Origin of the sequence: Pantoea stewartii subsp. stewartii, assembly GCF_008801695.1 — a bacterium.
In the GTDB taxonomy this organism is placed as follows: domain Bacteria; phylum Pseudomonadota; class Gammaproteobacteria; order Enterobacterales; family Enterobacteriaceae; genus Pantoea; species Pantoea stewartii.
The window spans coordinates 1-53792 of the sequence record NZ_VZPF01000008.1; the positions used below are offsets into that span (position 1 = coordinate 1).

General features: G+C 54.2%; 68 protein-coding genes, 1 tRNA gene and 2 pseudogenes (1 of these 71 running past the window's edge). 53 read left to right on the forward strand and 18 right to left on the reverse strand.

Annotated features, from left to right (window positions below):
- Positions 1-116 precede the first annotated feature (116 nt).
- From F7Q90_RS03340 to F7Q90_RS03370, 7 genes are all read left to right on the forward strand, one after another.
- Entirely contained in the window at positions 117-536 is a 420-nt protein-coding gene (locus F7Q90_RS03340; protein ID WP_006117843.1) for a hypothetical protein, read from the forward strand.
- Positions 536-1177 carry a hypothetical protein gene (locus F7Q90_RS03345; RefSeq protein ID WP_044241371.1) on the forward strand — a complete coding sequence of 214 codons (642 nt, stop codon included), beginning with the start codon at positions 536-538 and terminating at the stop codon, positions 1175-1177. Before F7Q90_RS03340 ends, F7Q90_RS03345 begins: the two co-directional genes overlap by 1 nt.
- Positions 1161-1286, forward strand: coding sequence for a hypothetical protein (locus F7Q90_RS03350; protein WP_006117845.1), 126 nt, complete (start codon positions 1161-1163; stop codon positions 1284-1286). Before F7Q90_RS03345 ends, F7Q90_RS03350 begins: the two co-directional genes overlap by 17 nt.
- Entirely contained in the window at positions 1283-1507 is a 225-nt protein-coding gene (locus F7Q90_RS03355; RefSeq protein WP_006117846.1) for a hypothetical protein, read from the forward strand. Before F7Q90_RS03350 ends, F7Q90_RS03355 begins: the two co-directional genes overlap by 4 nt.
- Positions 1500-1742, forward strand: coding sequence for a hypothetical protein (locus F7Q90_RS03360; protein ID WP_006117847.1), 243 nt, complete (start codon positions 1500-1502; stop codon positions 1740-1742). Before F7Q90_RS03355 ends, F7Q90_RS03360 begins: the two co-directional genes overlap by 8 nt.
- Before the next feature lie 138 nt (positions 1743-1880).
- Entirely contained in the window at positions 1881-2084 is a 204-nt protein-coding gene (locus F7Q90_RS03365; protein ID WP_006117849.1) for a hypothetical protein, read from the forward strand.
- Positions 2068-2436 (forward strand): LexA family protein, encoded by a 369-nt coding sequence (locus tag F7Q90_RS03370; RefSeq protein WP_006117850.1) that lies wholly within the window; start codon positions 2068-2070, stop codon positions 2434-2436. The genes F7Q90_RS03365 and F7Q90_RS03370 overlap by 17 nt, the downstream gene beginning before the upstream one ends.
- 251 nt (positions 2437-2687) lie before the next feature.
- On the opposite strand, the gene F7Q90_RS03380 is transcribed toward F7Q90_RS03370, so the two are convergent.
- Positions 2688-2764, reverse strand: a tRNA-Arg gene (locus tag F7Q90_RS03380).
- 94 nt (positions 2765-2858) lie between these two features.
- Entirely contained in the window at positions 2859-3362 is a 504-nt protein-coding gene (locus F7Q90_RS03385; RefSeq protein WP_006117851.1) for a DUF1198 family protein, read from the reverse strand.
- A 174-nt stretch (positions 3363-3536) separates the two neighbouring features.
- On the opposite strand from F7Q90_RS03385, the gene folD reads away from it, so the two are divergent.
- Complete coding sequence (folD, locus tag F7Q90_RS03390; RefSeq protein ID WP_006117852.1) at positions 3537-4403, forward strand: bifunctional methylenetetrahydrofolate dehydrogenase/methenyltetrahydrofolate cyclohydrolase FolD; 867 nt, start codon at positions 3537-3539, stop codon at positions 4401-4403.
- Positions 4403-4615: a ribosome-associated protein YbcJ gene (gene ybcJ / locus F7Q90_RS03395; RefSeq protein WP_006117853.1), complete on the forward strand. Its 213-nt coding sequence runs from the start codon at positions 4403-4405 to the stop codon at positions 4613-4615. The genes folD and ybcJ overlap by 1 nt, the downstream gene beginning before the upstream one ends.
- A 26-nt stretch (positions 4616-4641) precedes the next feature.
- On the opposite strand, the gene F7Q90_RS03400 is transcribed toward ybcJ, so the two are convergent.
- Both F7Q90_RS03400 and cysS read right to left on the reverse strand, forming a co-directional pair.
- Entirely contained in the window at positions 4642-5748 is a 1107-nt protein-coding gene (locus tag F7Q90_RS03400; RefSeq protein WP_006117854.1) for an AAA family ATPase, read from the reverse strand.
- Between the two features lie 42 nt (positions 5749-5790).
- Entirely contained in the window at positions 5791-7176 is a 1386-nt protein-coding gene (gene cysS / locus F7Q90_RS03405; RefSeq protein ID WP_006117855.1) for a cysteine--tRNA ligase, read from the reverse strand.
- A 215-nt stretch (positions 7177-7391) separates the two neighbouring features.
- On the opposite strand from cysS, the gene ppiB reads away from it, so the two are divergent.
- The 4 genes from ppiB to purK all read left to right on the forward strand — a co-directional run bounded on the left by ppiB (position 7392) and on the right by purK (position 10486).
- Positions 7392-7886: a peptidylprolyl isomerase B gene (ppiB, locus tag F7Q90_RS03410; protein ID WP_006117856.1), complete on the forward strand. Its 495-nt coding sequence runs from the start codon at positions 7392-7394 to the stop codon at positions 7884-7886.
- Complete coding sequence (lpxH, locus tag F7Q90_RS03415) at positions 7886-8602, forward strand: UDP-2,3-diacylglucosamine diphosphatase (protein ID WP_006117857.1); 717 nt, start codon at positions 7886-7888, stop codon at positions 8600-8602. Before ppiB ends, lpxH begins: the two co-directional genes overlap by 1 nt.
- 313 nt (positions 8603-8915) lie before the next feature.
- Complete coding sequence (purE, locus tag F7Q90_RS03420; protein ID WP_006117858.1) at positions 8916-9425, forward strand: 5-(carboxyamino)imidazole ribonucleotide mutase; 510 nt, start codon at positions 8916-8918, stop codon at positions 9423-9425.
- Positions 9422-10486 carry a 5-(carboxyamino)imidazole ribonucleotide synthase gene (purK, locus tag F7Q90_RS03425; RefSeq protein WP_006117859.1) on the forward strand — a complete coding sequence of 355 codons (1065 nt, stop codon included), beginning with the start codon at positions 9422-9424 and terminating at the stop codon, positions 10484-10486. Before purE ends, purK begins: the two co-directional genes overlap by 4 nt.
- Before the next feature lie 43 nt (positions 10487-10529).
- Here purK and ybbP read toward each other — a convergent pair whose 3' ends face one another.
- Together ybbP and F7Q90_RS27800 are read right to left on the reverse strand one after the other, a co-directional pair.
- Entirely contained in the window at positions 10530-12947 is a 2418-nt protein-coding gene (gene ybbP / locus F7Q90_RS03430) for a putative ABC transporter permease subunit YbbP (protein ID WP_006117860.1), read from the reverse strand.
- A pseudogene (locus tag F7Q90_RS27800) lies at positions 12944-13812 on the reverse strand (ABC transporter ATP-binding protein). The gene ybbP and the pseudogene F7Q90_RS27800 overlap by 4 nt, the downstream one beginning before the upstream one ends.
- Between F7Q90_RS27800 and tesA the strand changes: the two are divergent.
- The 5 genes from tesA to F7Q90_RS03470 all read left to right on the forward strand — a co-directional run bounded on the left by tesA (position 13780) and on the right by F7Q90_RS03470 (position 17747).
- Positions 13780-14403 (forward strand): multifunctional acyl-CoA thioesterase I/protease I/lysophospholipase L1, encoded by a 624-nt coding sequence (gene tesA, locus F7Q90_RS03450; RefSeq protein ID WP_006117861.1) that lies wholly within the window; start codon positions 13780-13782, stop codon positions 14401-14403. The pseudogene F7Q90_RS27800 and the gene tesA sit on opposite strands and share 33 nt — an antisense overlap.
- A 20-nt stretch (positions 14404-14423) precedes the next feature.
- A complete protein-coding gene (locus F7Q90_RS03455) occupies positions 14424-15197 on the forward strand; it encodes an SDR family oxidoreductase (protein WP_006117862.1) in 774 nt (257 codons plus the stop codon).
- A 79-nt stretch (positions 15198-15276) separates the two neighbouring features.
- The gene (locus F7Q90_RS03460; RefSeq protein ID WP_006117864.1) at positions 15277-16134 is read left to right on the forward strand and encodes a co-chaperone YbbN; all 858 of its coding nucleotides are present in this window, start codon (positions 15277-15279) and stop codon (positions 16132-16134) included.
- A gap of 240 nt (positions 16135-16374) precedes the next feature.
- A complete protein-coding gene (locus F7Q90_RS03465) occupies positions 16375-17289 on the forward strand; it encodes an SPFH domain-containing protein (protein ID WP_006117865.1) in 915 nt (304 codons plus the stop codon).
- On the forward strand, positions 17289-17747 hold the full coding sequence (locus F7Q90_RS03470) for an NfeD family protein (protein WP_006117866.1): 459 nt from the start codon (positions 17289-17291) through the stop codon (positions 17745-17747). Before F7Q90_RS03465 ends, F7Q90_RS03470 begins: the two co-directional genes overlap by 1 nt.
- Here F7Q90_RS03470 and cueR read toward each other — a convergent pair.
- Positions 17723-18139, reverse strand: coding sequence for a Cu(I)-responsive transcriptional regulator (gene cueR, locus F7Q90_RS03475; RefSeq protein ID WP_006117867.1), 417 nt, complete (start codon positions 18137-18139; stop codon positions 17723-17725). The genes F7Q90_RS03470 and cueR overlap by 25 nt on opposite strands.
- A gap of 400 nt (positions 18140-18539) precedes the next feature.
- On the opposite strand from cueR, the pseudogene F7Q90_RS03480 reads away from it, so the two are divergent.
- Positions 18540-18873 (forward strand): annotated as a pseudogene (locus F7Q90_RS03480) (hypothetical protein).
- Positions 18874-19296: 423 nt separating this feature from the next.
- Here F7Q90_RS03480 and F7Q90_RS03485 read toward each other — a convergent pair.
- Positions 19297-20319 (reverse strand): phage integrase, encoded by a 1023-nt coding sequence (locus tag F7Q90_RS03485; RefSeq protein WP_006117870.1) that lies wholly within the window; start codon positions 20317-20319, stop codon positions 19297-19299.
- A 481-nt stretch (positions 20320-20800) separates the two neighbouring features.
- Here F7Q90_RS03485 and F7Q90_RS03495 point away from each other — a divergent pair, with 481 nt between their 5' ends.
- From F7Q90_RS03495 to F7Q90_RS03510, 5 genes are all read left to right on the forward strand, one after another.
- Complete coding sequence (locus tag F7Q90_RS03495; RefSeq protein ID WP_237166073.1) at positions 20801-21265, forward strand: hypothetical protein; 465 nt, start codon at positions 20801-20803, stop codon at positions 21263-21265.
- A 12-nt stretch (positions 21266-21277) separates the two neighbouring features.
- Entirely contained in the window at positions 21278-21538 is a 261-nt protein-coding gene (locus tag F7Q90_RS03500; protein ID WP_071988726.1) for a hypothetical protein, read from the forward strand.
- A complete protein-coding gene (locus F7Q90_RS26585) occupies positions 21528-21701 on the forward strand; it encodes a hypothetical protein (protein WP_006117873.1) in 174 nt (57 codons plus the stop codon). The genes F7Q90_RS03500 and F7Q90_RS26585 overlap by 11 nt, the downstream gene beginning before the upstream one ends.
- Positions 21702-21713: 12 nt before the next feature.
- Positions 21714-21941: a phage filamentation protein Fil family protein gene (locus tag F7Q90_RS03505; protein ID WP_006117874.1), complete on the forward strand. Its 228-nt coding sequence runs from the start codon at positions 21714-21716 to the stop codon at positions 21939-21941.
- A gap of 111 nt (positions 21942-22052) precedes the next feature.
- Positions 22053-22418, forward strand: coding sequence for a hypothetical protein (locus tag F7Q90_RS03510; protein ID WP_141119354.1), 366 nt, complete (start codon positions 22053-22055; stop codon positions 22416-22418).
- On the opposite strand, the gene F7Q90_RS26590 is transcribed toward F7Q90_RS03510, so the two are convergent.
- Positions 22419-22595, reverse strand: coding sequence for a hypothetical protein (locus F7Q90_RS26590; protein WP_006117875.1), 177 nt, complete (start codon positions 22593-22595; stop codon positions 22419-22421).
- Positions 22596-22767: 172 nt separating this feature from the next.
- Between F7Q90_RS26590 and F7Q90_RS03515 the strand changes: the two genes are divergently transcribed.
- The 7 genes from F7Q90_RS03515 to F7Q90_RS03545 all read left to right on the forward strand — a co-directional run bounded on the left by F7Q90_RS03515 (position 22768) and on the right by F7Q90_RS03545 (position 28061).
- The gene (locus F7Q90_RS03515; RefSeq protein ID WP_044241384.1) at positions 22768-23160 is read left to right on the forward strand and encodes a hypothetical protein; all 393 of its coding nucleotides are present in this window, start codon (positions 22768-22770) and stop codon (positions 23158-23160) included.
- 69 nt (positions 23161-23229) lie between these two features.
- Complete coding sequence (locus tag F7Q90_RS03520) at positions 23230-24084, forward strand: DNA adenine methylase (protein ID WP_006117877.1); 855 nt, start codon at positions 23230-23232, stop codon at positions 24082-24084.
- Positions 24085-24086: 2 nt separating this feature from the next.
- The gene (locus F7Q90_RS03525; RefSeq protein ID WP_141119355.1) at positions 24087-24365 is read left to right on the forward strand and encodes a hypothetical protein; all 279 of its coding nucleotides are present in this window, start codon (positions 24087-24089) and stop codon (positions 24363-24365) included.
- 179 nt (positions 24366-24544) lie between these two features.
- The gene (locus F7Q90_RS03530) at positions 24545-26992 is read left to right on the forward strand and encodes a replication endonuclease (protein ID WP_006117879.1); all 2448 of its coding nucleotides are present in this window, start codon (positions 24545-24547) and stop codon (positions 26990-26992) included.
- The gene (locus F7Q90_RS03535) at positions 26976-27263 is read left to right on the forward strand and encodes a hypothetical protein (protein ID WP_006117880.1); all 288 of its coding nucleotides are present in this window, start codon (positions 26976-26978) and stop codon (positions 27261-27263) included. Before F7Q90_RS03530 ends, F7Q90_RS03535 begins: the two co-directional genes overlap by 17 nt.
- A gap of 196 nt (positions 27264-27459) precedes the next feature.
- Entirely contained in the window at positions 27460-27681 is a 222-nt protein-coding gene (locus F7Q90_RS03540; RefSeq protein WP_006117881.1) for a type II toxin-antitoxin system Phd/YefM family antitoxin, read from the forward strand.
- Positions 27678-28061: a type II toxin-antitoxin system death-on-curing family toxin gene (locus F7Q90_RS03545; RefSeq protein ID WP_006117882.1), complete on the forward strand. Its 384-nt coding sequence runs from the start codon at positions 27678-27680 to the stop codon at positions 28059-28061. The genes F7Q90_RS03540 and F7Q90_RS03545 overlap by 4 nt, the downstream gene beginning before the upstream one ends.
- Positions 28062-28508: 447 nt before the next feature.
- On the opposite strand, the gene F7Q90_RS03555 is transcribed toward F7Q90_RS03545, so the two are convergent.
- Together F7Q90_RS03555 and F7Q90_RS03560 are read right to left on the reverse strand one after the other, a co-directional pair.
- Positions 28509-29567: a phage portal protein gene (locus tag F7Q90_RS03555; protein WP_006117883.1), complete on the reverse strand. Its 1059-nt coding sequence runs from the start codon at positions 29565-29567 to the stop codon at positions 28509-28511.
- Positions 29567-31297 (reverse strand): terminase large subunit domain-containing protein, encoded by a 1731-nt coding sequence (locus tag F7Q90_RS03560; protein WP_006117884.1) that lies wholly within the window; start codon positions 31295-31297, stop codon positions 29567-29569. The genes F7Q90_RS03555 and F7Q90_RS03560 overlap by 1 nt, the downstream gene beginning before the upstream one ends.
- Before the next feature lie 159 nt (positions 31298-31456).
- Between F7Q90_RS03560 and F7Q90_RS03565 the strand changes: the two genes are divergently transcribed.
- From F7Q90_RS03565 to F7Q90_RS03645, 17 genes are all read left to right on the forward strand, one after another.
- Positions 31457-32293 carry a GPO family capsid scaffolding protein gene (locus F7Q90_RS03565; RefSeq protein WP_006117885.1) on the forward strand — a complete coding sequence of 279 codons (837 nt, stop codon included), beginning with the start codon at positions 31457-31459 and terminating at the stop codon, positions 32291-32293.
- Between the two features lie 23 nt (positions 32294-32316).
- On the forward strand, positions 32317-33366 hold the full coding sequence (locus F7Q90_RS03570) for a phage major capsid protein, P2 family (protein ID WP_006117887.1): 1050 nt from the start codon (positions 32317-32319) through the stop codon (positions 33364-33366).
- A 45-nt stretch (positions 33367-33411) separates the two neighbouring features.
- Positions 33412-34269, forward strand: coding sequence for a phage terminase small subunit (gpM, locus tag F7Q90_RS03575; RefSeq protein WP_006117888.1), 858 nt, complete (start codon positions 33412-33414; stop codon positions 34267-34269).
- 98 nt (positions 34270-34367) lie between these two features.
- Positions 34368-34892, forward strand: a complete 525-nt coding sequence (locus F7Q90_RS03580; RefSeq protein ID WP_006117889.1) for a head completion/stabilization protein — start codon at positions 34368-34370, stop codon at positions 34890-34892.
- The gene (locus tag F7Q90_RS03585) at positions 34892-35092 is read left to right on the forward strand and encodes a tail protein X (RefSeq protein ID WP_006117890.1); all 201 of its coding nucleotides are present in this window, start codon (positions 34892-34894) and stop codon (positions 35090-35092) included. Before F7Q90_RS03580 ends, F7Q90_RS03585 begins: the two co-directional genes overlap by 1 nt.
- Entirely contained in the window at positions 35083-35385 is a 303-nt protein-coding gene (locus tag F7Q90_RS03590; protein WP_006117891.1) for a hypothetical protein, read from the forward strand. Before F7Q90_RS03585 ends, F7Q90_RS03590 begins: the two co-directional genes overlap by 10 nt.
- Positions 35369-35914, forward strand: coding sequence for a lysozyme (locus tag F7Q90_RS03595; RefSeq protein ID WP_044241388.1), 546 nt, complete (start codon positions 35369-35371; stop codon positions 35912-35914). Before F7Q90_RS03590 ends, F7Q90_RS03595 begins: the two co-directional genes overlap by 17 nt.
- Positions 35911-36348, forward strand: coding sequence for a DUF2570 domain-containing protein (locus F7Q90_RS03600; protein ID WP_006117893.1), 438 nt, complete (start codon positions 35911-35913; stop codon positions 36346-36348). The genes F7Q90_RS03595 and F7Q90_RS03600 overlap by 4 nt, the downstream gene beginning before the upstream one ends.
- A complete protein-coding gene (gene lysC / locus F7Q90_RS28095; RefSeq protein ID WP_044241390.1) occupies positions 36245-36457 on the forward strand; it encodes an Rz1-like lysis system protein LysC in 213 nt (70 codons plus the stop codon). Before F7Q90_RS03600 ends, lysC begins: the two co-directional genes overlap by 104 nt.
- Positions 36458-36558: 101 nt before the next feature.
- Positions 36559-37029 (forward strand): phage tail protein, encoded by a 471-nt coding sequence (locus F7Q90_RS03610; protein WP_006117894.1) that lies wholly within the window; start codon positions 36559-36561, stop codon positions 37027-37029.
- On the forward strand, positions 37022-37660 hold the full coding sequence (locus F7Q90_RS03615) for a phage virion morphogenesis protein (protein ID WP_006117895.1): 639 nt from the start codon (positions 37022-37024) through the stop codon (positions 37658-37660). Before F7Q90_RS03610 ends, F7Q90_RS03615 begins: the two co-directional genes overlap by 8 nt.
- Complete coding sequence (locus F7Q90_RS03620; RefSeq protein ID WP_006117896.1) at positions 37657-38232, forward strand: phage baseplate assembly protein V; 576 nt, start codon at positions 37657-37659, stop codon at positions 38230-38232. The genes F7Q90_RS03615 and F7Q90_RS03620 overlap by 4 nt, the downstream gene beginning before the upstream one ends.
- Positions 38229-38597, forward strand: a complete 369-nt coding sequence (locus F7Q90_RS03625) for a GPW/gp25 family protein (RefSeq protein WP_006117897.1) — start codon at positions 38229-38231, stop codon at positions 38595-38597. Before F7Q90_RS03620 ends, F7Q90_RS03625 begins: the two co-directional genes overlap by 4 nt.
- Entirely contained in the window at positions 38584-39480 is an 897-nt protein-coding gene (locus F7Q90_RS03630; protein WP_006117898.1) for a baseplate assembly protein, read from the forward strand. Before F7Q90_RS03625 ends, F7Q90_RS03630 begins: the two co-directional genes overlap by 14 nt.
- Complete coding sequence (locus F7Q90_RS03635) at positions 39473-40087, forward strand: phage tail protein I (protein WP_006117899.1); 615 nt, start codon at positions 39473-39475, stop codon at positions 40085-40087. Before F7Q90_RS03630 ends, F7Q90_RS03635 begins: the two co-directional genes overlap by 8 nt.
- A complete protein-coding gene (locus F7Q90_RS27055; RefSeq protein WP_006117900.1) occupies positions 40077-41057 on the forward strand; it encodes a phage tail protein in 981 nt (326 codons plus the stop codon). The genes F7Q90_RS03635 and F7Q90_RS27055 overlap by 11 nt, the downstream gene beginning before the upstream one ends.
- Before the next feature lie 94 nt (positions 41058-41151).
- Entirely contained in the window at positions 41152-41628 is a 477-nt protein-coding gene (locus F7Q90_RS03645) for a tail fiber assembly protein (protein WP_044241392.1), read from the forward strand.
- 49 nt (positions 41629-41677) lie between these two features.
- Here the strand turns inward: F7Q90_RS03645 and F7Q90_RS03650 are convergent, their stop codons facing one another.
- Genes F7Q90_RS03650 through F7Q90_RS03675 form a run of 6 tightly spaced genes read right to left on the reverse strand, consistent with a single transcriptional unit; the run spans position 41678 to position 47358 of the window.
- Complete coding sequence (locus tag F7Q90_RS03650) at positions 41678-42166, reverse strand: phage tail protein (protein WP_006117901.1); 489 nt, start codon at positions 42164-42166, stop codon at positions 41678-41680.
- 14 nt (positions 42167-42180) lie between these two features.
- The gene (locus tag F7Q90_RS03655; RefSeq protein ID WP_006117902.1) at positions 42181-45147 is read right to left on the reverse strand and encodes a phage tail tape measure protein; all 2967 of its coding nucleotides are present in this window, start codon (positions 45145-45147) and stop codon (positions 42181-42183) included.
- Positions 45134-45289: a GpE family phage tail protein gene (locus tag F7Q90_RS03660; RefSeq protein ID WP_032424037.1), complete on the reverse strand. Its 156-nt coding sequence runs from the start codon at positions 45287-45289 to the stop codon at positions 45134-45136. The genes F7Q90_RS03655 and F7Q90_RS03660 overlap by 14 nt, the downstream gene beginning before the upstream one ends.
- Positions 45290-45294: 5 nt before the next feature.
- On the reverse strand, positions 45295-45612 hold the full coding sequence (locus F7Q90_RS03665; RefSeq protein WP_006117903.1) for a phage tail assembly protein: 318 nt from the start codon (positions 45610-45612) through the stop codon (positions 45295-45297).
- Positions 45613-45660: 48 nt separating this feature from the next.
- Positions 45661-46176: a phage major tail tube protein gene (locus F7Q90_RS03670; RefSeq protein ID WP_006117904.1), complete on the reverse strand. Its 516-nt coding sequence runs from the start codon at positions 46174-46176 to the stop codon at positions 45661-45663.
- The gene (locus F7Q90_RS03675) at positions 46177-47358 is read right to left on the reverse strand and encodes a phage tail sheath subtilisin-like domain-containing protein (protein WP_044241528.1); all 1182 of its coding nucleotides are present in this window, start codon (positions 47356-47358) and stop codon (positions 46177-46179) included. It abuts the gene before it with no gap.
- Positions 47359-47511: 153 nt separating this feature from the next.
- Between F7Q90_RS03675 and F7Q90_RS03680 the strand changes: the two genes are divergently transcribed.
- Both F7Q90_RS03680 and F7Q90_RS03685 read left to right on the forward strand, forming a co-directional pair.
- Entirely contained in the window at positions 47512-48648 is a 1137-nt protein-coding gene (locus F7Q90_RS03680) for a phage late control D family protein (protein WP_006117906.1), read from the forward strand.
- Positions 48649-48687: 39 nt separating this feature from the next.
- Positions 48688-48936 carry an ogr/Delta-like zinc finger family protein gene (locus F7Q90_RS03685; protein ID WP_064767481.1) on the forward strand — a complete coding sequence of 83 codons (249 nt, stop codon included), beginning with the start codon at positions 48688-48690 and terminating at the stop codon, positions 48934-48936.
- Between the two features lie 31 nt (positions 48937-48967).
- Here F7Q90_RS03685 and F7Q90_RS03690 read toward each other — a convergent pair whose 3' ends face one another.
- Positions 48968-49660, reverse strand: coding sequence for a hypothetical protein (locus F7Q90_RS03690; protein ID WP_052310103.1), 693 nt, complete (start codon positions 49658-49660; stop codon positions 48968-48970).
- A gap of 268 nt (positions 49661-49928) precedes the next feature.
- Here F7Q90_RS03690 and copA point away from each other — a divergent pair, with 268 nt between their 5' ends.
- The 3 genes from copA to ybaK form a co-directional block, all read left to right on the forward strand.
- Complete coding sequence (gene copA, locus F7Q90_RS03695; RefSeq protein WP_006117909.1) at positions 49929-52445, forward strand: copper-exporting P-type ATPase CopA; 2517 nt, start codon at positions 49929-49931, stop codon at positions 52443-52445.
- A gap of 67 nt (positions 52446-52512) precedes the next feature.
- Positions 52513-53316 carry a TraB/GumN family protein gene (locus tag F7Q90_RS03700; RefSeq protein WP_006117911.1) on the forward strand — a complete coding sequence of 268 codons (804 nt, stop codon included), beginning with the start codon at positions 52513-52515 and terminating at the stop codon, positions 53314-53316.
- A gap of 184 nt (positions 53317-53500) precedes the next feature.
- Positions 53501-53792, forward strand: partial view of a Cys-tRNA(Pro)/Cys-tRNA(Cys) deacylase YbaK gene (ybaK, locus tag F7Q90_RS03705; RefSeq protein WP_006117912.1) — the 5' portion only. Its footprint extends 188 nt past the window's final position; 292 of the gene's 480 nt are visible here — the first part of the coding sequence; its start codon is at positions 53501-53503; its stop codon lies off the right edge, out of view.

Sequence of the window (53792 nt, forward strand, 5' to 3'; positions counted from 1 at the left end):
AATGGAGGCGAAGCGCCTCAAGGAGCCATGTCCGGTGTTTCACGCGATAGTGTCCATTAAAAAATGATGGACACTATTTTCCCGGAACCGGAGCCCGCTGCACAGACGGTTTAAATGTGACGCTTACGCAGGCACCAAAAACCCAAAACGAGATCATTGCTGCTATGGCACTGGCTAATGTCGAGCAGGAGCGCCGTCTTAATACGGTGGAAAGCAAGGTGGATGAAGTTGCTGAGACTGTCGAAAATATTAAGCGTGGCTCCCTCCCTCCTGGGTGGATTGGCTATTCAGACCTCAAAGCCCGGTTTGGCATGAGTCCGCTTAAATGCAAAACACTGGCTGCTGCATACGGGGTGCCAACAGACACCCATAAATTCCTCACTCCCGATGGAGTTCTGGGTACCCGTGGCATTGTGAAGTATGAGCCTTTCATTTCAGCTCTTCGTCGGGTTATGTCTGAGGCAGAAAAGAAAGGTACCCGCTGGCTTCACCCGAAGCTGAATATTTTCCAAGTACTTAACTGGGAGGGTATCTAATGTTCATCCATACCGACTTCCTTCGAGCCGCGCTGTGCTGCGTGGCTGACCAGAGCGAAGAACGCTGCTACCTTCAGGGCGTCAACATTACCGGCACGCACATTCAGGCGTGTAACGGCCATGCGTTTGTATCGATGGAGCATGGTTGCGTGGCAGATGTTAAAGGCGTGTTCATTATTCACGGTGACATCCCCGGCAACGCAGAAGGAACGCTTATCCAGTTGGTCAATGAGCAGTGGATTGCCTCGCATATGGCCGAAGACTCAAGCTGGGTCGGACACAACGAGGTTGAATTCCTCGAAAGTAAGTATCCAGACCTCAGCAAACTGATCGCCGGTGAACCAGAGTCCTGCGACACGCTACCGATTCTCCAGGCAAAGTATCTTGCGTTGCCTTACATGATGTTCAGCCGCGACACAAATTTTATCCCGGTTAAGTTTGTGTCGCGGGGTAAAGGCAAGCCGCTACAGGTGTTGTTTGATAAATCCATTAACTATCTGTACGGAAATCCGCAACTCATCATCATGCCGATGACAGAGGATACATTCGAGCGGCTGGAGCACTCAACCAACCAAATTATTGGTGCAGAAATGACTGCTCACGACAATGAAAAGGCCGCCACCAATGAAAAAAGTTGCTGAGCTGGTCATGTTCACCCTGTTCTTTTCCAGCCTCGCGGGGCTGGGATTAACAGCAGGTTTCTTCTGCTTCATTGGTTTTAGCCATTGGCTCAAGGGGATGATCGGATGAAGTTTGATTTCAGAGACAACGGAGCCACGGCCACGCTGACTATCACCAGCAGCCTGTTTGAGTATCGCAGGCACCAGCGGGCGGTTGACGCTGCCCTGCTCTCTGCTGATGTACGGGCCAGCACGTCAGGCATTTTTATTCGAAAGACGGTTATCTGCGGTCCGGTAAATCGTAGTTTGCGGGCATACGAAGCTGCAGCGCGGGAGTCGGCCAATGACTGAGCACAGCATGGCAGACCTCAACGACGAGCTGGTGAAAGCCAGCGTCAAAATCGATGACGGGCGCGATTACACGAACTGGCTGGTCTGGGATATGCGCAAGAACTACCGGCGCAGCACCGGAATGCGCGAACCAGAACCCGCGCGGCCACAGGTGGCACCGGTACGCGTTGAGCCAAAGAAAAAGGCACGCCAGCGCGGGCATCGCGTGATTCAGCAGGCGATAGGGGCGGTGTGATGAACAAATCCTTTGAAATGATGATGCGCCGCAGGTACGGAAGGCGCTATGACCTGACACGCGATCAGGATGGGTTTTATTGCCGGGAGATAGTCAGGCGCATGCTTGAAGTGTTCTGTGAATGCAGAGGAGCCAGTAATGGAAATGTACTCATTGATTTATAAGCCAACTGACGTTCCTGTCGGACTGTTTGTTGACGCTGAGAATGTCATTAAGCGCTGCAAGTTTTTGTCAGACAGCAAGGATTTCGTGGTTTTTAAGGTTCAGGTGACCGAGCTGCAACAGGTCAAGTTCAGCCGGCATGGCGAAGCTGAGGAGATGAGCAGTGGAACAACTGACTGACACGCAGCAGCGCACGCTGGATTTCATCCGGGGCTATATCCGGGAAAACGGTCTGTCGCCAACCATTGCTGAGATTGCGGAAGGTATGGGGTGGAGGTCGCCTAACTCAGCGCAGATTCACGTCAACGCTTTGCAGCAAAAAGGAAGACTGAAGGTAAAGCGGGGAGCCAATCGGGGAATAGTGCTCACGACCACCAGCTTTGATTGTAACAATCTGGCACTGGAAACAGCCGTGCGTATTATGGGGATCATTGAGAAAGCAAAATGCGAGAAAGAGTTGTGGCCTGACTTGCGTCTGCAAGCCGCCATTCATACTGAAGTGATTAATTTAATGATAAAGGGAGTAGTGTAATGGCTACTCGATATATTGGACTAAAGGAGATCTGCAGCCTCACAGGCAAAAGCCATCCAACGCTTTGGCGCATGTGGTCGAAGAAGGGAGAGTTTCCAGCGCCTCAGAAAAGCCGTAGTGGTGCATTTTTGGGTTGGCCGGAAAGTGTGTACGAGGATTGGGTTAAGCAGCAATGTCGCTAAAGACACCCGTTAGAACACCTGCGACTTTCAATAACACCCGCAGAAATGCGGGTAAGCCTCTGATTTAATTGGCGCGCCCTACAGGATTCGAACCTGTGACCTACGGCTTAGAAGGCCGGTGCTCTATCCAGCTGAGCTAAGGGCGCGGAGAGGTTGGGTCGAATTATACGGTTGAACGCTGTTACGTCAACGTTTTTGCCGCGCCGACGCGGTGAGTGCCCAGGTAATGACCAATTTTCGCTAATGTTTGTCTCGCCAGGCGCTCAGCGACACCAGGTTACTCACCTCGGCGGTTTCACCTTCCAGCTCAACGCCTTGCTGAGTCACGCGCGTATTATACTGCTCGCGTAGCGCATTAAGCTCATGACTATCCGGTTCCAGCTGGCGCAAAAAGCCCAACGCCAGCAACAACTGCTGGCGGGAAATCGTCGCGGTAAAGCCTGCCCGGCTGAGTGCGCCGTGCCAGCGCCAGAGATTTTCATCGCTGCCATCGACAATCATCACCTGCCAGATTACCAGCACTGCCGCACCATTATTCAGATGTGCTTCATTATCATCGCTGATGTAGTCGGTAAACTCTTTTGCCGCCTCCTTTCCCATCAGGGAAAGCATGGATTCGATATGAACCGGCGGGAGTTGTAGACGCTTACTGAGCGCCTGCGCGGCATGGCGCGAACCGGCGGTCAGCAGCTGGAAGCCTATAACAAACACGACAACTAAAGTGGCGATTATTAACCAAATCATTACGTCTTCCCTTCATTTCTCTGTCTGGCATCATAAGCGTTAACCCATACTTTCGTCACGGCGAAATGTCGGTAACCACACTGTGGTCAGAATCTCTACCTGACAGCCGGACGTGCTTCTGACAAAATAGGCGCCATTCCCGATTCAAACTCAACACAGTGGATTTACGCTCTGATGGCAGCAAAAATTATTGACGGTAAAACGATTGCGCAGCAGGTACGGCTTGAGGTTGCAGAAAAAGTGAAACAACGCCTGGCCGCCGGTAAACGTGCACCGGGTCTGGCCGTAGTTTTGGTAGGTGAGAACCCTGCCTCACAGATTTATGTCGGCAGCAAACGCCGCGCCTGTGAAGAAGTCGGCTTTATCTCCCGCTCTTACGATCTGCCCGACACCACCAGTGAAGCGGAATTGCTGCAGCTGATTGATACTCTGAACAGCGACAACACGATCGATGGCATTCTGGTGCAGCTGCCTTTGCCAGCCGGCATTGATAACGTCAAAGTGCTTGAGCGCATCACGCCCGATAAAGATGTTGATGGTTTCCATCCCTATAACGTTGGTCGCCTGTGCCAGCGTGCGCCAAAACTGCGCCCGTGCACCCCGCGCGGCATTGTGACACTGCTGGAGCGCTACAACATTGATGCTTACGGGCTCAATGCGGTGGTTGTCGGTGCATCAAACATTGTGGGCCGTCCCATGAGCATGGAACTGCTGTTAGCCGGCTGCACAACCACCGTCACGCACCGTTTTACCCGCGATCTGCGCCACCATGTTGAACACGCCGATCTGCTGATTGTCGCGGTCGGTAAACCCCATTTTATTCCGGGCGACTGGATTAAACCGGGCGCAATCGTCATCGATGTCGGTATTAACCGTCTTGAAAGCGGCAAAGTGGTCGGGGATGTGGATTATGAGGCTGCCTTTGAACGTGCTTCTTATATCACCCCGGTTCCGGGTGGCGTAGGGCCAATGACCGTGGCGACACTTATTCAAAATACCTTGCAGGCATGCGAAGCGTTTCATGATGGGGAGCAGGCATAATGGCTACGTTTTCTTTGGGCAAATTTCCCCACGTTGATCTCTGCGATCTGCTGAAACTTGAAGGCTGGGTAGAAAGCGGTGCACAGGCTAAAGTGGCGATCGGTGACGGCGAGGTGCGGGTCGACGGCGAAGTCGAAACCCGTAAGCGCTGCAAAATCTTTCAGGGGCAAACGGTCGAGTTTGCCGGGCAGCGCGTTACCGTTGTTGCCTGATCCGCTGGTGCCCCAGGCGGGGCACCTTAAATCCGCGCCTCTCCCACTATCCGCGTCTCACCGTTAACCTGCTCCAGCGCAATGTGACTGACCTCTGCATGTTGTGCAATCAGCGTCGCCAGCCGGGGCGAATGGCTGGTGATCCATAACTGACTGAACTGACTGGCCTCGGCAATCAGGGCGGCAAGGGCAGGCAGTAAATCCTCATGCAGGCTGTTTTCAGGCTCGTTCAGCGCCATAAAGGCAGGCGGGCGCGGGCTGAGCAGCGCCACGACCAGGCATAGGAAGCGCAGCGTACCATCGGAAAATTCGGCGCTTTCCAGCAGGCGCAAAATGCCCTGGCGCTGCATCAGCATCTGAAAACGTCCGTTCTGCACATCCACCTGAAACTCAGTGTTCGGGAAGGCTGTTTTCATCACTTTATACAACAGTTCATGATGCCCACGTTCCACTATCGTTGCCCATGCTGCGGCAAGATTACTGCCATCATGGGCCAGAACGGGTGCGCGCACGCCAATCTGCGGCGAACGAATCGGTGAACCTGGCCAGACGGCAAACTCATGATAAAAGCGCCATGCTTTCAGGCGTTCACGCATCCGGGAAAGTTCGGGATAGCGGTGCGGCTCACCCAGTTGTCCAAACAGGGATTCTTCAGGATGCAGTACGCCAGCATAACTGACGCGCTCCCCGTCGATGTTATGCAGAAAGGCGGTCTGATTAGTGCGCTGCATAATGCAGGAAGACGGTCGGCGCTGCTGGCCACTCAGCCAGATGCGTTCTTCTTTAACCAGCGGATCCAGGTTAAACAGGCTGGTTGATAGCGGTTCAGGAAAACCGGTTTCCAGCTGGTAATCCATATCATCCATCGTCACGGCCAGGATGAGCCGCTTAGGATCATGTCGGCGGTCGCCACGGCGCAATCCGCCCGCCCACATCACTTTTTGCACCCCGCCCTCTTCGGCCAGCGCCAGAGCAAGCCGTCCGTTAGCCGCCTCGTGCAGCAGCCGCACCGCTTTATAAAGATTGGATTTACCACAGCCGTTGGGACCGCTCACCACGTTGAGCGGGTGCAGCGGAAGCGTGAGATCGCGTACCGAACGGAAACCGCGAATGTGAATCTGCTTTATCGTCATCGACAAAAAAGGGCGATTGCTCGCCCTCTCCTGTGTTGCGTGTTATTTACGTCGCCAGGTGGAACCCTGCGGTCCGTCTTCCACAATCACGCCAAGCGCATTGAGCTTATCGCGTGCCACATCCGCCTGCGCCCAGTCTTTCGCCGCACGCGCATCGGCGCGGGCTTTGACCCAGTGTTCAATTTCAGCCACTTCATCGTCATTGCCTTGGGCACTGCTTTGCAAAAACACTTCCGGCTCCTGTTGCAGAATCCCCAATACATCGGCGATTTCACGCAGTTTTGCTGCCAGCGCACTGGCGGTCGTCATGTCTTCACTTTTCAGACGATTCACTTCACGCGCCATATCAAACAGCACCGAATAGGCTTCTGGCGTGTTGAAATCGTCGTTCATTGCTTCGCGGAAACGGGCTTCGAACGCCTCGCCACCGCTGGCAGCTACGGTGCGGTCAGTATGACGCAGCGCGGTGTAAAGGCGTTCCAGCGCAGCGCGTGCCTGGTTCAGGTTATCTTCACCATAATTTAGCTGGCTGCGATAGTGGCCCGACATCAGAAAGTAACGCACGGTTTCGGCATCATAATGCCGCAGCACATCACGCACGGTGAAAAAGTTGTTCAGTGACTTCGACATCTTTTCACGGTCAATCATCACCATGCCGGAATGCATCCAGTAATTCACATACGGACCATCGTGGGCACAGGTCGACTGGGCGATTTCGTTTTCATGATGGGGAAACATCAGATCAGAACCGCCACCGTGAATATCAAAGTGCGCACCCAGCTGTTTGCAGTTCATCGCCGAACATTCAATGTGCCAGCCCGGACGACCGTTGCCCCACGGCGATGGCCATGAAGGTTCGTCCGCTTTGGACATTTTCCACAGCACGAAATCCATCGGGTTACGTTTCACGTCGGCAACCTCTACACGCGCACCTGCCTGTAGCTGCTCCAGATCCTGACGCGACAGTGCGCCATAATCAACATCGCTCAGGACATCAAACATGACATCGCCGTTATCCGCGACATAGGCGTGACCGCGGGCAATCAGCGTTTCCACCAGCGCAATGATGTCAGGAATATGGCGCGTGGCACGCGGCTCCACATCCGGCGGTAAAATCCCCAGCGCATCGAAGTCGCTGTGCATTTCGCCGATCATACGGTTGGTCAGCGTCTCGATGCTCTCGCCGTTCTCGTTAGCTCGTTTGATGATTTTGTCATCAATGTCGGTAATGTTGCGCACATAATTGACGTCATAACCGACGTAGCGCAGATAGCGCGAGACCACGTCGAAGGCCACAAACGTGCGCCCGTGCCCAATGTGACAGAGGTCATACACCGTGATGCCGCAGACATACATGCCGATTTTGCCAGCATGAATAGGGGTGAATTCCTCTTTTTGTCGACTCAGGGTGTTGTAAATCTTCAGCATTGGGGGTTTCCGTAGTGAGGCGTGCGTAACGCACCGTTTTGAGTATCCTGTTATTGTGCCGTATTTTTATCTGTCACGCGACGCAAAGCAAGCCAACTGCGCTGCCTGGCTGACGTATTATCGGAAATAATGATATAAGAACGTTCGAGAAAAAGGCGTGTGCGCTTAAAAGCACACCCTATGCTACTGACGACAACCTTTACAGGACGAAAAAAATGGTAACTTTCCAGACTAACCATGGCGATATCGTGATCAAGACCTTCGATGACAAAGCGCCCGCAACCGTAAAGAACTTCCTGGATTACTGCCGTGAAGGTTTCTACGACAACACCATTTTCCACCGTGTGATTAACGGCTTTATGATTCAGGGCGGCGGTTTTGAGCCTGGCATGAAGCAGAAAGCCACTAAAGAAGAGATCCGTAACGAAGCCAACAACGGTCTGAAAAACACCAAAGGCACGCTGGCCATGGCCCGTACCTCTGCGCCGCACTCTGCGACCGCACAGTTCTTCATCAACGTGGCGGACAACGACTTCCTGAACTTCCGTGACGAAAGCCTGCAGGGCTGGGGTTACTGTGTATTTGCTGAAGTGGTTGAAGGGATGGACGTGGTAGAGAAAATCAAAGCGGTTTCAACTGGTCGCAGCGGTATGCATCAGGACGTACCGAAAGATGACGTCATCATTCAGAAAGTGACCGTTAGCGAGTAATGTCGCGCACGCTGTTTATCGCAGATCTCCATCTGTGTCAGGAAGAACCGGCGATTACCGCCGGTTTTCTGCATTTTTTGCAGCGCGAAGCGCCTCACTGCGACGCGCTTTATATTCTGGGCGATCTGTTCGAAGCCTGGATCGGTGATGACGATCCGAATCCGCTGCATCAACAGGTTGCCAGCGCCCTTCATGCCCTGCCCGTGCCGGTCTTTTTTATTCACGGCAACCGCGATTTTCTGATCGGCAAACGCTTTGCCCGCGCCAGCGGCATGACCTTATTGCCCGAGGAGCAGGTTCTGACGCTTTATGGTCACCGACTTCTGATTATGCATGGCGATACGTTGTGCACCGACGATGCGGGTTATCTGCAGTTCCGGGCGAAAGTGCATAATCCCTGGATTCAACGTCTGTTCCTGACGCTGCCGCTGTTTATTCGTAAACGGATTGCGGCACGGATGCGCGCCAACAGTAAACAGGCCAACCAGCATAAGACGCTGGAGATTATGGATGTCAATCAACAGGCCGTGGTCGATGCGATGGTACGTCAGCAGGTGCCTTTACTGATTCATGGTCATACGCACCGCCCCGCCATCCATGATGTGTCGCTGAACGGAGCCCCCGCACAGCGCGCGGTATTGGGTGCCTGGCACAGCCGGGGATCAATGATCCAACTGGATGAAAACGGCATCCAGCTCATCGGCTTCGATTTTTAGTCGTCCGGTGACATCGCGTTGCACACCTGCGCTGAGGCCCGTCGAGCGGCGGCAAGGTACCCGGGTACTGTGCGAACGGGCGGCAGGCCAGCATAGTGAAACGCGTTCACGCCCTGCCGCCTGCCTTCCCCGCCCTGCAGTCAGCTGAGTTGTCTCACTCAGGCCGTATTCATTCCTGATGCGATCAGCTTATCGTCTGACGCTAACCCGCCCGACGCAACCGTTTTCCTTGCGCCTTTCTCATGGTATTCTCTGTGCCCTTCAAAACCTGTCCGCCTGGTCAGGTGTGTTTTTATTCACAGGAGTTGACCGCATGTCGTCGAATGCCGCCCCGGCCCGCATCGCAGTTGTTATGGGTTCCAAAAGTGACTGGTCCACCATGCAGTTCGCTGCGGAAATCCTTACCAGCCTGGACGTGCCCTTTCATGTGGAAGTGGTGTCAGCGCACCGTACCCCGGATAAACTGTTTAGCTTTGCGGAAACCGCAGCGGACAACGGTTTTCAGGTGATTATTGCCGGTGCCGGTGGCGCGGCGCATTTGCCAGGGATGCTGGCTGCCAAGACCCTGCTGCCGGTACTCGGTGTGCCGGTACAGAGCGCCGCGCTGAGCGGCGTCGACAGCCTCTACTCGATTGTGCAAATGCCACGCGGCATTCCGGTCGGCACGCTGGCCATTGGCAAAGCGGGCGCCGCTAACGCAGCCCTGCTGGCGGCGCAGATTCTGGCGATTCATGACAGCGCGCTGGCGTCACGTCTGGCCGCCTGGCGTCAGTCACAGACCGATGAGGTACTGGACAATCCGGACCCGCGGGAGGAAGCATGAAGCCGGTTTGCGTACTGGGTAACGGACAGCTTGGCCGTATGTTACGTCAGGCGGGCGAGCCTATGGGCATTGCCGTGCATCCGGTTGGCCTGGATGCCGACCCCGCTACCCTGCCTATCGCCGGGAGCGTGATTACGGCTGAGATCGAACGCTGGCCCGAGACGGCACTGACGCGCGAACTCGCGAGCCACCCGGCCTTTGTGAATCGCGATATTTTCCCGCGGCTGGCCGACCGTCTGACGCAAAAACAGCTGCTGGATCAGCTCAGTCTGGCGACTGCCCCCTGGCAACTGCTGGCGGATAAAGGTGAATGGCCGCACGTTTTCAAAACGTTGGGCGAACTGGCTATTGTTAAGCGCCGCACGGGCGGTTATGACGGTCGTGGTCAATGGCGGTTACGTGCCGGTGAAACCGATACGTTACCCGACGACTGTTACGGTGAATGCATTGTCGAACAAGGCATTAACTTCTCGGGGGAAGTGTCGCTGGTCGGCGCGCGCGGCCACGATGGCAGCACCGTATTTTATCCCCTGACACATAATCTGCATGAAGAAGGCATTCTGCGTACCAGCGTTGCGTTCCCGCAGGCAGATGCCGCGCAGCAACAGCAGGCTGAGGCGATGTTAAGCGCTATCCTGCACGAGCTGAACTACGTCGGCGTCATGGCCATGGAATGCTTTGTCACGCCGCAGGGATTGCTGATTAACGAACTGGCGCCTCGCGTTCACAACAGCGGGCACTGGACTCAGAACGGGGCCTCAATCAGTCAGTTTGAACTTCACCTGCGCGCTATTCTGGGTCTGGCTCTGCCACAGCCCGTGGTCATTGCGCCCTCAGTGATGGTTAACCTGATTGGCACAGCGTTAAATACTGACTGGCTCCAGCAGCCGCTGGTGCATTTGCACTGGTACGACAAAGCGGTGCGTGAAGGACGCAAAGTCGGTCACCTCAACCTGACCGACAGCGACCAGAGCCGTCTCGCTGCCGCCTTGCAGGCCTTGTTGCCGCTGTTACCTGCCGGGTATGCCAGCGGTATTCGCTGGGCAGCAGCCAAGCTGTAAATCTGTTCACGACCGGGCGCAGTATCATCGCGCCCGGTCGGTTTTACGTCGCGTCAAACGTCCTGAACAACGCATTGCCTTTCAACAAACGCACGCCCAGCCAGCCACCACAGAGCGACAGTAAGAGCGCGCCGCCCAGCGGTAAGGCCAGCCACAATGTCCAGTCGGGTTGCCACGGAAAATCAAAGATTTTACGCTGCAATGCCCAGAGTGCGGCCTCAGCACCGAGCGCCGCCGCAATGCCCGAGACGACGCCAATCAGCGCAAATTCACACCACAACGTAGTGCGCAGCAGACGTTTGCCCGCGCCCAGCGTGCGATAGACGACCAGCTCCTGTCGGCGCTGGCGCATCCCCACCTGAATCTGCGCCATGAGCAGCAATACACCGCAGGCCGTGACCAGCACTACCATGATTTCCAGTGCCTGGCTGACCTGGGTCAGAACCTGTCCAATCTGACGCAGGATACTGCCGATATCCAGCAGACTCAGCGTGGGAAATGTGCGGTTAAGCTGCGCCAGTAATGCGGCACGGTTGTCCAGACGGAAACTGGTCAGCCAGGTCAGCGGCTGGCTGTCCAGCGCGCCGGGGGGAAAAATAAAGAAGAAATTGGGGCGCAGGCTTTCCCAGTCCACTTTTCGCAGACTGGTGATTTTGGCGCTGAACCGCTGCGTATCGCCCTCAAAGGTCAAACTGTCGCCCGGTTTTACCCCCAGGCGATCGGCCAGCGCCACCTCCATGGACACTTCTCCGGCTTTCGGCGGCCAGCTCCCCGCGACAAGCGGATTATGATCGGGAAGCGTTGCCAGCGCAGTCAGATTCAGTTCGCGGTTCAGCGCGTTGTCCCGTGCGGGATCGGCAGGCTGACCGTTAATCTCACTCAGGCGCATGCGCGCAATCGGGTAAAAGGTTTCAGGTTTAACCTGATGCGACTGCAGAAACTCACGCACCTGCGGAATCTGCTCCGCCGTGATGTTGAGCAGGAAAAAGTTCGGGCTGTCTGCGGGCAACTGCTGCTGCCAGCGATCCAGCAGATCACCCCGCATCACCAGCAGCAACGCCAGTAACATAAACGACAGGGAAAAGGCGGCAAGCTGACTCAGCGTCATAGCAGGCTGACGCAGTAAACGATTAATGGCAAGCCGCAGCGCCAGATTACGTACGGACAAACGACGCAGAAGCAGTAATGTGCCCCAGCCGAGCAGGGCCAGCAGCCCTGCCAGCACCATCACGCCCGCCAGCAGTGCCCAGAGCATTTTGCTGCCGCCGACCAGTACCGCCAGCAGCGCCACCACCAGTAAGCCCATCGCGGGCAGATAGATTTTCAGCGGCCAGACGGCGGCAACGGCATCGCGTCGCAACACACGTAACGGCTGCGTCGCCAGCAGCAAGCGGTAAGGACGTAATCCCACCAGCAGAGAAATCATAAACAGCGAACCGATCGCCCACACCCACGGCCACAGGCTGGCCGCTGGCAGAGACGCCGGCAGCACCGGTTTCAACATTGCCATCAGGATGGCTTCAACCACCTGACCGACTGCGCCACCGGCAAGGGCGGCCAGCAGCAACACCGCCAGCCACTGACCGATGATCAATCGTTGTAACGCGCCGCGCGTGGCACCCAGCGTTTTCAGCACGGCCACCAGATCGTAGCGGCTGCGGCAATAGTGACTCATGGCAACCGCCACCGCGGCAATGGCGAGTATCAGCGTTAACAGAGCAGATAACAGCAAAAACTGCTGGGCACGCTGCATGGAGCGGCCCAGCGCGTCTTCCGAATTTTCAATACTGATCCAGCGCTGCCCGGTTTTAATCTGTGACGTTATCCAGCGGTCATACGTGTCCAGTTGCTGAGGCTTGCCTGCGAATTTGTAGCGCCAGGTGAGGCGACTGCCGGGCTGGATGGCGCCGGTTTTATCCGCGTCAGCCAGGTTAATCAGTAAACGCGGGGCCATCTCAAACGGATTAAAACCGCCATCTGGCTCCTGGATAATCTCACCCGTAATACGTAGCGTGGTATCGCCCACATCCAGTTCATCGCCGACGTGCAGATTAAGCATTGCCATTAAACGCGGCGCGGCCAGTGCGGTACCGGGCTGGGGCTTCAGGCCTGGCGGCTGCGTTTTCAGCTCACCAAACATCGGATAAGTGTTTTCTACGGCTTTCACCGCAGCCAACTGCGGTGTCTGACCGGCAAAAGTCATGGTCATGAAGCTTAACTGTCGGCTGACTGACAACCCCGTTTCGCGGGCTTTATCCAGCCATGCCGCCGGCGCAGCCGTGCTGCTGCGCAACGTGCGATCGCCCGCCATAAAATCCCGGCTCTGCTGGCTCAGCCCCTTTTCCATGCGATCGCTAATCGATCCCAGCGCCAGCACACAGGCGACAGCCAGCGTTAACGCCAGCCAGACGATCAATAATGAGGGCGAGCGCCACTCACGCCAGAACCACCGCCAGATCATTGTTCCTCCCATAATTTTCCCTCGCGCAGACGCAAACGGCGGTCACAACGCGCCGCCAGCTGCGCATCGTGGGTAACCAGAATTAACGTCGTGGCAAAATCGCGATTGAGGGAAAATAACAGGTCGGCAATACGATCGCCGGTGTGGCGATCCAGATTGCCTGTGGGTTCATCGGCAAACAGCAGCCCCGGACGGCCGCTGAACGCCCGCGCCAGCGCAACGCGTTGTTGTTCGCCGCCGGATAACTGCGCAGGCAGATGCTGTAAACGCCCGGCCAGGCCTAACTGCGTCAGGAGATCGCGCGCCTGGTCGCGGCTCTGCCGATCGCTCTCACCGCGCAGCAGTGCAGGTAACTGGACGTTTTCCAGCGCGTTGAGCGTGGGCACCAGCATAAATGACTGGAACACGAACCCGACCTGCTTCGCGCGCAACGCGGCACGCTGTTCTTCGTTCATGTGATGTAAGGCTTTGTTGAATAATAGGTAATCATTCTGTTTTGTCTGCACTGTTTTGGTAGAAAACGCTGATGCCAGACAGAACACCGTCATACGCAAGCATGTAATGCATTGATTTTATGTTATCTGAAACAACCGTTTTCATAGTACCACAGCATAAAATCCATTTATTCAACAAAGCCGTGATGTAACGGCTGCCCCAACAAATGCACTTCACCTTCGCTGCCGTCATCCAGCCCGGCCAGAATGCCCAGCAAGGTAGATTTACCGGATCCTGACTCGCCAATCAGGGCTATCGTTTCTGCTGGTTTGACAACTAACTCAACTCCGGTAAGGATGGTTAACTGATGCTCTCCCTGACCCACGGACTTAGTAAGATGATCAACTTCAAGAATGTTTTCCGCTGGCATTATCCTTTCCTGTTATTGTGCTGTCTGTTGGTGTCCCGTCTTGCTGCGGCCGATACGTTGCTGGTGCTGGGTGACAGCCTGAGCGCAGGCTATCAAATGTCAGCCAGTCAGGCCTGGCCCAGCCTGCTGAATAAACAGTGGCAGCAGCAGCCCAGTGTCGTGAATGCCAGTATCAGCGGCGATACCGCCGCACAAGGGCTGGCACGCTTACCTGCCCTATTAAAACAACTTCAGCCGCAGTGGGTGTTAATCGAACTGGGCGGTAATGACGGTCTGCGCGGCTTTTCTCCCAAAGACGTGGCGCAAACGCTGGGCACCATCATCGATCAGGTGAAAGCCGCAAAGGCAAAACCGATTCTGATGCAGATACGTTTACCCGCGAACTATGGCCGCCGTTATACTGATGCCTTCCGCGATATTTATCCGCAACTGGCAAAACAGTACGACATTGCTTTAGTGCCCTTTTTTATGGAGCAGGTTTATTTGAAACCGGAATGGATGCAGCAGGATGGGATTCACCCCAATCCTGATGCCCAACCGTTTATCGCCGACCTGATGGCAAAAGAGCTGGCTCCCTTAGTTAAGCAGTAGTTGTGCAAAAAAGGTAACGCATGCAAAAAACCATTTTGATAACGGGCTGCTCCAGCGGGATTGGTCTGGTCGCCGCCAAAGATCTGCTGGCACGCGGCTATCACGTCATCGCAGCTTGTCGTAAAGCCGACTATGTCGCACGGATGGACAGCCTGGGATTCACAGGGCTGCAGCTGGATCTGGACGATCCTGACAGCGTTGATCGCGCTGCCGACAGGGTACTGGCGCTGACGCATGGCCGACTGTTTGCGCTTTTTAACAATGCGGGATTTGGTACCTATGGTCCCTTAAATACCCTGACGCGCCAGCAACTGGAAAAGCAGTTTTCCAGCAATGTGTTCGGCACTCATCAGCTCACCCTGCGCCTGCTCCCGGCCTTAAAGGCCTGGGGCAATGCCCGAATCATTAATACCAGCTCGGTGCTGGGCATTATTTCGACGCCGGGCCGCGGCGCTTATGCGGCCAGTAAATACGCGCTGGAAGCCTGGAGCGACGCGTTACGTATGGAACTGCATACCAGTGGCGTGCGTGTCAGTTTAATCGAACCGGGTCCCATTCATACCCGCTTCACGGATAATGTTACTCAGGGCGAGCAGGATAATCCGGTGCAAAATCCGGGCCTTGCGGCACGTTTTACATTACCACCTGAGGCCATTTTACCCAAACTGCGCCACGCACTGGAGAGCAACCATCCTCGCCTGCGTTATCCGGTGACGCTGGTCGCGCATATCATGAGCCTGTTGAAACGTCTGCTGCCTGGCTGGATACTGGATCGCATAATTCGCAGTCAGTGAGGCGAATCCGCGAATACAACTTGAAGCCGGGTCGGTCGGCCCCATATTCTTTAAACATTTTCTGCAAAGAGACTTAGTCATGTCACCACACGCTTCGATTATCGACATTAACGAATCCAACCTGCATCAGACCCTTGAGCAGTCAATGCAGATTCCGGTGCTGTTCTACTTTTGGTCGGATCGCAGCCAACACTGTCAGGAACTGACGCCACTGCTGGAACGCCTGGCGCAGGAATATGCAGGCCAGTTTATTCTTGCCAGACTGGATTGTGACAAGGAACAACGGGTTGCCTCGCAGTTTGGGTTACGCTCCATTCCCACGGTTTACCTGTTCCAGAATGGCCAGCCCGTCGATGGCTTCCAGGGGCCGCAGCCAGAAGAGGCCGTGCGCGCCCTGCTGGAAAAAGTGCTGCCGCGCGAAGAAGAGCTAAAAGCCCAACAGGCGATGGCGCTGATGCAGGAAGGCAAACCGCTGGATGCGCTGCCGCTGCTGAAAGACGCCTGGCAGCTCAGTAATAAAGACAGCGAAATCGGCTTTCTGCTGGCAGAAGTGCTGATTACGTTAAATCGTAGCGACGAAGCTGAAACCGTCTTAAAGGCTGTTCCCCTGCAGGATCAGGACACCCGTTATCAAAGCCTGGTCGCGCAGATCGACCTGCTGAAACAGGCCGCTGACACGCCAGAAATTCAGCAGTTGCAGTCGCAGCTGGAAAGCGATCCGGACAACGCCGAACTGGCAACCAAACTGTCGCTTCAGCTGCATCAGGTCGGACGCAATGAAGAAGCGCTGGAACTGTTATTTAGTTTTATCAAACGCGATCTGAATGCTGCAGATGGCCAGGCGCGTAAAATGTTGCAGGAGATTCTGGCTGCATTAGGCACCGGCGACGCCCTCGCTGCACGCTACCGCCGCCAGCTTTACTCCCTGCTTTACTGAGGTAAGCAGAAAACGGGCCGAACGACTTGGCCCGTCACGCTGACAACCCGGAGGGGCTTTGTTGAATAAATGGATTTTATGCTGTGGTACTATGAAAACGGTTGTTTCAGATAACATAAAATCAATGCATTACATGCTTGCGTATGACGGTGTTCTGTCTGGCATCAGCGTTTTCTACCAAAACAGTGCAGACAAAACAGAATGATTACCTATTATTCAACAAAGCCACCCGGAGGTTATATGTTCACGGTTATTCCCGTTCTTATCCTGGTCGCACTGGTCATTGTCTGGTCCGGCGTGAAAATTGTGCCGCAAGGTTACCAGTGGACAGTTGAACGCTTTGGTCGTTATACCCGTACACTGCAGCCCGGCCTGAGTCTGGTCGTGCCTTTCATGGATCGTATCGGGCATAAGATCAACATGATGGAACGGGTGCTGGATATTCCCTCCCAGGAGATCATCTCCAAAGATAATGCGAACGTGACCATCGACGCCGTCTGTTTTGTTCAGGCTATCGATCCGGCACGGGCTGCCTATGAAGTCAGTAATCTTGAACTGGCTATCCTCAATCTCACTATGACCAATATGCGCACCGTGCTGGGCAGCATGGAACTTGACGAGATGCTGTCCCAGCGTGACAGCATTAATACGCGCCTGCTGCATATTCTGGACGAAGCCACCAATCCCTGGGGCGTAAAAATCACCCGTATCGAAATCCGCGATGTCCGGCCGCCGCAGGAGCTGATCGGTGCTATGAATGCGCAAATGAAGGCCGAACGCACCAAACGTGCCGATATTTTAACGGCGGAGGGCGTGCGTCAGGCAGAGATTTTGCGCGCGGAGGGAGAGAAACAGGCCCAGATTTTGAAAGCGGAAGGGGAAAGAACGTCAGCTTTCCTTCAGGCAGAAGCGCGTGAGCGCCAGGCCGAAGCGGAAGCCCGTGCGACAAAAATGGTGTCGGACGCCATTGCCTCAGGCAATATCCAGGCCGTGAACTACTTTGTGGCGCAGAAATATACCGACGCGCTGCAAAAAATTGGCGAATCCAGCAACAGTAAAGTGGTGATGATGCCGCTAGATGCCAGCAGCCTGATGGGCGCCGTTGGCGGTATCAGTGAGTTGTTAAAAGAAACCCGTAGCGAGTCAACGCGCTGATGCTCAGCGAAATTGTGGCGCATCCGCACGGATTCTGGCTGACGCTGGGCGGCTTACTGCTGGCGGCTGAGATGCTGGGTACCAGTGGTTATCTGCTCTGGAGCGGGCTGGCCGCCATACTGGTTGGCCTTGTAGTCTGGTTTCTCCCCATGAACTGGGCCGCACAAGGGATGCTGTTTGCCCTGTTCACACTGGTCAGCGTATTTTTATGGTCTCGCTGGCTACGCTACCGCGAACGTCAGCAGCAGCCCAGTTCACTGAATCAGCGCGGCAGTCAGATGATTGGTTTACACCTGACGCTGGAACAGACGCTGCAAAACGGTATCGGACATGTGCGCATCGGTGACAGCAGCTGGCGCGTTCAGGCCGAACACAATTTGCCTGCCGGAACCGAAGTGGTCATCGTGGCCGTTGAAGGCATCACGCTACGTATTCAGCCACGTTTGCCGTCAGCCTGACGGCAGCAACCTGCCAGGTCATTAATGATGGGGCAGTCTGCACTGTCGTTGCCCGGACAGGCTGCCGCCAGCGCCAGCAAACGTGCGCGCATGGCGTGCAACTCTTCAATATGCGCAGCAATCTCATCGGCTTTTTGCAGCGTACGCGCCTTCACATCGGCGCTGTGACGCTCAGGATCGTTAAACAGCGCAACCAGTTCGCGGCATTCATCCAGCGTAAAGCCAACCTGGCGCGCCTGGCGCAGTAGATTCAGCTCATCAAGATGATGCGTATTGTAATGCCGGTAACCATTATCCCCGCGCAACGGGGGCGTCACGACGCCCTTCTCCTCATAAAAACGAATAGCCTTGCTGGTCAGTCCGGTCTTTTTCGCTACGGCACTAATATTCATAATGGATTCCCTGCCCTTCCCCTTAACAGTTAGCGGGATGATGAAAACAACGTTTGCACGCTGCTGGCTTAATACTCAGTTTACCTGTTTAGCCTCTGCCTTATCACCCTGGTTTCACTTCACTATGTTGACCCGCTTTCCTGAGAAACTATAGCGCACATCACCCCGTTTCTGAGGTCTGAGCCTGCTCATCGTCAGGCTTCAGAGACCGCGCGTTGATTCCTGTTTCCCTTATGTTGCTTACGTTGGCAGCTCTTCCTCTACCCCAGGCCGCCCGTGCACAAGCACGGCACTCAAAGCAACGCCATAAAAAACAGCCACATAAATCTTGTCAATGCGTAAAAATCCTATAAAATTCCGCCCATTTGTAACTGTTAATCACATAAATTAAGGAGTGATTATGGCTTTAGTCAGCTGCCCGGAGTGTCATAAGGAAGTAAGTGATTCAGCATTACGTTGTCCGTCATGTGCCATGACAGCTCAGAAAACCACGCCGTTCGTTCTTTGGCAAAGTCATCAAATGGGCTTTCATCCTGTTTAACATTCTCATGATCTACTGCCTTGTTGCCGGATTAAGTGGAAGCGGCGAGTTGGTCAACAACGCGGCTTCTGATGCGGAAAGAGCGGGTGCTGCGATCGGTGCCGGTTTAGGTGTCATGGCTATTGGCGGCATTTGGGTGATTGGCGACATTATTCTGGGCATACTGGTCCTCTTCACAAGACCGAAGGGATGATGGACGTCACAGCGGTGTTGTACAGTATTTTTTGCGTTAAATGCGCCAGTGCGTCACCCCGCGATAACGCGTAAAAAACCCTGTATCGTGACCATCATTAACGATTAAGTCTGACAGTGAAGCGGACAGGCCCTGAAGGCGCCCTGCTGCGCAACCCCGGCAAAGGCTCGCCGCTCAGATAATCCGATTCGGGTTAGTTGGCACACAGCTCGTCTGACGCCGAAACGATGCATAAAAGCCCCGCGGATAACCCGGGGCTTTTTGCTTTTCCACCCCTACCCGCGACACGGGCTGCACATTTTTTACCCACCCATTCTGGCATTCTGTCCCTTTTAACAGCCTGTATTTGACCTTCCCCTTGATGGTGGGATTCTGAAAGGCGCAGCCCCGTAAGGTACTGCGCCGAATCAATATTTTAAAGACTCAACTAGCCTTTAAAACCCCCTCATTGCCTCCAGAGTGTGGACACAATGTGGACATGCCGCTGAGAGGATTATAGCTCACAGCGTCCAGCAAATAGTCTGGTGCGAAGTGTGCGTAAACCATCGTTTGAGAAATGTCCGCATGACCCAAAATTCGCTGTAAGGCAATAATGTTGCCCCCCTTCATCATGAAGTGCGTTGCGAAAGTGTGCCGCAAAGCATGGGCCGCCTGTCCATCTGGCAAGTTAGGTTTTGCAGCCTTCATCCGGAGGCGGAACGTTTTATAACTAACACGGAATAAACGCCCTGATTTGCGGTTTTTAACAATGCTAGCAACCTCATCGGAGATCGGGACAACGCGCCGTTCACCATTTTTTGTGAGAGTGAACATTACACGGTTCCCGACTATATTTTCAGCCTTAAGCTGATAAGCCTCACCCCAACGAGCACCGGTAGCTAAAAGTAAAACGGCTATACGGTAGTAATCACCCGCCGTCATCCCCAGCAAACATTCAACTTCCTCTTGTGTCAGATAGGTCATTTCGGTTTTAGGCTCTTTCAGTGCCTTGATCGCACTTACCGGGTTTTCCCCATGGAACTCGTCAATCTCTGCCATTGATTTGAATATGCCACTAAGGGCAAACAGATCATGGTTGATAGTGGATGCTTTGATCCCTTGTTCAAGTCGATAGGCCCGGTAATCAATCAGGCTTCTCGCATCAATCTGGTAAATCATTGGATCCCCCATGTCGGTGCATATGCAATTAACGGCACTGAGACGGCGATTTGCATAACTCTTGTTGCGTCCGATAAGTTGCCACCAAAGCGCTATAAATTCGCTTAAGCGTCGTTTATCTGCTGGCCGGTTCAGGTATTCATGATTCTGGTACTTCGCAATGATGCTGCGCTCAAAAGCATGTGCCTCAGCTTTGCGTTCAAACTTCCTACGGATGCGCTTTCCGTCGCGCCCCCTAGGCCTTACATCCACTTCATAGCGACCATCTTCGAGTTTCTTAACGGACATAAGAAATCCCTCCAATAGTCAGTTCACTATCCTGGTAACAAATAGTGAAAATGTAATGCTTATAGATCGTTAACCAGTCTGTTTCCCGGAGAGGTCTGATTTTGTTTCTCCAGGCCCATTGTGTGCGAGAGCCGGTGCTATCTGGCCTCGGCTTGGATCAACGCGGTCATATAAGAACCACTCTTGATACTTATGAAATCTGGGGTGCCCGAATATTTTGATCGCAGAATCTAAAGTCATTCGTGATTTTCCACTCTCATATCCATGATACGTAGCGTAATTTATCCCAACTAAATCAGTAAGTTGCCTTTTTGATAAGCGCTCAGAAAAACGGATTAGGGATAATTTCTCTTGTTGTGTTATTGACATATTTTGCACATCTCCACATAATTCAACCAAACTCCACATCAAACACATGTGGCGACCCAACCAAAAGAGGACTCAGCAAGCCTCTTTAATGGCTAATCAGGGAGTCTATCAAATGACAGAATCACGAGAAATCGAATTAAACGCGGGATCTCAACATTTACGGCAGTTCCCGTTAGACAGCGCCAGAGTTGCGCGCATCTGCAAAATGTCCCAAACGCAAGCTGATGCCATTCGCGACATGAACACCGAAGAACTACAAACGCAGATCTACGTCACCCCTGCCGAGTTTGCCTACCTCACTGGACGTACTCTCAAATCAGTTCGCAACCTGATGGATCGCGCGCAGATTCCAGTTCACCGCGAAGGAATGCCCGGTTCAAAGCGCCCAAAACGTTTCATCATGCTTCAAGAATATTGGGAGGCTGTAGCGCATTGCCGCGCACTGGTCACCCCTGAAGAAAGGCATTACATCGACAGACTAATGCGCGACAAAGCCACTTATCGACGCACCACCGGAAACAAACACAATGTGTTGAAGCGTAATAGCCGCAATGTGCTATCACATGGCCGGGCATAGGGAAAATCAGACATGAAAAAGCGCTATTTACAACATGGGACACATGCCGGAAGCATTCCGGGTTTGGTTCAGGTAAGCAAAAACGTTTATGTCTTTAACGGCTTCACTATCCGCAAATCACCATGCAATGCTTTCAACAGAAGCAATTCGTATTTGATAAATAAGCGGGATGATAACGGCGGTATTGATAATTACTATGGCCGTGACTTTGCCTTAGCTGAAGCAATGAGAACAATTGAACGGCTGAATAGTGGAAGAAATCATGAAAGTTGAAATGATTATCGGGCTTTCTCTCTTTGCTGTTCTTGTTTTGTCTTTAATTCAATTTTTAATCCGCCTGCGGAGTAAAAAAGTAAAGCAGCAAAGAATTAAGGCGCTTGCAGAATATCAAGCCCGCCGTGAAGAAGTTGAACTAAAAGCCCGTAGGCAACTGTAGCAGGTACACGATATGAACGATAACGCCCCATCACTTGCCAGCCTGTTAAAGCATGGTTGCCAGGTCACGCACTACCGCAATACGCGCGGCTGGATTGAATGCCCGGACGGCCGCTTCTTTAAGCCGGAGCCTAACAAGGTACGTTTTATTAAGGGTATGAGTAAGCCTTTTGTTTATACGAAGAAGATAAACAAAGGCTTATTTAGTGCCTTAGCGAGGCTATTCAAAAAGCTGCTTTAGTCATTAAGTAACAGATAAAACTTTTTCTACTTGTAGTCACTTTATTAAGTGATGGCGCATTTACTCACCAAGAACACGCGAGAAAGCAAACTAAAAATCATGGAGATAAAAATGAAAGAAGAATACGAAGCTAGAATAAATAAGATACTTCATGTCTACCATCTGAGTAATCAGCATGGGTCTCCATCAGGTGGTTACTCCATTACTATGTTGCGCCATAGCCTTCACCACTTGTGCGGCGTGGCATTATGCTCTGATGATGCAGATATTGAAACCATTGCCGAAATTAGGTCGTTTATTGCACGAGTAAGTCAGGGGGATGTACCACAGCATTATGATCACACGGGTATTAATCAATTTTCGTCAACGGATGGAAATAAGACTCTGTGTATAAAAAGTCCGTTAGTAGTAAGTATTGAACTAACCCCTGAAAACATTAAAAGCCTCCGTAATGCTATCGGAGGCCAGAACACATAATTAAAACACCCAGACACCACCAGTGTGAGGATATTTCTCATAAGCAGTCTTATGAATCTTATTCGCCAGATCGCGAATAGTTTCCGAGACCCCATTGTTATTAGCTGGTCTGGCATCTATGGATTCCAGGGCTTCAATGGCGGAACTCAGGAGTTCAATAATTTTTTCATCTTCCAACTTTTTATTTCCTTTTGTTGGTGGGTAGTTATGCCGCTCGCTTCTTGCTGGAAGGCGGCATAACGAAATTACCACAAAACCATGCGCCGGGCATGGCTAAAACCCGGCACTTAACCGAGGCATTACTTGCGAGTAGTGCGCCTGATAAGTAGTAGCGATGGGGGATAGGATTATGAGTATCGGACAAGAAAAACCAGTATCCGGGCGTCAAATGTTCCTACAGCAGCGCGCGCGTTTGCAGTCGAGCATTTCAGTTTCCCGCGCCAACGACACGGCGAGCCGTTTCAACCGTCTGGGCGAGACTCAGAAAAAGGTGATCATCCTGCTGGCAAACGAAGCTGCGCAGCGGTTTAAAGATTTGCCGTCGCTGACTCATTCCCATCTCACCATGCCTTTCGAACAGTTCAGCTCTCAGGACAAAGTGAGCCTGATGTTGGGCATTAAGCGCCTTGCTGAGCTGGCTGCGGCGTTGCCGTGGGAGTTTCCCGATCATGCTGCGCCACGCCTTGAAATTCAGGCGTTACGCGAATCACCACCACCCGCGCCGGATGGCGTAGTCAATTAACCACTGAATGATTAACCAGTAGTCAGGCGCATCACCGCGCCGGGCTTCCTGCACTCAGGAGAAAGCAAGATGATTCGATCACTACTCAAATGGCCCGGTGGCAAAAGCCGCGTGATGCCTGAATTACTGCCGCATTTACCAAAGGCTGGTTGCCTCGTTGAGCCTTTTGTTGGCGGCGCTTCCGTGTTCCTCAATACCGATTATCGCCGCTATATTCTTGCGGATATTAACCCGGATCTGATCCGCCTTTATCGTGAGGTGAAGAGCAATCCTGAGCTGGTGATTGATCTTGCCCGCCCGCTCTTTGCGACCGGCAATTCCAAAGAGGAATACTTACAGAACCGCCGCATTTTCAACGGTACAAAAGGCTTGCTTGATGTGGCCCGCGCGGCTTTGTTTCTGTACCTCAACCGCCACGGCTACAACGGCGTGGTGCGTTACAACCAGAGCGGCGGTTATAACGTGCCGTTTGGTCAGCACAAAACCGCGCCTTACTTCCCGGAAGCGGAGATCCGTCAGTTCGCTGAGAAGGCCAACGACACCAAAGCTATTTTCCTGTGCAGCTCGTTTCAAAACACCCTCAAAGTGATGGTTGGGACAGATGAAGCCATCTACTGCGATCCGCCGTACCTGCCTGCCAGCGAAACCGCCAATTTCACCCAATACCACACTGAGCCATTCACCGAGAAGCACCACCGCCAGTTAGCGGCGGAGCTGCTGGAAGTTAACCGCAAATATGGCGCGCCGGTTGTCATTTCCAACAGTGACACCGAAACCACCCGCGAGATTTACCACCGTTTCCGCCTGCATGAAATCGACGTGCAGCGCTCCGTTAGCACTGACGCCAGCAACCGCCAGAAGGCCAAAGAAGTGATCGGCACTTTGGGCATCGTTGAAGGATGCCCGGCAAGTGGGGGCGAATGAGCATGGAAACCACTCTCGATCTTCCCGTTTGGATGGCTATTGATTTAGCTCGCACTGATGCTTATGCCACGGTTTATGCGGCAGTTGATCGCATCCTAGACCGCTGGAAATTGCATGATTTTTGGGTTGTTGAATTTGAAGCTTTTGACGTCTGTGAAGGGGTCTATGTTCGTAATCAATTTACATTCGATACGGCTAAAGAAGCATACAAATTTAAGCCAGGGCGCGCCGTTACGTGGAGTTATGACACCGCTGATTTTGATGATGAGTTGCCGTTCTGATGAGCGCCCCAGCAAGTGGGCGCAGCGCCCCAACTCCGCCCCCTCCGTATCCGGGTAGCGCACCAGACGCCACCCGGTACGATTACGAATGGCAGAAGCCAAAAGCTGCCATTTGTGTTGATAAGACTCCCGTTGTTGATCTAGTTGAGCTGGGTCAAGAACAGGAGTTTTTGGCGTGGGTGAAAGTTACCCTTGCGCCGCTACCTCGCTTTATTCGCCTGCGTCTGGCCTCCCGCATTGACAGCATTCACACCATGAAGGGCAGACACATCGCCCGTCTGGCGCTGCGCGATATCATCCGCAGGGATCTGCCGCCTATCAACATGGTGAATGAGCAATACGCTATTGCGATGACCGATGAGGCTAAATCTCAGGCTGATACAGCATTCAAAGGGTTAAACCCGCTTTACCACACGTTTAACACTCTGCATGGATTGGTTGAGCGCTTTAACCACCTGCCGGACTTCACGCCGGAAGATGTTGAGCTACTGGCGCAGGATATCGCTATCTATATGCGGTCTGTGCTGAGTGAAGTTCACGAAACGGTAGAGACGCAAAGTGATCGTAAATATGCCGGATACCTTTACACCGAAGCGGCTGTCCTCGCGCGGCTTTTCTTTCTTACGCCGCCGAGCTGGACAAAGTATTGCCGGGGGGCGCTGTTTATTGATGAGGCTACTACCGGCATTAGCAAGATGCTGGATGATCGCTACTGGCACCGTAACCTGAAAAAGTACGCCACCCGCTGGCGTGAGCACCTGCATATTGCCTTTGGTGATGTAAAGCGGGGCGCTGCACCGTATTGCAGTAAGCACCACGTTGATGAGTGGGATGCCAGACGCAAGCGCAGCCGCGCGATCATGGCCCGCCTTGAGCTGGAAGACCAGGACACCAAAGAGCGTATTTCGCTTATTGAGCAGATCGATAAGAGCATATCCAACCCGGCATTGCGCCGCGTTGAACTTATGACCCGTATCGGCGGCTTTGAGAAAGTTGCCACCGAAAGCGGCTATGCAGGCCAGTTTTTTACTCTGACTGCGCCTTCCAAATATCACGCATATACCGTATTCGGTCATCGTAATGCCAAATGGAATGGTGCCAGCCCCAGAGCAACGCAGCGCTACCTTAACCGGGTATGGCAAAAGATCCGTGCTGAGCTGGCCCGCCGTGAAATCCCCGTCTTTGGTCTGAGGGTGGCGGAGTCTCACCACGATGGTACGCCGCACTGGCACGGTCTGCTGTTCTCTTTGCCTGAACATTCCGCTGAACTGCTGGAAGTAATGGAAGACTACGCAACCCGCGAGGATGCGGAAGAGTTGCAGGGAAAACACGGTAATCAACCGCGCTTTGATATGAAGCCGATCGATCAGGAAATCGGCAGCGCCACCGGCTACGTGGTGAAGTACATCAGTAAGAATATTGACGGCTACGCGCTCGACGGTGAAACCGACGACGAGAGCGGTCGGCCGCTGAAAGAAACGTCAAAACATGCTACCGCGTGGGCATCGTGCTGGGGCATCCGTCAGTTTCAGTTTTTGGGCGGCGCGCCGGTATCGGTCTGGCGTGAGTTGCGCCGGTTCCGCAATCAGGAACAGGCCGACAAGATAAACCCGCTATTTGCTGAGCTGCACCGCGCTGCGGATGCTGGCGACTGGCAGCAATACACCCAATTGCAGGGCGGGGCACTGGTTGCCCGCCGTGATCTGCCGTTGCGCATCTGGTACCAGCAGAAGGACGAGCCGAATGATTACGGCGAGTATCTGGATCTTATCAAAGGCCTGGTGATGCCAGCCGTTCACATCCCACCCATTGAAACCCGCCTGCATACCTACCGCATTGTGCGTAAGAAACCGGAAGTTTTAGACGACTCCGGGCAGGCCGTTGACTTTGATTTTGACCTTCGGGGCGCGTCCGCGCCCTCTAGGACTCGTGTCAATAACTGTACCGAGGTTAAAAAACATACAAAATCAGGGGGTGACAATTCCCCACCAGTTGAGCCTGAACAGTATGAAATTGGTCAAATGACCCGCGAGCAGAAAAAACGGCTCAACGAAAGCCTCAGAAACTTCAAACCGGAACGGCAAAAATCACCTGCCGATGTGTTTGAGTCGCTTGCCAGCGCTATAACCGCGTCAGATTGTGATGAGGTCGATCAGGCGCGGGCAGAAAACTACATGAAAGTGGCCGCAGCTATCCGCAATGAAGTGCCAACCCGTAAAAACAGTACCGTGAAGCCTGTGCCACTGACGGAATCGCTTAAATATCAGCTTTCAGCATGGGGCATAAAATCGGAACTTGATATTCATGCTCTTCGGTGTGGGGCTGCGCTGTCTTTTGGTGATCAGATGGTTTACCTGAAAGGTGGCTATCTGGTAGAAAAAACCAAAGCGTCATATTGTAGGGCGAGGAACTGTAATGCTGAATTAACCCCGGATGATAAGGCATTCGGTAACGAGGGGCTGTGTCTGGCATGTACGGCGAAGTTGATCGGAACGGCAGCAATCAAACAGCGTCGTGACGATGCCGAACAAAGGCAAAAAGCAGAAAGAAAACAGGAGAATGACGCGCTTCTGGGAAGGCTTAAGGTTGCGCTCATCAACAGGGGGCTGCATGGGAAGGTATCATGATGATGATTTTGAGCGGGAAGACGATTACCGGAGTTGGCTTTATTATCGCGAGTCCTCGCATGAAGAACGTGAATTACAGCGAAAGCAGGCGCGTTCAAATGAAAAGCAGACCAGCAATAACCCGGAGCCTGTGATCCCGCCAGTTGATTGGCCGGTATCGGATGTATTTCGCGACTATCCTGAGCACCAGGCGCGCGTTGCAGCAGCAGAGAAGAAATACTTTGAATCCAGAAAAGCGCCTAATGCTGAAGATGAAAGCGACAGTCATTGATACCGTGTTTTTATGGCAATCGGTATGGCTGGCGTAACGCGTTACGCCGGGTATAGCGATTCTGCGGGTGCGGGCGGCAAAGAGTCCGCCAGCGCCACAACGTGGCGCTCAATGCTAAATAAGTCTGGCTCAGGTGATGGTGTTGCGTGTTGTACGTTTGTGTTGTACATTTAATTTGTACATCAAAGGAGGTCATATGCGAACCTATACCACATCTCAGGCCCGGCAAAACATTGCTGAGGTAATGGAAGCGGCTACGGCTGGCGAACCTGTAGAAATAACCCGCCGCGATGGCTCTGCTGCCGTGCTTATCAGCCGCGATGATTTCAATGCGTGGCAGGAAGCAAAGCTTGATGCTGAATTTGCCGAAATTATGGGGCGACACGGTCGTACCATTAAGGCGCTGGCCGACAGATGAAATGGATCAGCGCTCAGGAGGTGATAGCGTTTCATGATCGTCTGCTTGCAGCTTTGCCAGGCGTTCAGGGGATGCCAGAACCGGGAAGAGCAGAGGCGATCATTTATCGTGTTCAGAACCAGCTTTACTATGAAGGCGTTGAAGATATCCACGAACTCGCTGCGATGTATCTCGTCGCCATTTCGCGTGGTCATATCTTCAATGATGGCAACAAGCGAACCGCCTTTTTCGTTGCGATGGCTTTTTTAAAGCGCAATGGTATTGATATCCGTGATGAAGGTAATGAACTGGAAGAACTGACCGTATCCGCAGCGACGGGGTCACTAAGCAGCGGTGATGTTGCTGCTGTTTTGCGCCGACTATCCATCAATCCCCACTGACCTGAGAAGCTGCCTTTTAACGGCGGCTTTTCTTCCCTCCGGGCCTTCTTTCTCTGTTGCACAATAGTGCACAAATTTGCACAATTTTTTTGAGGCTATTTATGCCCTTTCCGCCCTGTGGTGGCGAGGTCTGCCCCCGGATCGGCAAATGCACAAAAAACGAAGCAAATGTCGCGCGCAGGTGACGGGGGAACAGCCCACGCGACGGAGGGTCGGGAGGTGATGCCTTTAATTGCCATTCTCCGGCCTTTTTCGCCTTCTCCGCGCGTTTTCTCACTTCTGGATGTGTGCGGGGTAAATTGCAGATTGCGCCTGCCAGAATGGCGCTCATGCGCTCTGAGTGAGGGGGTTAAATGCTGCGCTGAGTGGTGATCAGGTGGCCGGTCATGCGGGGATTGAAAATTACTGAAAGAGAACCGCCGCAGGATGTGCGGCGGGTGGAGCGGGTTACTCGTCTTTGAGCAGAGCGTAGGGATTAAAGCGGATCACTTCCTGACCGAGCCAGTCATTGACGCCCTTCATTGCCTCCATCACTGGCAACATTTCGTTGATGGCGAAGACGCGCGCGGCCTTCTCAACATCACCTAGCGAGCCGTTGCCTTCCGGCATTGCGCCCATCAGCTGCGGCGGGATGCGGTGAGCGTCGCGCAAATCGTTGCGCGTTGCTGATTTGATGTTAAGAAACTCATCCTTTGCCGATATCTGGCTGAACGGCAACAGTTGCACGCCATCCTTGCCGCCGCCCGGCGCGTGGATCAGCACGTTTTTGAAGGAGCCTTTTCCTCTGGCCTGTGACAGCGTCTTTTGCACCACCTTTATGCTTTCCTGATCCACCTTCTCCGAACCGACATAGAGAATACATCCGGCATGGGATCCGTTATCGTAATAGAGTTTGCGGAACTTATCGGCGGAATGTGACAGGCTGGCGGACAGTAGCGCCCCCATATATTCCGGCATACCGTAGATTTCCTGATGAATGTCCGGGTTCATGATGTGGCAGACTTCGCCCGCCTTGAACTCGTATTCATCCTTCCACTGCCGGATAAACCAGTAGGTATCAAGGTCGCTTCCCCGTCGCGTGTTCAGGGCCGGAACATGCTTAAGTTTGAGCGGGTCTCCCAGGCGATTAGACCGACGCTCAAGATAGGCATTGCCGAAGACAAACCAGTCCAGTGCAAACGCAGAGAACGCCTGACGTGAGAGTAACGGGTGAGGGATATAGCACCCGGTCAGCACATTACGTTTGAAATAAAGCGCCGACTGATGCAGCGGGGACTGTGCGAACGCACGGGTTAACCCTTTCCAGTCTATTGGCGTCTCGTAGTACCGGCCATTATCGACGCAGCACATGCTGTCCAGCAGATCATAGCCGTCTGTTACTGAATATGGCCCGTCAAACGTGAAGGCGCTGAGCGCCGGATCGCTTCTCAGCGCGTCAGAAATATCAGGCTGTCCGGCACCGCCACTGCTGGCAGTGTGATTGTTTTTGTAGGTGCGCTTCTTCATCAGAACTCCATAGCAAACCCGCCGCTGCCACTCTCCTGGCCCAGCGGTTCGTTAATAATGGCGAGCATATTCGCCCAGGCTAAATCCCCGTGGCTGACGCCGCGCGAGCGGTCAGTGTCATAGGTGATGAATCCGCCCGGCGTCTTTACCTTGCGAACAGAGTTAAAGGCGTTGATCAGGGCGCGCTCGCTGCGGTCATATTCCCATCGCCCGGCGCGGATCAGCTGTAGCATTTTCAGCACCAAGGCGCGCTTTGACGTCATTGACATGGTGTAGGGCATCGCCATCGGGAAAAACTTCTTCACTATCTGGTAAACGGCTTCACCATTACCGCCCGTCACGTCGATGCCGACATGCTGAACGTTGTATTTGAAGGTGAAGTTTTCGATAACTTTCGCCTGCTCTTCAAATTCAAGGCCGCGCACCTGTTCTGTTTCCACCGTACGGAATTTACCGCCCGGCACCAGTGGCGGAACCACAACGCAAATCGCGCCGCTGTCACCGTTGCCGCTGCTGCCGTTGGCGTCATAGCCTATCCAGACCGGGCGATTACCCATCGGCCTGGACGCGAAAGGCTTCCAGTCCGGCCATTCGTCATAACCATCTGCCCCGCAGCCAATCAGTGCGTTAAGGTTGAAGGCTGACTCGCCATCGCGCACGAACTCGCACATGTACAGGTTGCGGAATTCATCCTCGCTGTTTTCATCCTGAATCTCTTCAAGGTCGGTATATTCCCAGCCGTGGTCTATCACATCCTTCAGGGTGACAATCTGACGCCAGGTTTTATCCGGGCATAACAGCCCGCTGTTCAGCGTTTTCCAGCCCACATCAAACGCTTTGCGCTGTGCCTTCGGGCGTTTCTCATTCCAGCGATCGCCCGTCCAGAACGGGTAGGCCTCATGGGTCTCGCCTGACGGCGTGGAAAAGTAGGTACGCGTCAGCCCCTTCAGCGTTGCCATCGCACCTGCAACCTTTCGCAGGTTGGTGAAGTTGCTGACCCAGAAGAATTCGTCAAACTTCAGGTTGCCCGTATATGACTGCGCTGTTGCAGCGGACGTGCCGAGGAAATGCAGCTCTGCGCCGTTACTCAGTACGATTTTGTCACCGCCCTTAAGCTCAACGTCCACCTCTTCAGCCATCTTCTGAATGAATCCCCTGAACTGGTGCGCCTGACGGCGGGATGCAGACAAAAATATCTGGTTGCGCTGGTACGGGTATTTCACATCATCGCGCAGCGCATCAAGCAACGCCTCGCGTGCAAAGTACCAGGTTGCGCCAATCTGGCGGGACTTCAGTATCATGCGGTTTCGGTGATGGCGTTGCTCATACCAGCCGCGTTGATGCCACGAAAGGGAATCAAGTATTTTCTCCCGCAGCGCGACGATCTGTTCTTCGGTGAAGTGGTTTTTCAGCTTGCGCTTGCGTGGCTTTTTGCCCGCGCCAGCCCCTGCCGGTTGTCCGTCAGACAGCTTTTTCAGTTGCCGGGTCAGCAGGTCAATCTCCTTGAAGTCTCCCCCGGTCTTGTCTTTCTTGTCCGTAAGCTGGATGAGGCGCGCATCCATCGACTGGCTGACGCGCTGGACGGGCGGCGTTTCATCCCATTCATCGCGTTTCTTCCAAGCGTAAATTGTGTTCTGATTAATCCCCATCAGGCGCGCGATCTCCGCTGGCGGGTAGCCCTGCCAGTAAAGTTGTTTTGCCCTCTGACGTACAAAAGCGTCCTGTATCATCTGCCCTCCACCGTTTATGGAGTGAAGATTACCCCGCGCGCGATCCCGCTATCGCCCCCTTTATGGTCTGGCCTTCCTCCGACAACAAAACCTCGTTGAGACAGCAGGTTACGCTCTGCCATCATGGCCGTACAGAAACCACTCAACAGGATTATCGACATGGCCAGCGCAGCTAAACCAGCCCGTAAGAAATTCCGCGTTGCTGTCTCCGGTGCCACCGTTGACGGGCGTGAAATTCGCCCTGAGCACCTTCGTGATGCAGCAGCAAACTACAGCCCGGACGTGTACGGCGCACGCGTCAACGTGGAGCACTACCTTTCGCCGTTCCCCGGCAGTGATTTCGGCGCGATGGGTGATGTGACGGCGCTGAGTGCTGAAGATATCAGCGAAGGCCCGCTCGCCGGGCGCACCGCGCTTTACGCCGAGATCGAACCTTCTGAGCGCATGAAGAAGCTGACGGAAGAAGGTAAGAAAATTTACTCCAGCATTGAACTGCATCCGCAGTTTGCGCTTAACGGCAAGGCGTATGTCATGGGGCTGGCGATGACCGATACCCCGGCCAGCCTCGGCACCGAGCGCCTGAAATTTGCCGCGCAGCAGCGTCAGCAGGTTATGTCCTTCAACAATCAGCAGGGTGAAGCCCCGCTGTTCACCGATGCCATTGAGGCAGAAATCATCGAACTGGCCGAGCAGCGCAGCGATGAAGGTAAGCAGTGGTTCGGGCGCATCATGGGGATTATCGGCAAAGGCCGTAAATCTGACGGTGAGCAGTTCAGCCAGGTGCGTGACGCCGTGGAGAACGTCGCCCAATCCCATGCCGATCTGCTGGACAGTTTTAATGACCTGAGCCGCGCCCGCGAGCAGGACAGCCAGGACATCCAGAAGCTGACCTCCGATCTTGCCGCGCTGACCAGCAAGCTGGGAAGCACAGACGCCAATTTCAGCCAGCGGGAACCCGCAAGCGGTGGCGCTAACGCGCAACTGGCTGATTACTGATATTCACAAAGAGAGCAGAGAACATGGATAACAATACCCGCCAGCTATTTGATCAGTACATCGCCCGGCAGGCACAACTCAACGGCGTATCAACCGCCGCTGTCGCTGCAAAATTTGCCGTAGATCCGACGCGTCAGCAGCGCCTTGAACAGGCCGCACAGCAGGATGATTCTTTCCTGAGCAAAATTAATGTGTTTGGCGTAAACCAGCAGATCGGCCAGAAAGTCCTGATCGGCAGCAAAGGCCCGATGGCTGGCGTAAACAACAGTGTTACCAGTCGTCGCAACCCTGGCTCAAATCATTCAATGGAGCCGTTCGACTACATGTGTCGCAAGGTCAACTATGACTACGGCATCAGCTATGAACAGCTTGATGCGTGGGCGCACATGCCGGAGTTCCAGCCGCTGATCAGTAAGGCAATGGCCCGCCAGATGTCGCTTGACCGCATCATGATTGGCTTTAACGGCGTGAAGTACAGCGACCCGTCTGACCGTGCCGCTAACCCGCTGTTGCAGGACTGTGGCATTGGCTGGCTGGAAAAAATCCGCCAGGAAGCGCCGCACCGCGTCATTTCCAATGTGACGATCACCTCGCGCGATGAAGATAACAAGATTGTCGCAAAAGGTACCTACGGCAACATTGGCGCTGCGGTGTACGACGCCAAAAACAGTCTGATGGATGAATGGCACAAACGTAACCCGGATAACGTGGTGATTCTGGCGGGCGACCTGCTGACGAGCAGCAATTTCTCGGCCATCAACGCCTTAAGCCAGACCAACCCGAATACCGAAATGCTGGCCGGTCAGCTTATTGTCGCGCAGGAGCGCGTAGGCAATATGCCGACCTTTATCGCGCCTTACTTCCAGGTAAATGGCGTGCTGATCACGCCGTTCAAAAACCTGTCGGTGTACTACCAGCGTGGCGGTCTGCGCCGGACGATCAAAGAAGAGCCGGAATACAACCGTGTCGCAACGTATCAGTCGTCAAACGATGACTTCGTCATTGAAGACTACGGCAATGTTGCGTTCATTGACGGCATTCAGTTCGCCCAGGCCGAACCGGCAGGCGAGTGACAGAAGCGGCGGGGCATTGCCCCGCCATGACGGGGAGAAGTGACGATGTTAACACCGGCACAACGACATTTTCAGAAGGTCATGGCAGAACGCCGGGGCCAGGCGGATGAAGAATCCGATATCCAGCGCACCGCGCATGAGCAAATTCTGCATCGCCTGCGTATGGACTTGTCCCGCCTCAGCGGCGTGCAGTCCGAAGAAACCAAAGCCGAAATGAAAAAATCCATGCTGCCTGAATATGAGGGATGGATTGAAGGCACGCTCGACGGCGACAACGGACGGCAGGATGAAGTCATTACCAGGCTGATGGTCTGGGCGATTGATTGTCGTGATTATGCGCTTGCGATGAGGCTTGGGCGTTATGTGGTGCGCCACGGGCTGACGCTGCCGGATAACTTCAACCGCACAGCGGCAACATTCCTGACCGAAGAAATGAGCAAGCCACTGTTGACGCTCGCGGCTGCTGATGCCGACGCTGATTTGTCGTCCGGTATCGCAGTGCTTGACGAAGTGGCGGGAATTGTCGCCGACAGTGATATGCCGGATGTGGTGCGCGCCAAGTTGTGCAAGGCCCGTGCACTTGCCCGCCGTGGTGCGACTGATATCGCGACCAAAGCGGAAGCGCTGGCGCTGTTCCGTGAGGCGCTGACGCGCAATCCCAACGCCGGGGTGAAAAAAGAGATTGCCACGCTTGCCCGTGAAGTTAAGAAGCTGTCTGCGGATGGCGGCACGGGTGAATGCGATACGGCCAGCACCGACAAAACTGAGGGTACTGCGGAGCCTGTTCCTGAAAAGACCACCACCGCCAGCGCAGCAGGTAAAGCGACGGCGCGTACAACCACGACTAAGACGGCAACAGGCAAAGCGACAAAACGCAAGCCTGCCAGCCAGAAAAAGAATTAACGACTTCGGCCCCGTCCGACAGGCGGCGCGGGTGGATATCTGCCCGTATACGGTCTTTTAACCACCCGCCCACCGCCTGATTTATGGGAGATAAGCGCATGAGCAGCCTTGTGGCAAATAAGCGCGTTTTGCCTGCCGACAGCGATACGCCCGATGTTGATGATGGTGATACCACCGTCAGCGCCGGGGACTTCTGGCCGGTGATTAAACTGGCCGATCTCCGTCTGGCCGCGCGTATCACTGGCGGTATCACTACGTCCAGGCTGATGCACGTCACCACGGAAGCGGTAGCCCATGTCACCGCGCAGTTGCTTGACTGGCGTGCCGGTCAGATCAAAGCAGGTTTTCACACGCTGGAAGATGTGCCTTCAGTCCTGCCGTCAGGTGATACGGAAAAGCTGGTTATCAACGGTGAAAACGTGAAGGTGTACCGCTTCCGCCGCGCAGTCTATTCGATTGCCAGGGCGCTGGTACTTGAAGGCTATCGCGACGTTGATACCACGGCGAAAGGCGACAAAGACGCCGCTGCACTTGACCTGCAACGGGATGATCTCTGGCGGGATGCCCGCTGGAGTATCGCCGACATTCGCGACACGCCACGCCTCTATGCGGAGCTTTGCTGATGAAAGTTAAGGCATTGCAGGGGGATACGGTGGATTTGCTTTGCTGGCGTCACTACGGCACCACGCAGGGTGTAACTGAAAAAGTGTTATCTGCCAATCCCGGGCTGAGTCAGCAGGTTTTTCTTGAAGCCGGTCAGGAGATTGAACTGCCGGAAATCGCGCACAAAGCGACACAGGAGATGGTGCAGCTATGGGATTAAGTTTCTTTCAGCGCCTGAATGACTGGCTGACATTCACGATGTCAGCGATGGTCACGAGTATCGGCGTCATGACACTGAGCGAAAAGATTGCGCTGGCCGGTCTTCTTGTCGGGATGGTTTTTGGTGCCCGCGGATGGCTCTATCGCGCCCGCATCGAACGAGGGCAGAAGCGTCGAAACGAACTGATTAACCAGATCCTTGAGCAGGCAGCGCACAGGAAAATGAGTAAGTCAGAACGTCGGGCGCTTGACCTTCTGCAACAGAATGAGCCGGAAGATGAAACAACTTATTAAAAAGTGCTCTATCGCGGCCATTGTTGCGCTGGGTATCACATTGAGTCCAAGCGCACTGCGCACAACGCCTGAAGGTCAGCAAAAGATTGCTGGCTGGGAAGATTGCCGGAACACACCGTATTACTGCACGGCTGGCGTGCTAACGGTCGGAATAGGTTCGACAGGGCGCGTTGAGAAGCGGGAGTACAGCGACAGCGAAATTGCTGGCCGATGGATTAACGATATGCGGCACGCTGAAAACTGTATTAACCAGAATTTTGAAGGCGGGCATATGCCACAGTCCGCCTTTGAGGCCATGACGGATGCCGGTCTTAATGTGGGGTGTACTGGCCTGATGTGGTTCACGGACAGCCAGAAGCGAAAACAGCGCACGACCATCTGGAAGAAGGCGCAGGCGCATGAATGGCAGGCGATGTGTAACCGGCTGACGGACTTTGTAAACAGCGGCGGTAAACGCAGCCAGGGGCTGGTTAACCGGAGAACGGATTTTAAGGCGTGGTGCCTGCGTGACGTGGAGGCTGGAAAGTGAAGATTACAGCCATTTTATGTGCGCTGCTGGCGCTGGCCTCTGGTGGCCTGCTCTGGCAGACACATCAACGCGGTAAAGACGCCGTCCGCAATGAAGCACTTTCCCGCGAGGTGAAGAGTAATGGTGAGGTGCTTGGAGAGCTGCGGGCGCTGACTGCTGACGCCCGCGAAGTCCTTGCACAGTTGCGGGCAACCGAACAGCAAAGAAACGCCCAGGGAGAAAAGCGACGTGAATACATGCGCGATGCCATCAAAGACGATACGTGTGCCAGTACTGTTGTGCCTGCTTCTGTCAGTAACAGCCTGCAACACCGTACCGCCGCAGCCGCAAATGAAAATCGTGCACGAACCAGTACCGGAAAGCCTGACGGCAGCAACGCCAGCGCCGGAACTGGCCGCCCCGGTAACGTGGGGCGCGATAGCTATCTGGAGTGATCGCCTGCGCGATGCGCTGGATACCTGCAACGCCGATAAGGCGGCGATAGCCGATCTCGATCTGCGCCGTCTGAAAAGACTGACCGACCACGCGAGGGCCACACCATGACCTTATTCGATTACTTGAGTGCTCACCCGTACTGGACGCTTATTTACCTGCTGATCATTGCGGGTGTGATTGAACGTTTCGGGCGTTAAAAAGGGATCACCATGCTGAAAGCTGACTCACTGCGCGAGACCCTGACCCGCGCTAACAAATGGTGCAGGGCCAATCCTGAAGCCTTCACCGTTTTTGTGGAAGAAGGGAACATTGAGACGACCGGCGAAACACCGTCATTTATGTACCGCTATACCCTGGTGCTGTTTGTGATGAATTTTGCCGGTGATATTGATGATTTCACGTTGCCGTTAATGGCATGGCTCTGGCACAACCAGCCCGATCTGCTGCTGAACCCGGAGAAGAACCGGAACATTAAATTTACGACCCTTATCAACAACGACGACACCGCCGACATTCTTTTTGAAATGCCGCTGCGCGAGCGCGTGAAGGTCACTCTGGATGCAAACGGTATTCCTTGCGCGGAGCATTTGCCGGAACCTAAACCACGCATCCCGTCAGCGGACGGCGACTGGAGCGCCATCTTTGAGGACGTGACGTGGGAGGCTGACGCACATGAGTAACGATCTCTTCCGTGAGCTGGATCAGGTATTCAGCGACATACTGGCGGGCACCTCGCAGGCTGGACGTGTTCGCACCGCTCGCGCGGTTGGTCAGGCACTGCGAAAGAGCCAGCAACAGCGCATTAAAGCGCAGCAAACCCCGGAAGGTTCGCCATACCCTGCCCGCCGTCGCCGGGTGCTGCGTTCTCAGCAGGGTATTGTATTTGTCTGGCAGGGAGAGATCCGCCGCCTCAAAAACTGGCACGGTGGGCGGGGAAAATACGGACGAACGATTACCGGCTTTGATGAAGAGCGCAACGATATTCGCACCTTTTACCGCAGCGACATTGAGCGTTACATCGAGATCAATACGCGCTCAGTGCGCCGCAGCACTGCGAAGAAGGTGCCGATGTTTCAGCGGTTGCGCAGTTATCGCTTTCTCAAAATGCGCGCTGATTCTGGCGGTACTTCCGTGGGTTATGACGGCGTGGCCGCGCGTATTGCGCGTGTGCACCAGTACGGCCAGCGCGATCAGGTCGGGCCGGGTGCTTTTGCTAAATATCCGGTGCGTGAGCTGCTGGGCTTTACCGCTGGCGATGAGCGGATGATTACGGAGCAGGTGGTTAACAGCCTGGGGAGTGCCGCACGATGAGCGCTGAACTGATCCGCCTGCTGGAAAATGTCCTCCGCGTCGGCGTCGTTATTGCCGTTGATGAAGAGAGCTGGCGCGTGCGCGTGCAAAGCGGCGAGCTTCAGACCGACTGGCTGCGCTGGAACACCACGCGCGCCGGGGCATTCAATATCTGGGTGCCGCCTTCCGTGGGTGAGCAGGTCTGGCTGGGCTGTATCGGTGGCAACCCTGAAACGGCGGTCATTATCGGCAGTCTCTACAGCAGTGACCATCCTGCACCGGGCAGCAGCCTGAAAGAGATTGTGCTGACAGCGCCAGACGGTGCCTCTTTTCGCTATGACGCAGAGGCCAGCGCGCTGGAAGCGCAGGGCATGAAAACCGCACATATCAAAGCCTCTGTCAGCGTCACGCTTGAAACGCCGGTTGTAGAATGCACCGATCATCTGAAAGCGCGGACGTTCGAACTGACGGAAGGTGGCACGATGAAGGGTGATGTGACTCATTCTGGCGGATCGCTTTCGTCTAACGGCAAAGTCCTGCACTCGCACAAACACCCTGGCGACAGCGGCGGCACTACAGGGGCACCGCTATGACTGTTCGTTATACCGGGATGAACCCGGACGGCACGGGCCAGCTTACCGATACCGATCAGCTGTGGAATTCAGTACGCGACATACTGACCACGCCGCTGGCAAGCCGGGTGATGCGCCGGGATTACGGCAGCATGATCCCCGATCTGCTGGATGAACCGCAAAACGAAGTGACGCGCCTGCAATGTATGAGTGCGGCGGTGATCGCCCTGACGATGTGGGAGTCGCGTATTGCCCTGAACGGCATCAATATCAGTTATTCAAAGGATGGCGCTGTCACCGCTGAACTGGTCGGCATTATTACCGAAACCATGCAGACGGCAGGCACTGCGCTTACGCTCAGGAGTGGCAGCAATGGCAACAGTTGATTTATCGCAGCTACCGCAGCCGCAAATTATCGAAGTGCTGGACTTTGAAGTCATTCTCAGCGAGGTCAAAGCCGTCATGCTGGCGGCATTCCCGCAGGAACAGCAGGCTTCTGTTGCCGCCGCGCTGGAGCTGGAATCCGAACCGCTGAACGTGATCGCCCAGGTGGTTGCCTACCGTGAAATGATGCTCAGGCAGCGGATTAATGATGGCGCGGCGGCGTGCATGTTGAGCCATGCCGTATCGTCCGATCTTGATAATCTCGCGGGCAACCTGAACACCGAACGCCTGATCATCACCCCGGAGACGGCAACTACTGACGCGGTAACGGAAAGTGATACCGCACTGCGTTTGCGGGCGCAGGCTGCGTTTGAAGGGCTAAGCGTGGCGGGGCCAACCGGTGCATATGAATATTTTGCCAAAAGTGCCAGCGGCAAAGTGGCGGACGCCAAAGCGATCAGCCCGTCGCCTGCCGTGGTGGTGGTCTCTGTGCTGTCCACCGAAGGCGACGGCACTGCCAGTGCGGAATTGCTGGCGACGGTGGATAAAGCGCTGTCTGCTGACGATAAGCGCCCCGTTGCCGATCGTCTGACCGTTCAGGCAGCGGAGATAGTGAATTATCAGATCAATGCGCTGCTGTATTTCTACCCCGGCCCGGAGTCTGAACCAATCCATACCGCCGCGCAGGACGCGCTTCAGTCCTGGCTGAATCAGCAGGGCAAGATTGGCCGTGACGTTGCCCGCTCAGCCATTATGGCGGCGCTGCATGTTCAGGGCGTGCAGAGGGTGGAACTGCTGGAGCCTGCCAGCGATATTGTGATCGCCGATACGCAGGCGGCGCGGTGTGAGTCCTTCACGATCGAGACCGGGGGCACAGATGAATAACAACATGCTGCCGCCTTCGGCCAGCGGTTTTATGCGCAGTACGGAGAAGGTGACGGAACGGCTTACCGATATTCCTGTTGACCTGCGCAAGCTGTGGAACCCGGACGAATGTCCGGCTGATCTTCTGCCTTATCTCGCCTGGGCGCTGTCTGTTGACCGCTGGGATAAGAACTGGTCAGAACAGACTAAACGGCAGGTGATTAAAGCCTCCTGGCTGGTTCACCGTCAGAAGGGCACCATTTCCGCTTTGCGCCGCGTCGTTGAACCTTTCGGCTTTCTGCTGCGCGTGATCGAGTGGTGGCAAAGCGGCGAAGAGCCGGGAACCTTCAGGCTTGAAATCGGCATTCAGGAACAGGGGATTACGGAGGAAACCTATCTTGAGCTTGAGCGCCTTATTGACGATGCAAAGCCGAGAAGTCGTCACCTGACTGGCCTGTCCCTTTCGCTTCAGTCGCAGGGGTATATCGAAGTCGGGGCGGGATGTTATATCGGCGATACGCTGACCGTTTACCCTTATTTTCCGGAAACCATATCCGTGGGCGGTGGTGACTACACCGGCGCGGCAGTCCATTTAATTGATACCGTGGAGATCGCAAGTGGCGACTAAATATTTTGCCCTGTTAACCAACATCGGGGCGGCAAAGCTGGCAAACGCCACGGCATTGGGTGCGAAGGTTGAGATCACCCAGATGGCCGTGGGTGATGGCAATGGTGCGCTGCCGACACCGAACCCGGCACAAACCGCGCTGACGCATGAGCTGCGCCGTGCGCAACTGAACATGCTGACTATCGACCCCGTAAACACCAATCAGATTATCGCGGAACAGGTTATACCTGAAGACGTGGGCGGGTGGTGGATCCGTGAGATCGGCCTGTTTGATAAAGACGGCGATATGATTGCGGTTGCCAACTGTGCTGAGACCTACAAACCGCAGTTGCAGGAAGGCAGCGGGCGCGTGCAGGTCATTCGCGTAATCCTGATCGTCAGCAGTACCGAGGCTGTAACGCTCAAAATTGATCCGTCCGTGGTGCTGGCAACGCGCAAGTATGTAGATGACAAGGTTATCGAGGTGAAAGCCTATGCTGATGACTTGATGAAAAAGCATGTTGAAGCCGCAAATCCGCATAAACAATACCCACTGATTACGAATGCGCTTAAAGAAATGGCTGATGCCGGACTTGTAAGCAAGGTATTTGAGAATCTTGGGTTGGGGGATGGGGCTAAAATGGCGGCTGTTATTGGTTTGTTGAATCAAAATGGTTATGTAACAGTCCCTGTGAAAGGTCTGGATAAGCCATTGATTATTCAATGGGGGGCGGTAAGAGCAACGCAGATTGCCCCTGCAATAAATCCTGGCGGCTGGGGACAATCACAAGCGATATTTAATTTCCCGATTTCATTTACAACTGAATGCTTTGCCTGCTCATGCAGCCTTTATGATGGTGCCACAGGGTCGCAGTGGGTCATGATTGCACAAACTACATCAACAACTAAGGTTGGAGCGAATGCCTTATTTCACTCCATTTATATTCCGGAGCGAGCACCGGTGCTCAAATATATTTGTGTTGGTGTTTAATGTTAATTTAATAGGCGCTGATGCCAATCATTAGGTTTTGCATGTTTTGTATGATTGGTTCTGTCGCAGATTTATACAATTATCTGAGGTTAAAATGAAAATATGGTTTAGCCCGAGTGCGGTGGCTTTCTATCCAGACAATATTAAAAATAGTTACATTGAATCAGGCTCTTTTCCTGATGATGTTATAGAGGTTAGTGAAGCCACATTTACAGAGTTTTCACAAATGCCGCCAGAAGGTAAGCAGCGAGGTGTAAATAAGGGTAAGCCCTGCTGGGTGGATGTGTCGAAGCCTGTAATCACAATAGACCAACAGAAAGCGATTGCTCGCGCATATCGGGATGCATTTATTTCTTCAACAGATAATCTTTTGGTTTCAGATTATTCTATAGATGATTGCCAGCTTACTGAAAGCCAAAAAGCTGAGTTGATGTCTGTCAGAAGTGAGTTTAAAAAGTGGTCGCTATGTGATGGGTGGCCTTTCATTGAGTTGCCTGATATTCCCCGATGGATACTTGTTGAAGCGGTAAATAATGGCTATGTTGTAAATAACTGGCCTCCACAAGGATAAATAAAAATCCATCTCTTAAAGAGGTGGATTTTTATTTATAGATTTGCCGTCAGAAAAGTCCCGACAGCGTATTACTGGCAGAGTTGTAGGCAGAGGTGGCTTTATCCTTCAGCCCCGAAAGCAGATCGCCAACGGACGACGCTTGCAGGCGTTCGCGCAGGTCTTCATCACAGCGCTGAAAACTGATCGAAAACTCTATTTTTTTTGCCTTACCGTAGCGGTCAAACTCTGTATGCGTGGCCTGTAGCCCGGTCAGTACATACATCCCGTAAATCTGCCCCGCACCACTGATTAAAGGCCACGGACGCCCGGTGTATGCCTGCGTTGCCAGCACGGTAAGAGATACGTCTCCGCCCGTAATTTCCGGGTAAAGCACCCCGTCAAGGTTGATCTGCGTCTCACCAGCGCCGATGTACTGCCATTTTGCCGATCGGTTGATGCGGTCATTTTTCACATGCCGCCAGTTCAGCGAGTGGCGTAACTGCTGGTAAGGCAACGTTTTCAGTTCAAAAACGAACATCCCGTATATCATCATCATAATGCTGCTTCCCCTTAATCTCTGTCTTTGAAGCTGCCGCGATTGAGCCGCGCAAGGCGGGCCATTTCGGCATTCACTGCGTCGGCGGCAATCCGGCCAATTTCGCGCGCGTCCTGCCGATCAACGCCGTGAAGGTGTACGTGGATTTCCCCCGTAAAGCCGCCTGCGGCAACCGGTATATTGCTGGCGCTGCGGCTGACAGGCAGAAGTTCAGCCTGTTTAACGGGAAGCGATGCCGCCACCACTGCGGGGCGTGCGCTTAACCCGTTGTTCCTGACCGTGCTGGCCAGTTGCGATTCCTTCCATTCCCCACGAACGGCCAGCGCACGCGGCAGGTTTTTAAACACGATATCGCCGGGGCCGATCTTCTTCGTGTTGTCGGCTGTCGTTTTGGTGTTGCTGTCGATACTCTGCAACCTGCGCATAGTGCCGTTATCACCGGTCAGCGGTGATGTGGGTTGCGGTGCGCCAGGCGGAACGTTATTCACCTCAACTTTTTTCGGTGCAACCTTCGCTATATCTCCCTGAAGAAGGGCGACTTTATCCTGAAGAACAGCCATGCGCTGTGCGTCTTCGATCTTCTTCCTGGCTTTTTCGGCCTCATCTGGCAGAACGCCGAGCTTTTCAAGGATCCAAGCTAATGTATCCAGTAGCATTTTTGCGGGAGCCAGGACAAGCTGGAGCGCACCGCCTAGGACATTGCCGAACACTTCACCGGCGCTGGCACATTTATCCAGCGTTTCCTTGCTGGACTCCATCGGGGAAAGCAGAGATTTGAACCAGTTAAAGACCTGGCTGATACCGTTGCTCATTGCATCAAAGATGGGGCTGAACTGCGCGAAGGTCTCGCGTAATGGTGCGAGTCTTTCCATGATGCCGGTGAATACACCTGCAAAAAATGCTTTAAGAGGCTCCCAATACCGCCAGATAAGCACTCCGGCAGCAACAAACGCCGCTACTAACAGGCCAATCGGACTAAACAGCAGTGATAGCGCTGTACCCAGCATAGACACCGCAGTAGTGATCATGCTCCATATGGCCGGTAAACCTGTCAGGCGAAGGGCGAGCATTCCGAGGTTTTTAGTCAGCGCTCCCAGCGCAGCACCAGGTGCAAGAAATGCCCCTGCAAGTGCGCCGCGCATCGCGGGGGTGATGGTTGAAACTCCCCGCATTTTCCCTGCTAACGATCCGAGAACTGGCCCCCATCCGCGCACGCTTGCCATTGCAGGGCCGGAAGCTGTGCCGAGTGTTCTCAGAGCGGCAATCGTTCCGGTTATACCTCTGCCACCTGTCAGCAGGGTAAAACCTAACTGGAGTTTAGCCAGCGGGCCCATCAGCAGACCGATCGCCAGCGATGTGCCGCCAATGGCAGCGGTCAGTGCCAGAATGCTACCGCCGACAACCAGCAGGGATTGGGCGAGCTTCGGATTCTCTTTCGCCCACTGCGTCATATTCCCCACAACGTCACTCAGTCCCTGAGTCAAGCCGCGAAGCTGATTGTTGACGAGATCGTTAATCTGGATGCGGAAGCCTTCCCAGGCGCTGTCCAGATTTTTGAGATCGCCATCAAGGTTATCCGCCATTATTTTGGCGGCTTTCTGCGCCTCACCTTTGGCGTTTTTCAGTTCACCCAGCAGCTTCTGAAGTTCGCCGCTCCCGGCTGACATAACCAGTGCCTGCAATGACTTTGACGCCTCTTCACCGGCAATATCTTTGAAGAATGAGAGCTTATCGGTATCTCCGTACTTGCTGATCTTTTTATAGAGTTCCGTGAGAACCTCTTCAGCAGGGCGCATTTTTCCCGTGGCGTCAGCAACGTCTACGCCCAGTTCCTTGAGCGCGGTTTTTGCCCTGCCGGTAGGAGCGGCAAGGCGTGAAAACGCGGCCTGTAATCCAGTCCCGGCTATACTCCCGCGCAAACCAACGTTTGCCATCACGCCAATCATGGCTGTTGTCTGTTCGACGCTGACGCCAAGGCTGGAAAGACCTGTCCCGGCGTACTTCATTGCCTCGCCGATATTTTGCAGATCGGTGTTGGTACGTGTGAACGCGCCCGTTAATACGTCACTGACGCGATCCATTTCTTTGGGATCGAGGCGGAACTGAGACAGGATGTTTGAGCTGATATCGGCGCTTTCACCCAAATCCATACCACCGGCCAGCGCCATATTGAGTACGCCGGGCAGTGCGGCCTGAATGGCCTGCGGAGTGAAACCGGCCATTGCAAGAAACGCCTGCCCGCTGGCGGCGTCAGTCGTGGTGAACTGCGTTTCAGCGCCCAGCTTTTTGGCCTGCTCACGAAGTGCGGAAAATTCTGCTGAGCTTTTATCTATGCGGGTAAGAGCCTGCACGCGGGACATTTCACGGTCAAACCCAACGGCGGGGGATAGGAAGCGTCCCGCTGCGTAACCGGCAGCAGTGGCCCCGGCAACGGCCATCGTTCCACCGCCGCGAAGTTTGCCCGCCGTTTGCTGCATCTGGTCGTAGCGCGCCCGTGCCTGCGTGACAGCGGCAAGCTGTCGCCGTTCCCGCTCAAGCGTCTGGTTGTATTGTTCGGTGCGGCGTATGGCACTCTGAATGGTGCGATCGCTGCCGACAAGTGAAACGCCGTGGCTGCGCAGCGCCTGTGAGGCGGCGCGCAGCTTAACCATTTCCTGCGTGCGTGCAGAATTAAGGCGCTCCAGCTTTGCGGCCAGCGCTGCCATATGTGCCTTTTGCTTGTCTGTAAGCTGTGTACCTTCCCGCTGCGTCTGATTCAGGCCTTCAAGCGTCCGGCTGGCGTCGTCAATTTTGCGGGAGGTCTTTTGCACACTGTCGCGCAGACGGTTGAATGTGCGGGACTGACTGTCCAGATCTTTAATGCTGGACTGTGTTTTTTTGAGGGATTCAGACAAACCGCCCGCACTCTGGCGGGCGGCATTGACCGGGCGGGTAAGTTTATCGATCGCGCTGAACGCGACGCGGATATTAAGGCTTTTCACTGTCACTGGCTCCACTTCGGACAGCCGCCCGCTCACGCCAGGCTATGACTTCGCCCAGTTCCATCGTGAAGACTTCAGAGGGCGGCCAGTTGAAAACAACCGCGATATCAGCAACCAGATCGTCGATCAGGTCGAACCGCAGGAGTGTTACTGATTCTCCGTCTCCGCCTCGTTCGATGCTCCAGACCCCGCAGGCGTCAAAAAAGGGACGAGCGCTTCTGACAGGCTGACGAAATCGCGGGTATCCATTTCGTTAATTTCGGTTTGCTTGAGGCGCGGTGAAGTTACACGGGTCAGCAGCACCGCCACCGAATCCACATCCATATTCATCACGTTGACCAGCTTCAGACCGCGCAGGGAGCCAGCCTGTTTGATTTCATCCGTGATCGCTACCTGAGTAATTTTTTCATCGCCGCGAACAACGGGTTTTGCCAGCGTAATGGCGTTATCAGTTTTCTTGCTCATTGTTGAATGCTCCGGGCGGCACGGGTGTGCCGCCACTTTTCAGGTTAATCAGTTACCCATTCCCAGCGCAGACGTAATGCGGTCAGGGTAGATATTCTTGCCGTCTTTCTTGTAGATGAAGTTCAGCAGATCAAACTCAAACAGCGGCTTGTCGTCGATAGTGAGCTTGTAATAGGTGTTCTTCATCGTATAGCTGACGGAAGTGTCTTCTCCCTGCTTGCTTTCGCCGCCGTCCATTTCGGTGATGCGGCCGCGTAGTTCAACCTCAACCAGCAGGCTTTCGCCATCGGTGTAATACTCACCAGCGAAGCGGAAACGGGTCTCGTCGATATCGCCGCAGTAGTTCAGCAAAAGCGACTGAACCAGACCGCCAACCACCATCGTGGTGTCCAGTGCGCCACTGTCCAGACCGAGATCTACCGCAGCAGAGCCAATCATCCCCCCGCCCTGAAAATCTTCAGTTTTACGGGTCAGCTTTGGCAGCGTCACGGAAGATACTTTGCCAATGCAGTTGCTGCCGTTCACAAAGCAGGTGAACAGGCGCAGTTTGTGAGGAACCGCCATTTATGCACCTCCCAGCGAAGAGAACGCCGATTCAAAGTATTCGTCGGTGAAGGTCTGGTAGAGCGTCAGATCTTCCATTGGTGGAACCGGCGTATATTTATAGCGAATGCGCACCTGACCCTGGCGAAGACCCGTTGTCGGGTTATCCAGGATATCAAACCAGCATTCAGCGCCGATTAGCCGTCCCTGCGTCACCAGTGAATTGAGTTTGCCGCTGATGCCGCTAACCACGTCCTTAACGTTGGCCGGGGTCAGCGGTTCGTCCACTGATTCGAATTGCGCCTCAGCGATACTGTCAGCCAGAATCTGTGCCGTACGGGTATAAACCTCAAAGATATAATCTTTGGTGTCTGTAACGCGGTTGCCCCAGAACCGGAAACCGTTACGCTTGATGAGCGTCGTGACCTCCTTGTTGTTGAGTTCGTTCGCGTCGCTGTCTTCGGCCTGAAGCGACCAGAAAACATCCTGAGAAATACCCAGCACGTTGCTTACCGACACATTGGAAAGCGATTTGTGCCAGCCCTGATTGTTGTCAATCAGCGCGCGAAGTCCGCAGGCATAGGCCGGGGCCGGGAAGGTTTCGTTTTCTCCTGTCAGCGGGTTGTAGGCGATGAAGTCAGGCCAGATAAGCATTAGCTCGCGATAGGCGAAGGTCGCACGATATGCGGTGGCTTCAGCCATCGTTTTGCATCCATAGCAGCTGGCGTAGACGAATGCGCGCAGGTTCTGTGCAATGACGCACAGCGCGGAGGTCACTTCTTCCGTGTCGTAGCCTGGCACGGCCAGAATGCGCGGACGATAACCTACCTTCTGTTCGGCAGTCAGAAACGCGTACATGCCGGTATAGCTACCGTCTTCTGCTGTGCCCCCCATAATGAGCTGCGACTGCGTTTTAGCGCCTTCCTCTTCCGTGGCTGCGGCCACGCGCACAACGATAACCTTCGGGCTGGTCTGGTCAGCGATGGCTTTAAGCGTTTTGTACAGGGAGCCGGTTTTACCCGCCTTACCCAGCACGTTGTTAACCCGCGTCAGTAACACGGGGGTATTCAGGGGAAAGGTTTCCGCATCGGCATCATCCGCCACGGCAACGACCCCAATGACACTGGATTCAATGTCATTGATGGCCGTTACCAGGTCGGTATTCTCCCGGACGCGTACACCGTGGAAACGTGTCTCTGACATGTTAGCCACCATTACGTTATTGAGTTCGCAGTGATAATCCCCCATGTCTGACCGCCACTCACGCTATTGCGGGTCTGGCCGGACGGCGACAACAAAAACCGATTTGGTCTCTCCCGCGCGCGTGGGATCCTTCGCCGGAAGAAGGGGGAAAGCATGGCACTTACAGACCTGACAAAATCACTTAACGACGCCGTCAGCAGTTATAACGATTCACTTACCGAGGCGGTAAAAAGTCCGGGGTTCAGCATTACGATGGGCGGCAAGGTACTGACGCAGCTTGATGATCGGATCATGTCGTTGTCACTGACGGACAACAGGGGCTTTGATGCTGATCAGCTATCTATTTCCATTGATGATAGTGACGGTATGGTTGCACTGCCGCCGCGCGGGGCCGAGCTTGCCGTATCATTTGGCTGGTTGGGTGAACCGCTGATTTACAAGGGGTTGTACACGGTTGACGAGGTATCCCACGAAGGCCCGGCAGATACCATTGGTGTTACTGCCCGCAGCGCTGATTTTCGCGAAGAGTTCAACGTAAAGCGTGAAGTATCATGGCATGACGTGACCGTAGAGCGCGTTGTGTCGGCAATTGCGCACCGCTACGGACTGAAGGCGCAGATCAGTGAAATGCTCATGGATATTGAGATTGATCACGCCGACCAGACGCAGGAAAGCGATATGTCATTCCTTACCCGCATGGCGGAAATGTTGGGCGCAATTGCTACCGTCAAGAATGGCAGTCTGCTATTTATCCTGCCGGGTGGTGGTGTGACCGCTGACGGGAAGGCGCTACCCTCTGCCAGCATTGACCGCACGAGTGGCGACCGGCACAGATTCCGTATTGCCGATCGGGATGCGTATACCGGCGTCAGGGCTTACTGGCTGGATCTCAATTTTGGCAAAAAGAAAAAGGTCAGTGTTAAGCGTCGCAAGCCTGCAAAGCCCAAAAAAGAGAAGAGCAGCAGCCGTGAGGGTGATTACATGGAGGGCGCAGACGGTAACGTCTATGTGCTGCGCAAGACCTACCAGAATGAAGAGGCGGCGAAACGTGCGGCGGCTGCAAAGTGGCAACAGCTTCAGCGTGGCGCAGCAGAGTTTTCGATCACCTTGGCGCGTGGCCGCGCTGAGCTTTACCCGGAAATGCACGTTACGGTTAGCGGTTTTAAGGATGAAATAGACAATCAGGACTGGATTATTGCGCGTGCTGAGCACGTCATAGACGACAGCGGTTTTACCACCCGGCTGGAGCTGGAAGCAAAAATACCTGACTGGATAGCGGAAACTGAATAAAATGAAATGGAGTTCAACTCCCACAGGGGAGCCATCATTATGTTCAGATGTCCATTTTGCGGCGCTATGGCCCGCACCCGTACCAGCCGTAAAATTACTGATATGACAATCCGGCAATATCACCAGTGTCAGAATCTGGAATGTAGCCGATCATTTACCACGCTTAACAGCGTGGAAAGGGAAGTAACAAAGCGTGCCGGTACAGCACCGTTACCGCCTGACTTTATCCCCCGCGATGCCTTCCCGGCGTCTCACTATGGAAGGGATCAGCTAAATCTTGCTTTATAAAAGAACCCCGCGATTATCGCGGGGTTTTGTTTCATCGTAAGTATTCGACAATATGACCAGTCTTTAAATCGATTTTAGCGGATAACTGATTTTTCACCGTTGCGCCGTAACTATTGGCACCTTGATAAGTGGTTGTGGCAATGGCGTAAGGTGCTGCACCATCCAGGATAAACCGATACTTAGTTTCCAAATGTTTGAAGGAAGACGGATCATTCATGTCGTCTTTGATTGCGGCAATAAGCGGTTGGTATGAGCTATCAAACAATCTGACGTTACTTTTAAAAACGTCAAAATCTACCATCTTGGCTAAAGCAGACGGATCCTTTTGATAATCTTGCTTACACCAATCAAGCGCCTCGGAAGCCTTGATATCATCATTTTTCGTATATGAGTGCTGGCTAATACATTTGTAAAAATCGGTTGATGCGCTTAGGGATATGCCAGCTTGAGATAAATAGCTTTCAATAATTTTAGAGCGCTCACCTTTATCTATGCTTCGCCATTGCTTGAGTGAGGTGTTTTTATCCTTAGACGATGTATCATTTGGTGCCTCTGGTATATAAGAGCACGCCTTTGGAATCACCCCCAAAACCACTATGAGAACAGCGAGGGCAGCTAAAGGGTGCCACCATCGTTCCCCCGGTTTTTTAACGTCACAATACGGACATTTTTTTTCTTTACGAGCGACTTCGCTCCCACACTTCCTGCATGTTGTCATTGTCATCTATGACGCTCCTTAAAGTAGGGAAATTGCGCCCAAAGTTTAACCGTCATGAGCTACACAAAAAAGTAAAAAGCCCCGCAATATTGCGAGGCTTTGTCTTTGTAATGTGGACACTTTTGTCGAAGTGTGGACGCTATGTGGACACTGATTTTAAAAATCCCTTTCAATCAGCAATTTAAAAGCTTGACCTTCCCCTTGATGGAAGGTTTATCCTTAGTCACAGTCACTTCTGACTACTCACTCCGCCACACCAACCAAGGAGTCAACGATGTCAAATACGGTTATCCTGGCACTGGAAGGATTATCCTGCGGCCATTGCGTTAAACGCGTAAAAGAGGCGCTTGAGCAGCGCGACGATGTTGAACAGGCCGAGGTCACCCAACAGGAAGCCAGCATTTCTGGCAGCGCCGAGGTCACTTCGCTCATCGCCACTGTCGAACAGGCGGGCTATCATGCAACGCTGAAACCTGAAGGCGCGCGCCCAAAGCCTGAGCCGTTGACAGCATCAGAGCCGCCGCCGGAGGCGCTGACAACGGAGTCCTCTTCTCTGCCGGCAACCGAAGCATTGCCTGCTCACGTCCTGCTTATTGACGGCATGAGCTGTGCCAGTTGCGTCAGCCGGGTTGAAAAAGCCCTTGAACAGGTTGCCGGTGTACAGCAGGCACGCGTTAACCTTGCCGAGCGAAGCGCGCTGGTTATGGGCCATGTTGAGCCACAGCAGCTGGTCGCTGCCGTGGATGCGGCCGGTTACGGTGCGGAAGTGGTTGACGACGAGCAGCAACGACGTGAAAAGCAGCAAACCAGCGCCCGTCGCGCCCTGCGTCGCTTTAGCTGGCAGGCGGGCGTCGCGCTGCTGCTAGGCGTGCCGCTGATGGTATGGGGCATGATGGGCGACAATATGATGCTCACTGCCGCGAACAGGACCACCTGGCTGGTCCTCGGGATGCTCACCCTGCTGGTAATGATCGGGGCGGGTGGCCACTTCTACCGCAGCGCCTGGCGCAGTCTCCTTAACCGCAGCGCCACCATGGATACGCTGGTGGCGCTGGGAACGGCGGCCGCCTGGAGTTACTCCTTCAGCGTGGTCGTCTGGCCTGACTTTTTCCCGCCGCAGGCGCGCCATCTCTATTTTGAAGCCAGCGTGATGATTCTGGGCCTGATCAATCTGGGCCATGCGCTTGAACAACGCGCGCGCCAGCGTGCCTCACGCGCCCTGGAGCGGCTGCTGGATCTTACGCCCGCACAGGCCAATGTCATCACGGAACAAGGTGAGACGCTTATGCCCGTCAGCGCGGTAGAGCCCGGTATGATCCTGCGACTGGTCGCAGGCGATCGTATCCCTGTAGACGGCGAGGTACAGTCAGGCGAAGCCTGGTGTGACGAAGCAATGCTGACTGGCGAAGCGGTTCCCCAATCCAAAACACAGGGCGATCGCCTGTTTGCCGGTACGCTGGTGCAGGACGGGACCGTTCGCTTTATTGCGCAGGCGACTGGCGGCAATACCGCGCTGGCACGAATTATTCAGCTGGTACGTAAAGCGCAGAGCAGCAAACCTGAGGTTGGCCGTCTGGCGGATCGTATCTCTGCGGTCTTCGTACCGGTGGTCGTGGTTATTGCCTTGCTGAGTGCGCTGATTTGGTACCTGGTGGGTCCACAGCCCCAACTGGCCTATGCGCTGGTTGTGGCCACCACCGTCATGATCATTGCCTGTCCCTGTGCGCTGGGTCTGGCAACACCGATGTCGATTATCGCGGGCACCGGACGCGCTGCTGAATACGGTGTGCTGGTGCGGGATGCCGATGCATTGCAACGCGCAAGTCATATCGACACGCTGGTGTTTGATAAAACGGGCACGCTTACACAAGGTGCCCCGCAGGTCACCGAGGTTATCACCTGGCAGGGCAGCACCCGCGATGCCGTGCTCTCTGCCGCTGCGGCACTGGAACAGGCGTCAGGGCATCCACTGGCGAAAGCTATCGTGGCAGAGGCCGGCGCTGGCGAGAAGCCTGATATTTCGCAATTTCATACAATACGCGGCAAAGGGGTGAGTGGCATTCTTAACGGCAGACAACTTGTCCTGGGTAATGTCAGCCTGTTAAGCGAGCACGGTGTGGATTGCCAGGCGGCACAGGAAGAAACGGAGAGACTAACCCGCCAGGGCGCAACGCCGGTTTTACTGGCTGAAGACGGAAAGCTTACTGGCCTGATTAGCCTGCGTGATACTCTGCGGCCGGAGGCGGGTGAAGCGCTGCAACGGCTGCATCAGGCAGGTTACCGGTTGATTATGCTGACCGGGGACCATGAGAATACCGCCCGCGCTATTGCTGATGACGTGGGCATGGATGAAGTGATTGCGGGTGTTTTGCCGGAAGGTAAAGCCGATGCGATCAGCCAGTTGCAGCAGCAAGGCCGTCAGGTCGCCATGATCGGCGATGGGATTAATGATGCACCCGCGCTGGCCCAGGCGGATGTCGGCATAGCCATGGGCGGCGGCAGTGATGTGGCGGTGGAAAGCGCATCGATAACGTTGCTACGTGACGACCTGCATGGAGTGGCAGATGCCTTAGCGATTGCATCCGCCACACTCAGGAATATCCGTCAGAACCTGTTTGGTGCATTTGTCTACAACATTATCGGTATTCCGCTGGCTGCGGGCGTGCTCTATCCCTTTACGGGGTTGTTACTCAGCCCGATTGTTGCCGGCGCGGCGATGGCACTCTCATCGATTACCGTCGTCAGCAATGCTAACCGGCTACTGCGCTTCACACCGCGCAAGAAGCCTTAACGGCCGCCTCTGTTTTTCGCCGCCGGATCCCGCTAGCATGGTGTCTTTAACACAGTAAGGACAGGGAATGACTGCGAGCCTTTGGCAACGTTTGCGTAACTGGATGGCGCCCCTTTTTCCCACCAGCTACCGGTGGCCGGCCGTCGATATCCGGTCGGGAGCATGCCAGTTTCATCTGGTGGGAAGCATTCATATGGGCACGCGCGATATGCAGCCTCTGCCAGTGCGGCTGCTACAACAGTTGCAAAATGCCGATGCCCTGGTAGTGGAAGCGGATATTACTCAGGGCGGTTCGCCATTTGATGACACCGAAGTATGCCCGCCGCTGTCGGTGCGTATGGATGAAGGCACGCTGGCGAAGCTGGACGCGTTATGCAATGAGACCGGTTTGTCCCTGACGCAGTTTGATACGTCACCGGCCTGGCAAATTGCGTTGATGCTGCAGGCCCGTCAGGCACAGCGGCTGGGGTTGCGCCCGGATTACGGCATTGATTATCAGTTGCTTCAGGCGGCACGTTCACTGCAAAAACCCGTGATTGAGCTGGAGGGCGCAGACGCGCAAATCACCCTGTTAAAGTCGCTGCCCGATAACGGTATGGCGCTGCTGCAGGATACGCTGACGCACTGGCACACCAACGCGCGTATGTTGCAGACGATGGTGAGCTGGTGGCTGGAAAGCCCGCCCCGCGAACCGCAAATCGCCTTACCGGCGACGTTCAGTCAGACGCTCAATGACACGCTGATTAGCCAGCGCAACCGTGAGTGGCGCGGGCGATTACAAACGTTGCCCGCGGGACGTTATGTGGTGGCCGTCGGCGCACTGCATTTATATGGTGAGAACAATCTGCCAGCCCTGCTACGAGCGGAGTAATCAGGGATAAAAAAAAGAGAGCCGACAGTCATATCGGCTCTTCAAAGAGGAATGTGTTAATGATTTTAGTTATCGCTCAACAACCCAGTTGCTGGCGAGTGGCAATTCTCGCCTAAAGCACATTATTTCGCCACATTTATCTTTCAATAAAACGTAATAAGATTTTTCTGAATCAGAGGCCATTATGACGCCTGCGGTAAAACTGTTGGAAAAACAAAAAGTCAGCTTCACACTGCACCCTTATGAGCATGACGCAAGCGAAACGCATTTTGGCGATGAAGCGGTACGTAAGCTTAACCTGGACGCCCGCCAGGTCTATAAAACGTTGCTTGTAGCGCTGAACGGCGATGCAAAGCAGCTGGCCGTGGCGGTGACGCCCGTGGCAACGCAGCTTGATCTCAAAAAGGTGGCTAAGGCTCTCGGGGCAAAAAAAGCGGAGATGGCCGATCCCCTGCTGGCGCAGCGGATTACGGGTT

Coding starts and splice junctions, on each gene's coding strand:
- F7Q90_RS03345 (WP_044241371.1), top strand. CDS start 536: ATGTTCATCCATACCGACTTCCTTCGAGCCGCGCTGTGCTGCGTGGCT.
- F7Q90_RS03350 (WP_006117845.1), top strand. CDS start 1,161: ATGAAAAAAGTTGCTGAGCTGGTCATGTTCACCCTGTTCTTTTCCAGC.
- F7Q90_RS03355 (WP_006117846.1), top strand. CDS start 1,283: ATGAAGTTTGATTTCAGAGACAACGGAGCCACGGCCACGCTGACTATC.
- F7Q90_RS03360 (WP_006117847.1), top strand. CDS start 1,500: ATGACTGAGCACAGCATGGCAGACCTCAACGACGAGCTGGTGAAAGCC.
- F7Q90_RS03365 (WP_006117849.1), top strand. CDS start 1,881: ATGGAAATGTACTCATTGATTTATAAGCCAACTGACGTTCCTGTCGGA.
- F7Q90_RS03385 (WP_006117851.1), bottom strand. CDS start 3,362: ATGATTTGGTTAATAATCGCCACTTTAGTTGTCGTGTTTGTTATAGGC.
- folD (WP_006117852.1), top strand. CDS start 3,537: ATGGCAGCAAAAATTATTGACGGTAAAACGATTGCGCAGCAGGTACGG.
- ybcJ (WP_006117853.1), top strand. CDS start 4,403: ATGGCTACGTTTTCTTTGGGCAAATTTCCCCACGTTGATCTCTGCGAT.
- F7Q90_RS03400 (WP_006117854.1), bottom strand. CDS start 5,748: ATGACGATAAAGCAGATTCACATTCGCGGTTTCCGTTCGGTACGCGAT.
- cysS (WP_006117855.1), bottom strand. CDS start 7,176: ATGCTGAAGATTTACAACACCCTGAGTCGACAAAAAGAGGAATTCACC.
- ppiB (WP_006117856.1), top strand. CDS start 7,392: ATGGTAACTTTCCAGACTAACCATGGCGATATCGTGATCAAGACCTTC.
- lpxH (WP_006117857.1), top strand. CDS start 7,886: ATGTCGCGCACGCTGTTTATCGCAGATCTCCATCTGTGTCAGGAAGAA.
- purE (WP_006117858.1), top strand. CDS start 8,916: ATGTCGTCGAATGCCGCCCCGGCCCGCATCGCAGTTGTTATGGGTTCC.
- purK (WP_006117859.1), top strand. CDS start 9,422: ATGAAGCCGGTTTGCGTACTGGGTAACGGACAGCTTGGCCGTATGTTA.
- ybbP (WP_006117860.1), bottom strand. CDS start 12,947: ATGATCTGGCGGTGGTTCTGGCGTGAGTGGCGCTCGCCCTCATTATTG.
- tesA (WP_006117861.1), top strand. CDS start 13,780: ATGATCAACTTCAAGAATGTTTTCCGCTGGCATTATCCTTTCCTGTTA.
- F7Q90_RS03455 (WP_006117862.1), top strand. CDS start 14,424: ATGCAAAAAACCATTTTGATAACGGGCTGCTCCAGCGGGATTGGTCTG.
- F7Q90_RS03460 (WP_006117864.1), top strand. CDS start 15,277: ATGTCACCACACGCTTCGATTATCGACATTAACGAATCCAACCTGCAT.
- F7Q90_RS03465 (WP_006117865.1), top strand. CDS start 16,375: ATGTTCACGGTTATTCCCGTTCTTATCCTGGTCGCACTGGTCATTGTC.
- F7Q90_RS03470 (WP_006117866.1), top strand. CDS start 17,289: ATGCTCAGCGAAATTGTGGCGCATCCGCACGGATTCTGGCTGACGCTG.
- cueR (WP_006117867.1), bottom strand. CDS start 18,139: ATGAATATTAGTGCCGTAGCGAAAAAGACCGGACTGACCAGCAAGGCT.
- F7Q90_RS03485 (WP_006117870.1), bottom strand. CDS start 20,319: ATGTCCGTTAAGAAACTCGAAGATGGTCGCTATGAAGTGGATGTAAGG.
- F7Q90_RS03495 (WP_237166073.1), top strand. CDS start 20,801: ATGACAGAATCACGAGAAATCGAATTAAACGCGGGATCTCAACATTTA.
- F7Q90_RS03500 (WP_071988726.1), top strand. CDS start 21,278: ATGAAAAAGCGCTATTTACAACATGGGACACATGCCGGAAGCATTCCG.
- F7Q90_RS26585 (WP_006117873.1), top strand. CDS start 21,528: ATGAAAGTTGAAATGATTATCGGGCTTTCTCTCTTTGCTGTTCTTGTT.
- F7Q90_RS03505 (WP_006117874.1), top strand. CDS start 21,714: ATGAACGATAACGCCCCATCACTTGCCAGCCTGTTAAAGCATGGTTGC.
- F7Q90_RS03510 (WP_141119354.1), top strand. CDS start 22,053: ATGAAAGAAGAATACGAAGCTAGAATAAATAAGATACTTCATGTCTAC.
- F7Q90_RS03515 (WP_044241384.1), top strand. CDS start 22,768: ATGAGTATCGGACAAGAAAAACCAGTATCCGGGCGTCAAATGTTCCTA.
- F7Q90_RS03520 (WP_006117877.1), top strand. CDS start 23,230: ATGATTCGATCACTACTCAAATGGCCCGGTGGCAAAAGCCGCGTGATG.
- F7Q90_RS03525 (WP_141119355.1), top strand. CDS start 24,087: ATGGAAACCACTCTCGATCTTCCCGTTTGGATGGCTATTGATTTAGCT.
- F7Q90_RS03535 (WP_006117880.1), top strand. CDS start 26,976: ATGGGAAGGTATCATGATGATGATTTTGAGCGGGAAGACGATTACCGG.
- F7Q90_RS03540 (WP_006117881.1), top strand. CDS start 27,460: ATGCGAACCTATACCACATCTCAGGCCCGGCAAAACATTGCTGAGGTA.
- F7Q90_RS03545 (WP_006117882.1), top strand. CDS start 27,678: ATGAAATGGATCAGCGCTCAGGAGGTGATAGCGTTTCATGATCGTCTG.
- F7Q90_RS03555 (WP_006117883.1), bottom strand. CDS start 29,567: ATGAAGAAGCGCACCTACAAAAACAATCACACTGCCAGCAGTGGCGGT.
- F7Q90_RS03560 (WP_006117884.1), bottom strand. CDS start 31,297: ATGATACAGGACGCTTTTGTACGTCAGAGGGCAAAACAACTTTACTGG.
- F7Q90_RS03565 (WP_006117885.1), top strand. CDS start 31,457: ATGGCCAGCGCAGCTAAACCAGCCCGTAAGAAATTCCGCGTTGCTGTC.
- F7Q90_RS03570 (WP_006117887.1), top strand. CDS start 32,317: ATGGATAACAATACCCGCCAGCTATTTGATCAGTACATCGCCCGGCAG.
- gpM (WP_006117888.1), top strand. CDS start 33,412: ATGTTAACACCGGCACAACGACATTTTCAGAAGGTCATGGCAGAACGC.
- F7Q90_RS03580 (WP_006117889.1), top strand. CDS start 34,368: ATGAGCAGCCTTGTGGCAAATAAGCGCGTTTTGCCTGCCGACAGCGAT.
- F7Q90_RS03585 (WP_006117890.1), top strand. CDS start 34,892: ATGAAAGTTAAGGCATTGCAGGGGGATACGGTGGATTTGCTTTGCTGG.
- F7Q90_RS03590 (WP_006117891.1), top strand. CDS start 35,083: ATGGGATTAAGTTTCTTTCAGCGCCTGAATGACTGGCTGACATTCACG.
- F7Q90_RS03595 (WP_044241388.1), top strand. CDS start 35,369: ATGAAACAACTTATTAAAAAGTGCTCTATCGCGGCCATTGTTGCGCTG.
- lysC (WP_044241390.1), top strand. CDS start 36,245: ATGAAAATCGTGCACGAACCAGTACCGGAAAGCCTGACGGCAGCAACG.
- F7Q90_RS03610 (WP_006117894.1), top strand. CDS start 36,559: ATGCTGAAAGCTGACTCACTGCGCGAGACCCTGACCCGCGCTAACAAA.
- F7Q90_RS03615 (WP_006117895.1), top strand. CDS start 37,022: ATGAGTAACGATCTCTTCCGTGAGCTGGATCAGGTATTCAGCGACATA.
- F7Q90_RS03620 (WP_006117896.1), top strand. CDS start 37,657: ATGAGCGCTGAACTGATCCGCCTGCTGGAAAATGTCCTCCGCGTCGGC.
- F7Q90_RS03625 (WP_006117897.1), top strand. CDS start 38,229: ATGACTGTTCGTTATACCGGGATGAACCCGGACGGCACGGGCCAGCTT.
- F7Q90_RS03630 (WP_006117898.1), top strand. CDS start 38,584: ATGGCAACAGTTGATTTATCGCAGCTACCGCAGCCGCAAATTATCGAA.
- F7Q90_RS03635 (WP_006117899.1), top strand. CDS start 39,473: ATGAATAACAACATGCTGCCGCCTTCGGCCAGCGGTTTTATGCGCAGT.
- F7Q90_RS03645 (WP_044241392.1), top strand. CDS start 41,152: ATGAAAATATGGTTTAGCCCGAGTGCGGTGGCTTTCTATCCAGACAAT.
- F7Q90_RS03650 (WP_006117901.1), bottom strand. CDS start 42,166: ATGATGATGATATACGGGATGTTCGTTTTTGAACTGAAAACGTTGCCT.
- F7Q90_RS03665 (WP_006117903.1), bottom strand. CDS start 45,612: ATGAGCAAGAAAACTGATAACGCCATTACGCTGGCAAAACCCGTTGTT.
- F7Q90_RS03670 (WP_006117904.1), bottom strand. CDS start 46,176: ATGGCGGTTCCTCACAAACTGCGCCTGTTCACCTGCTTTGTGAACGGC.
- F7Q90_RS03675 (WP_044241528.1), bottom strand. CDS start 47,358: ATGTCAGAGACACGTTTCCACGGTGTACGCGTCCGGGAGAATACCGAC.
- F7Q90_RS03680 (WP_006117906.1), top strand. CDS start 47,512: ATGGCACTTACAGACCTGACAAAATCACTTAACGACGCCGTCAGCAGT.
- F7Q90_RS03685 (WP_064767481.1), top strand. CDS start 48,688: ATGTTCAGATGTCCATTTTGCGGCGCTATGGCCCGCACCCGTACCAGC.
- F7Q90_RS03690 (WP_052310103.1), bottom strand. CDS start 49,660: ATGACAATGACAACATGCAGGAAGTGTGGGAGCGAAGTCGCTCGTAAA.
- copA (WP_006117909.1), top strand. CDS start 49,929: ATGTCAAATACGGTTATCCTGGCACTGGAAGGATTATCCTGCGGCCAT.
- F7Q90_RS03700 (WP_006117911.1), top strand. CDS start 52,513: ATGACTGCGAGCCTTTGGCAACGTTTGCGTAACTGGATGGCGCCCCTT.